This is a genomic window from Saprospiraceae bacterium (genome assembly GCA_016712145.1).
In the GTDB taxonomy this organism is placed as follows: domain Bacteria; phylum Bacteroidota; class Bacteroidia; order Chitinophagales; family Saprospiraceae; genus Vicinibacter.
On record JADJRO010000003.1, the window covers coordinates 865,073 to 922,743 of the forward strand.

The window sequence follows — 57,671 nt, forward strand, 5'->3', positions numbered from 1 at the left end:
ATCGAATCAAGACATAAACTTTCTACTCAATTATTTTATGGAGAGCCTTGTATTGTTCACAACAACAAGTTCAAAGTGGTCATTAAATATTTCAGCGATATCAGTGAGACTTCAATTCATCAGTTAATGGCTTCCTCTGGTTTAAATTCTGACAGAATCTATGCATACAACCAGGTAATCTATTTATCAATTCCTGAAAATCAACTTGCCTCATTGACCAGTCTTCCATGGATTGTTTTTATTGATTGTGAATCTGCACCAGGCGAGCCGGAAGATCGGGATGGGAGAGCCCTTCATCGGGTCAATACCCTTGTCAACAATAAAGTTGAAAACATTCATTTGACCGGACAAGGAGTTAAAGTCATGGTTCGTGATGATGGTTCAGTAGGTCCTCATATTGATTTTACTGGAAGGATTCAACAGGATATTGCGCTGGAAATAGGGGATCATGGAGATGGCGTATCAGGAATTTTCGCAGGAGCTGGAAACCAGGATCCGATTGTTGAAGGAATGGCACCAGGAGCTGAACTTTATGTAATTAATTACCAACCCGATTTTTTAGATAAAACACTTTCCTTTCATCAGAACGAAGGGGTGATGATTACCAATTCATCCTATAGCAATGGATGCAATGCAGGCTATACTATTGAAACGCAGGTAGTAGATAAAATGAGTTTTGAAAACCCAAATTTGCTACACGTTTTTTCTGCGGGTAATTCAAATGGTGCTGATTGTGGTTATGGAGCTGGAAACCAATGGGGAAATGTAACCGGTGGTCATAAAATAGGTAAAAACGTGTTGACCGTTGCCAACCTTCGCCTGGATGGTACTTTGGAAGAAAGCTCCAGCCGGGGCCCGGCAAAAGATGGACGAATGAAGCCGGAAATTTCAGCCCGGGGTACCAACGAGTTATCAACTGCTCCTGGTAACGGGACCTTGGTTTTTGGCGGCACTTCAGCAGCTGCTCCCGGTGTAGCAGGTGTCTGTGCCTTGCTGTATGAAGCCTATAAGAAAAAATACAATCAAAATCCTGAATCTGCTTTGATTAAAGCAGCCGTTATGAATACCGCTACAGACATCGGGACGCCTGGTCCTGACTATCAGTTTGGTTGTGGGGTGATCGATGCGTACAGGGCCTATAAATTGATCCAGGATGAGCGTTTTCAAAAATTTACAATCAATCAGGGAGATTTAAAAGAATTTACAATCCAAATTCCGGATGGACTGCCCATTGCAAAATTCATGATCTATTGGCCAGAAATGGAATCTGCACTAATGGCTCGCAAAGCACTGATAAACGATCTGGATTTTGAAATAGTCGATCCAAACGGTACCATTTTGCTTCCCTGGGTATTAGATCCAAGTCCAAATGCAAGTACACTTGCCGGTGGTGCCAGTCGTGGTATTGATACCTTGAATAATTTTGAACAAATAACGATTAATTTTCCAGCAGCTGGAGTTTACTCCGTTCGAATTAAAGGAAAGTACCTGCCCTCCAATTCAGTTAACTGCTATTTCTTAACTGAAATGGAGGATAAAATCCTGCGATTGAATTTCCCAATTGGTGGAGAGCAATTTAACATCACAGAGGTTTCGCAAATACACTATACCGCTTATGGACAAGAGCCCATTCAATTTAATTTTTCAACGGACGCAGGTAAAACCTGGACTGATTTAGGCACTAGTGTTGCAGGCTCCAGAGTGCGAAATTTTTACATCCCCAATAATTTATCATCGGATTCTTGTTTAATTGAAATAAGTCAAGGAACACAAACGGTGCGTTCAAGTTTTTTTACGATTACCAATGGCGTCCAGGGATTTCGTGTAAGCAAATATTGTCCAACCGAAATGGAATTAAGCTGGAATGGAATTGAAAAAGACAGTGTTCTGATTTATAAATTGGGAGAAAAATATATGGAGCCATTGTTTAAAACAACCAATAGTTCCATCTTGCTTCCAAATGATGATCCAAGGAAAGTTAAATGGTTTTCCATTGCTGGTTATAAAAATACTGCGCTCAGTCGAAGGGAATTAGCCATTCCAACTCCAGATACCTTGATTGGATGTTCGATTAATCAAGACCTTGCATTGCATAATGCCGCTCAAAATGCCACTTCTTTTTACAGTTGCAAAGATTTGAGCCTTCAGCCTGTTTTTGATGTAATAAACCGAACTGCCACCCCATTAAGTGGATTTAAAATTAAAGCAATCAGTTCATCTGGAATTGTTGAACAGGATTATACGGAAACAGTACCTGCATATGATACCATACAGGTTACATTTAGTCAAGGCCTTGTGATCAGTGATTTTGGCGTTAAAGAATTGAAAGCCTGGATTGAATTTAATGGCGATCAAAATTATTTTAATGATACCATTTCTGTTCCTATTGAAATTCAATCCTTGTTAGATATCAATGGAACGTATCCGATGCTCGAATCATTTACTGGAACAGCCATCCCTAATAACTGGATTCAAAAAAATGGATTGCCCGCATCTGATTGGAGCCTCGCTGATGTTAAAGGAAAAAACAATCAAACATCAAAAGCTTTGTTTTTTGCAAATCAAAATCCAAATTTCCGGACATTACCAATTACGATAGTTTCCGGAACGGCCAATTTAGCTACTGCGATTGAACCTTATTTATATTTTGATTTGGCGGCACATCATTTTACAAATAATGTATATCAGGATAGTATCCAATTTAAAATCAAAGCAGTTTGTGGAAATAAACAATTTGAAAAAATAATATTAAGTGGAATATTACCGGAATTAACAACAGCCGAATCAACAGTAAATCAAAATTGGTTGCCATCAGACACTTCCTGGTTTTGGATGGCGTACGATTTATCAGAATTTAAAGGATATAAAGTAGTTGTTGAAGTTGAAATTAAAAGAGGACAAGGTGATCGTATTTTTATCGACAATGTTGAAATCAGAGAACGAATTTCAGGAACCGGTCAGGCAAGAATGGAAATCAATCCAAAGCCGGGTTGCTACAATCGAATCATTACGTTTAAGGATAGTTCGGATTTTATCGGAGATACTTATTATTGGAATTTTGGCTTGGGTGGAAATCCGGTTTTAACAAATGGGAAGGGTCCGGTAACCACAAGATATACTTTGAATGGCAACAAACGCATTAATCTAAAAATTAAATCTAGCCTTGCAAATGATGCGATTGTAATTGAAGATTTAAGTTTAGTAAATCAGGTTACCAATAGTTATACATATAAAATTATCAGTGGGCGTACCGTACAATTTACAAATAATTCGGTAAATGCAGATAGTTATTTGTGGGAATTTGGAGATGGAACAACATCCACTGAAAAAATCCAATGCACGTATTCGATTCTGCAAAAATTTATCGGATCAAATTGACAGCAACCAATGTATGCGGTGCTTCCAATCGCTCAATCTTTTTAGATTTAACCCTAACAGGAACATCAAGCACTGACGAAATAGAAACGTATTTGTATCCTAATCCAACTAAAAATGAATTTCATGTAATCAGTGGAAAAGAAATTCAAGCTGTCAGTATTTTAAATTTAGAAGGAAAAGAAATTTATAGTTTCAAAAATGTCAACAGAAAAAATTGCCTGATATCAACCAGTCAGCTACCGAGTGGAATATATACACTGAAAATTACATTTAAAAATGGAGTAGAAATTCATCGGTTTGAGAAAGTGAATTAAAGGAGGTCTGGAGGTCTGGAGGTCTGGAAAATTTGAAATGAAAGATAACAGATTCTGCGCTATTTGTAAAAAATTAATTTTTGGAGTAATTGTAATTCAATAAATACTCCTTCGTTCAATAAATGAGAATTAATCAATAAAATATTCTATATAAAAATAGCATTCAAATTTTCGAACAACCAAACAAACCTGGCTAGGCGTAGGCTTGGCCTACGTCAAATTGCAATCGAAGCATAATTAAGAAAATTTTCAAAAGCAAATAAATCATGCTTAGCTTTTAGCTATAGAGAAAACTCCTTGCTATGAATCATATTTTAAAACCAGACGGCCAGACCTCCAGACGGCCAGACGTTCAGACCTTCAGACGATCTGTCGTTCAGTCCACTTTCGTTCAGCCCTCCTCACATTATTTCAAATGCAATCGATGTTGCCTGTCAGCCAATAATTCTTTAGATTCTTTTCGATCTGGATCGGGTACACAACAATCAACCGGACAGACTGCTGCACATTGAGGTTCTTCATGAAATCCTACACATTCAGTACATTTATCAGGGACAATAAAATAGTATTCGTTACTAACTGGAACTTGTTTTTCTTGAACATCCACCGTAGAACCATCTTCAAGAGTATAGGAACCAGATAAACTGGTGCCTTCAGCCATGGCCCATTCAATACCACCTTCATAAATGGCATTGTTAGGACATTCCGGTTCGCAGGCGCCGCAATTGATACACTCTTCAGTAATAATAATGGCCATTCAAATGGTATTTTGTAATAAAACAGAATCGATCGCTTTCAGTTCAATTCGATCATTTAATTATCTCACTTTGAAAGCTTGAAGTTTTTCATTGTTATTGGCAGCGATTATGTAATAAAGATCATCGCGTCCTTTTACTATGCGCAATTCTCTCAAATCGTGAATGAGTTTTAATCCTGAAACAGAATTTACCAAGGATAAAAAGGAACCCGTTCCGGTATTAATTAATATTTGACCAACACTGGCATCATTTCTCGCTGTTTCTACTTCACGATTAAAATAATTTCCACCCAATAAAATGTCATCAATTCCGTCTTTGTTAAAATCAAAAAAAGCAATGCTATATACAGGTGCAATTTGGGCATCTGCAGGTAAATTGACTTGTTCGAAACTGTTGTTTCCTTTATTGATTAAAGCGATACTGTGAAATTCAGTAGCTTCTTTTACTACAGTCCCATCCATTTTGCCTTCGAGGATTTCATTGACAGATGCACGCGCAAATGCATCGTAGGTTTTAAATTTTTGAGAGATAAATGGCATTTGTTCTGACGAACATTGTCTTCCACGTACTGGAAATAATTTACCATCCGGACTTTTAGAGGCGAGGTAGGTATCCCAACTGCCATTGTCGTCAAAATCATTCAAATAAACATAAAATGGTTTTTTTAGTGATGCTTTGAATTTTGAATTCATTCCTAAATTGCCCACAACCAAATCCATTAAACCATCTTTGTTCAAGTCCTTTTTTTCTATCGTATTCCACCATCCAAACAAACTATCTGTTTTAAATTCTTTTGTAACTTCTTCAAAATGATTTTTTTCATTTTTAAAAAATCGAATGGCTGCCCATTCGCCAACAGTTACTAAATCTTCATCTTTATCATTGTCAATATCAATCCAACATGCACCTGTAATGCAATCAAATGCTTTACTCATATCCGGAAAGTACGTTGTGGTTTTATCTTCAAAATTTCCCCGATTATTTATAAGAATGCAGCTGCGTTCGGATAAACCATATTTTCCTGGAACCAATCTGCCACCAACAAATAAATCTAAATCACCATCTCCATCAATATCAGAAGCTTTTGCAACAGACTTGCTAAAATGAAGTGCTGGAATTTTATTACTGACATCACTAAAAATTCCTTTTCCATTGTTTAGGTATAAATGATCCGCATAAAGACTGGAGCCTTCAGGAAATTCATTACTTCCTGAAACGGTATATATATCTAAATCTTTATCACCATCTGCATCAAAGAATAAAACATCGAGGTCTTCACTTGCTTTGTATGCCGCCCAGGGACTGGAATTAGATGAAATAAATTTCCCGTCGGGTGTTTGCAATAATAATTGACCGGGTATGCCAGCCGATCCACCAAGAAAAATATCACTCAATCCATCTCCATTGACATCGCCATCTTCTAAAGGGGGGCCTAATGTAGATTGTTTGTATGGAATTAAAACTTCTTTCTTAAAGTCATCGTATTCATTTCTATATGCGCACCGTTTTTAAAACTAGAGGAAGTAACCTCTTCTGTTAAAATAAATGGAACTATTTGCAATAATTGTTCTTTCATTACAACGGTCGCATCTTTTTCTTTGATCGTAATGCTTGAATTTGCTTTTACATTATCTACCCGAATGTATTTGCCATTGGGCCATCTTACAAATATGGAGTCAATTTTTTGAACATTTCCTAAACCAAATGTGAGTGTTGGTTCTGAACTTGACATGTAACCTCTGGAGTTTACAACTTCAGCCATTTGAATTTTAGATTCTCCATAAGCAATAAGCACTCGAGCACCATAGGATTTGATATTTTTTCCCATGCCTTCGAGTTTAACGCGAACAAAATTTCCTGTTTTGTTTTCTACTGCCAGATTTTTATATACAAAAGCTTCCTGATTCATATTGTTAACAACAAGATCAACATCTCCATCATTATCTAAATCTGCATACGAAGCACCTTGAGAAAACGATTTTTCATCCAAGCCCCATGTTTTTGAGAGATTGTTAAAATGCAAGAGTCCGTCATTTTTATACATGTAATTAGCCAATGGCACAGAAGGTGCTTTATCTAAAATTTTTAAACGAGACATGCTTTTATCTTTTATTGCTTCAAGTGCATAACTTGAAAAATCACGATTTCGAATATCTCTTAAAATTCCATTGGTAATGTATAAATCTTTAAATCCATCCAGATCAAAATCAGAAAACAAGGTACACCAGGACCAATCTGTTTTTGCAACACCGGCCATCAATCCCACTTCGCTAAAAAATCCATTTCCTTGATTTAATTGCAAGGTGTTAAACATGTATTGAAAATTATTTCCGGATTTAGATATTTTCCAAAATTTAGCAGGATCCATGCCAGCCATGTTTGTTTTATTTCTATAATGATCTTCTGGTGTCATATCGGCTATAAACAAATCCAACCAGCCATCATTATTTATATCAGCAGCATCCACACCCATGCTAAAATTACTTATGTGTCGCAAAGAATAATTCGCAACGTTTTGATACGTACCATCTTCTTTATTTACAAATAAATAATCGCCATAATCGTAATCATTGGCTACGTAAATATCCGGATGGCCATCATTGAAATAATCACCAACCATTGCACTTAATCCGAAGGCATAGCTTTTTACACCCGCTTGATCTGTAATGTCTGTAAAGGTTTCATTTCCATTGTTGCGGTAGAGGCGACTGGAGTATTGATAATGAGGTACATTCAACGCCATAAGCGAATCTCGTGTGGTATTATGGTTTGGTGGTTGATTTACTAAATATAAATCCAAATCACCATCCAGATCATAGTCAAAAAAACTTCCTTGTATTGAAAAACCTGGATCATCCAATCCATATTCTTTAGCCTTGTTTGTAAAGGTGTTGTCTTTATTATTAATGTATAAAATGTTTCTCCGGCGTTCAGGATCCAAGTATAAACTATTGCAAACATAAATGTCATCATAACCATCCCCGTTTACGTCTGCTGCGGTTACTCCACCGGACCATTGATCCCCACCTTCAATGCCAGCAGATTTGGATATATCCTCAAACTTAAAATTTCCTTTATTTAAGTAAAGTTTTTCGGGTCCCTGGTTTGATGCAAAAAATACATCTTGCAAGCCATCATTATTTACATCGAGTATTGCAGTTCCGGATCCGGTATAATAACTATCATAAAACAAGACATTTTCTTCTTCAGTTTCAGTAAGTTTATTGTTGAAGCTTATACCTGTTTCAGAACTTGGCATATTTTTAAATAATTTTATCTGATCCGATTCAGAAGAATTATTTGCAATTTCTTTTTTGCAGGAAATACAAAAGAGCACAAGGGCAACTAAGAGAAAAATTTGCTTTAATGAGCTTATATAAAAGTTTGAAAATTGAGCTATCATAATTCGAGTTGATAATAAATATAAAAATAATGTGTGATAGATTATAATGGAATGTTTCCGTGTTTTTTTCTGGGTAAATTGTCAACTTTATTAACCAAACTGGCAAACGCTTTGATTAATTTAATGCGTGTTTCAGAAGGTTCAATGACTTCATCTATAAATCCTCTTGCAGCAGCATGATACGGGTTAGCAAATTTTTCAGCATATTCCATTTCTTTTTCAATTGCTGCATGCAAAGGATCCGCTGCTTGTTCGATTTCTTTTTTAAAAATAATTTCAATAGCACCTTTTGCACCCATGACTGCGATTTCTGCTGTGGGCCATGCAAAGTTAAAATCTGCACCAATGTGTTTGCTGTTCATTACGTCATATGCACCACCATACGCTTTGCGTGTAATTACAGTAATGCGTGGAACGCTGGCTTCACTAAATGCATACAATAATTTGGCACCATTTGAGATGATTGCATTCCATTCCTGATCAGTACCTGGCAAAAATCCTGGAACATCTTCAAATACTAACAATGGAATATTAAAGCAATCACAAAAACGTACAAAACGCGCAGCTTTTTTTGAAGCTTTCACATCAAGGCAACCAGCTAAAACCATTGGTTGATTTGCAACAATCCCAATACTGTTTCCAGCCAATCGCGCAAAACCAATAACCATATTTTCAGCGTATAATTCCTGCAATTCAAAAAAACTGTTGGTATCAACAACGGACTCGATAGCAGTTTTTATATCATAAGCTTGTGATGAAGCAGCAGGAATTAAATCGTTTAACTCCAGTCGAATTTCATTACCGGCAGTATAATTTACATGCGGTGCACGCTCTTCACAGTTTTGTGGAATGTAGGAAAGTAAACATTTTATTTTTTCAATACAGTCCTCATCGTGATCCGCCGTCAATTGACTGACTCCTGATTTATTGGCATGGGTAAAGGCTCCACCTAAATCTTCAGCAGTAACTTCTTCATTGGTAACGGTTTTAACCACATTAGGCCCGGTAACAAACATATAGCTGCTCTGCTCTACCATTATAATAAAATCAGTGATTGCGGGGGAGTATACTGCACCACCAGCACAAGGACCCATGATCGCCGATAATTGAGGGATTACACCGGAAGCGCGCACGTTTCTATAAAAAATATCAGCATAACCAGCCAAAGACCGAACGCCTTCTTGAATACGGGCTCCACCGGAATCATTTAATCCAATCAGCGGGGCACCGTTACGCATGGCCATATCCATCAGCTTACAGATCTTTTCTGCGTGTGTTTCAGATAAGGACCCACCAAACACCGTAAAATCCTGAGCAAAAACATAGATCAAGCGCCCGTGGACTAATCCATAACCAGTTACCACCCCGTCTCCAAAATAAATGGAATCTTCCATTCCAAAGTCCGAACTGCGGTGTGTGACCAACATCCCCATTTCTTCAAAACTGCCCGGATCGCATAATAAATCGATCCGTTCCCGAGCGGTGAGTTTCTTTTTAGAATGTTGTGCATGGACCCTTGCCAGACCACCTCCTAGGAGTGCATCTTGTTTTCGGGACCGGAGTGTTTCCAGTTTCTTAGTATCCATAATCCGCAAAGGTAGCTAGGCCAACAGAATTGAAGTATAAAGCTTTGAAATTTAAACAAGTGTATAATTCTCTCTTTCACGATTCAAGTGGACAGAGAGTTCATAATGATGCAGAATATGTGAAATAAAGATTCCATCTTTTCGCTTGGCGCAGGCTTAGCCTACGTCCTTTGTACAATTATTTTCTTTATGAGTGCAGTTATATTGCGCAGCACGGTTGACGTAGGCTCAGCCTACGCCTAGCTAATCGTGTATTCGAAATTTGAATAATTAATATGTGAAATAAAGATTCCATCTTTTCGCTGGGCGTAGGCTTAACCTACGTCCTTTGTACAATCACAAACAAGTTGATTGCAGCATGAATGACTTAGGCAATTAAGCTTATGCTCAATATTAATTTATTGATCGTGTTTAAACCCGCTTTGATGTAATTTTGCGGCTTAATCTATACGCTCTTATTATGTTAAAAATAGGTCTTATTCAGTTGATGTGTTTTCCGTTTGTGTTCTTTTTGGCAGAATCTTGTAAAAAATCAAAACCAGCAGTGGATACGCCACCACCCGCCACCAGTTTTCCAACCACCCCTGCTGAAAAAACAGAAGAGGATTTAAAGAAAGAAGCACAATCTCATGAAATCATGGCTCAGATTTATGATTATTTGCAAGCCCAAGGCAACTGCAACCAATTCAACCATTTAATAGATCAATTTAGGAGCAGGCATTTATTTGTCAATGCGGGTTACCAGACTTACCAAATCCTTGCAGTGACCGATAAAGGCTTTACCAGCATCCCGGAAGAGAAAAAGCAAGTCTTGAGGGATACGAGTAGATACAATCAAGGCTACCGACTTGAATTTTTATTACACCACATCATGGTAGTGCCTAAACGGCGAGATCCGAGAATTCCTTCAAAAACCTTGCTTGGAGAAGAAGTCTATGTGCTTGATGACCAGAAAAAAGTTCGGCTGGGATCAACCGATTATAAAATGAGGACTCAAAAACTGGTTTCTGAAAGGTTAGAAGTCATTCAAATTGATTCGGTACTTTACAGATAATCGATGCAATTTTTTGATAAAATGGATGAAAAATGCTAGTTGCATTACAAATTAATCATATACGTAAAAGCTGATTAATTATGAATTTACAAATTCACTGCTTATTCAATATGAGCTCGGTATCCACCCAATGCCAATACCCCCTAATTTAACACATTAACTATATCTATAATGTGTATAAATCTATATTGCACAGTGATATACGTTATTAAAAAAAAAATATAAATTTTTTTTGCATTCTTTAACTAGGCAATGAAGGCCTGTTTATATTTGCAAGGTATAAATCGGATGAACGAAGCCTCCGATGACGAAGCAATTATTTATAAATGATTGATTTTCTGATGAGTAGCCATACTACTCCCAGGGATTTTTAATTTATAAACAACCAAACCAAGGAATGAAAAGACGCACCAAGCTAGAACTTACGCTCAAGCTATGTATACATACATGGTTGTTAAACTGCTGCATGGCAGTTGCGGTCTTTTTGCTTTCCTCTTGCAACGAATCAAACGCAAATCAATCCAAAGAAGTCAAAGTGACTGCACAGGATTCCGGCTTGGTCAAAGTAGAATCCACCCAACAAGCCAATGAAGGCAGTGGAGTTAAAGGTCCTTTTGATTCAGACACAACCCTTCAAAAATTATACAGAGACATTATAGCCGGTGTTAAATCCAAACCGGGTTATTCTCATTTCGCTGAATTTATGGAGCGGGGCAAATTCATTTCGGTGTTTATGCGCCCTAGTAATTTGCTTTATACGGTATTGGTTCCTTCCGATGCGGCGATGAAATCTTTGGATCAAGCCAAATTCAGTCAGTTGGTTTATCCAGAAATGGTAACTCAGGAAAATTTGGATTTCATGTTCAATTATGTTGGCTTTGGATTTTCAACAGAGGAAGGCAAATCCCCTGTTAGAACCATGGTCGGCAAACTACTTATATATGATTACGATAAAAAGAAATTAACCTTAGACGGGCACGAGTTGAAAGTTGAAGACGAGCTTAATCTCAAACCCTCTACGAAACTATATTTTATTAACAAGTTGGTTGAAGGTTCTGAAGTCAGCCAAACGAAAAACGAAGTTAAATCAAATTAAAAAACTAATCTCATGATAAACCTTTCCACATTTGACGCCAGTTTACGATCCAGGTTACTCGGATGGTGTTGTAGTTTAGCCCTAATCCTAGGCTTGACTCCAATGGCTTTCGCACAGCCGACTTGTACCGTAGGCTCCGGAAATACCTTGACCGGACCAACTGGACCACCAAATCTTACAGTCAACTTCGATGCGGGCTGTAGTGTTGTTGTACCAAACGTTTTACCTCGGTGGACTGCCACCCCTGGTGCAGGGTACGTATTAATTAACATAAGCCAAGCACCACTTGCTGGCACTCCTTATACAGCGCCTAAAGCAGGCACCTGTAATAATGAAGATGTCAACGTATTGGTCACAGCTCTATTTTTCTTTGCAGGTAATCTGCTCGACCCATCAGATGACATCCTTTGTTCATTGGTACGCACAGATGTGATTTTATTAAGAGATAATACACCTCCAACGGTGACTCCTCCTGGCATTACTTTAGATGTCGGCCCGGGTTGTACCGTGACAGCAGCACAGATAACCGCTACCTTAAATGCAGGTAATGTGGACGATAATTGTACCACAGATGCTTTCTTATTAAGTACAGCAACGGTCATTTCTGCTTTGCCACCAACCCTGACTTGCCCAACCAGTCCGCAAGGTCCATTCGGAGTAACCATTCGTGTTACAGATGCTTGCGGCAATACAGGTACTGGAATACAATCTGTAACTTTAAGGGACTTAACCATTCCTACAATTACTTGTCCACCTCAGCAGACTACTTTTTGGGATGCAAATTGTCAAACAACTTTGGCAGATTACAGACCTTTGGCAAGTGCAACGGATATCTGCGGCGGTCCGGCGTTTACGTATAGTATCCGGTTGGTCGCTCCATTATCTCCTGTAAATACATTTCCTACAAGAGTTCCTGGAGGTTCTATTTGTCCATCTGCTCGATTGGATTTAGTGAGATTGTGTGCGCGAGACTGTTTTGGAAATGGTAATTTAGATCCGGTACCTCCGGCTCTTCCTTCCAACTGTTGTACGTTTAACTTATTAATTCTGGATAATACCCCTCCAACAGCTACTGCATTGTGTCCTCCTCCTCAAAATTTATTTGCTGGGGCAAATTGTACCGTAAACATTCCTGATTTGAGATTTGCAGGTTTGTTTGCAGACAATTGCGATCCAATCAATCCAGCTGCAATCGTTCAAACACCTCCTCCTGGTCCATTTAATGCCGCTGGTTTGCTTTGTAACGGTCCAATTACTTTAAATGTTAGCTTTAGCTATACAGACTGCAATGGAAATGGTCCAACCATTCACAATTGCGGTGTTCTTATTACTATTTCTGACAATACAGCCCCATCGGGTACTGTTGTTTGCCCTCCGGGAGTAACTTATCTTAACTTAGATGTTGATCCGGTTACCTGTCAATATACTACTGCTACGTTGCCTTCTGACTTTTTTGATGGTTTAGCAACCGTTGCGGACAATTGCGATCCTAGCCCTGAAATTTTTACTGTTTGTAATAATCCACCTGGATTTCCTTGTTACACATATGATTGTTATTTTTTAGGCCCAGATATAGTTGAATTGGGCGCAAGAGATTGTGCTGGAAATGTGAATCCAAATATTGGTACTTGCGAAATATTCGTTCGTGCAAATCCAGCAGACGCAAACTGGACCAATCCGGGCCGTATCTGTTTGAATACCGGACAATTGCCTTTAAATTTATGCACATTTATTACAGGAGTAACTTGTGGTGAGTGGAGTGGTGATCAAGTATCTCCAGGTCGTTGCAATGCGGGTGGTGGTATTTTTAATCCGACCCAACCAGGAGCTTATGCTGTAACGTATACGATAGGTGATGCCAATTGCCACGTTGAATTAACACGTGTTATAAACGTGGAGCAAAGCACAAATCCTCCTTATTTGATCGCGGATTTTGCATTGTGTGCTTGTCCGGATGAATTAATTGATTTAGAAACATTCTTATTAGGTTCTGCCCCAGAGGGTGGTAACTGGATTATCCAGAATCCTGGTGGTTTAGATTTTGTTTTATTACCTCCTCCAGGACCGGGTAATTCCCATGCAGCTTTATACAATGACGGTTGCGGAATTAGTCGCGTAATTTATGAATATACCGATTGCAACAACAATGCACGGAGAGACACCATTTTAGTTGACTTCCACCGTTGTGCTGAATTGGAAGTTGCAACAACAGATATCAGATGTCAAGGAGATGCAACTTTCTCAACTTTAACTAATTTAAGAGGTTGTGACAATTACATCGTACGGGTATTTTCCGGATTAATTCCAGGAGGAACTCATATGACTACAATTGGAGCATTTACCTTCCCAAGCTTTAATTTAAATCCACCTGCAGGTAATTACAGCATTACCTGGTCTGTACAAGATCCATCAGGCGTTTGTCCTGAAATTTCAAGGACCGATGTTGTTACAATTTATCAAAAACCAGCTTCAAATAATTCAAGTGTAACTGGCATTACAAATCCTGGACCACAATGTGAAACCAGAACTTGGCCAATGACCTTGAGTATGTTTAATGCATTGGATAGAGCTGGAAATCCATTAACAGCCGACAATATTCGTTGGTTTGGAGATGGTATTACTGATAATGGTGTTGATGGTTTATTCACTCCTCCAGATACAGATTCCGATGGTTTGCCTGGACCTGGGTTTTTTACCGTTTGCGTAAATGCCGGAGATCCTAAATGTGAGGAAACATTTTGTATAACAATTGAAGTAAGAAATAACGTAGCTGGATCATGTACACTAGATGACTACCGAGCTTGTCTTGAACCAGGTGCAACTATTTCTTTTGCTGATTTACTGGATAGCAGAGCCATTAACGGAGGTAAGTTTACGATATTATCAACACCTTCAGATTCTTTAGAATTTAATTACACTGGTTCTATACAAACCTATGTTGTGCCAGCAGGTGTAACCTCATTAAACATTGAAGCTATTGGAGCTGGTGGTGGATTTAATGGAGGACGAGGAGCCAGAATGTCTGGTACTGTAAATGTCACTCCTGGTCACGTTCTGCAGATTCTTGTTGGACAACAAGGATTTTCCAATGGTTGTGGCGCCGGTGGTGGTGGTGGTGGTAGTTTTGTATTCAATCAAACTACAAATACACCATTAATTGTTGCCGGTGGTGGTGGTGGCGGATCCAGTAACTTTGGTGGTGTTGATGCTTCTATTGGTACTTCTGGAACTGCAGATTCAGGTGGTTTTGGTACGCCAGGCGTTGGCGGTAGTGGCGGTTCTCCTTGCGTTATTACAAATGGAGTAAACGGTGCTGGCGGCGGTGGCTTGACTGGTAACGGAGCAACCAATACTGGATTTGGAAGAATTACTGGTGGTGGCTTAGCCTTTATCAATGGTGGTGCAGGTGGTATTGCTAATCCTTCTCTAGGTGCTAATGGTGGATTTGGCGGTGGTGGAGCTTCTGCTTATTGTACTGTCGGCGGCGGCGGTGGCGGTGGCTACTCTGGTGGCGCCGGAGGTTGGCATTCATTTGGTGATTTCCCTCCTTCTTGTACTGGGGGATTTAATAATACACGCTATGGCGGCGGTGGCGGTGGTTCATTCAATGCTGGATCATCACAAGTCAATATGGCTGGCGTTCAAACTGGAAATGGATTTGTTAAAATAAAAGCTGGAAACACAAATTTTGTAAATGTCCAATCTGGAGATATGGTTAATGGATTGGTTTATTTAGGAGGTTGTGGAACAGTAACTTATCAATATACCATAACTAGTTGTCCCCAGGATATAACATGCATTGGAACAATAGTTATAAATCAAAAAGCACATATTGATTTAATTGGCGAACAAACGTTCTGCGCCAATGATCTTGCTTTATATACTTTAAGAAATAATGGAACAACTTCCCTTTGTGGAAATCCGGGTGTTTTTGCAGGTCCTGGCGTTGTTAATGCCGGAAATGGAGCAACTGCAACATTTAGTCCGTCTGTAGCTGGGGAAGGCACGCACCTTGTAACGTATACCATAGGTACAAATACTCCCGGTGGTCCAAACTGCCAGGATATTGATACCATGGTGATGATCGTCTATGCTGCCAGCGATCCTAGCTTTAACTTACCAAGCAATATTTGCGCGGATGTAACAAGCTTTACCTTATCCTTAAGCAATCCACACGCATCTGTTAATGCAGGTTCTCCTGATGGAATTGCTGAAGTAATTTGGTCCGGTGATGGAGTGACCGATGGTACAGGAAATGATCCAAACGGTACATTCAATCCTTCTGTAGCAGGTCCTGGTTATCACCTGATTTGTGTGATGACGGGTGAAGCCAATTGTATGAAATACAATTGTAAATTAATTTATGTGGCGCCGGTTAATGATCCATCACTTATTGCGGATCGTTCATTCTCATGTTTTGACTTTGACTTCGGTTCCGGACCATTTATAATATTCGATTTAAGTCAATTGTATGCAGGAACTAACACAACACGTGGTGGTACCTGGTCAATCATTTCAAGTGCTTCAGCTGCCGTTATTGGTAATGAATCTTTGAGAGGAGGTCCTGGTTGTTACCAATTGCGTTATTCTTTACCTGCTAGATATACCGGTGCAACCGGTGGTTGTGCTGCTGTATCTGAAGATATCTTTATTACATTAGGCGAAGAGCCTCAAACTGGCTTTGACTTGGCTGAAGAAGTTTGTTGGAATGGCATTGCTGGTTCTGTAGTATTGCCTACTTCTTATCATGGGGAAACCTATGGTAATGGTACCTCTTCAAGAACCTTCCAGTGGACTGCAAGCATCGTATCTGGTGCAGGTCCTGTTCCTAATTTTGGAACCCCAACCAGTCAAACCCCATCTGTTACCATCATGGGAGCAGGGGTATTCAACATTTGCTTAACTGAAACATTAAACTATCCTGCATGTGGTGCAGCTGGTGGTATTAGCTGTTCTAGACAATATTGCGAATTATTGACAGTTCACCAAACGACTGCAGTGTCTATACCAAGTTGGACTCGTTTCGGTCCGTTATGTACCGACGATGCTTGTGTAGACCTGGATTTAAGAATTACAGGAACTACAGGAGGTGTATTTACAGGAACTGGTGTTAGACTAGGACCTGGAGGTCATCCAAATTATGAATTCTGTCCTTCTTTATCCGGTCCTGGTATCCATGCAGTTACTTATACTGTACAAAATGGAGCTGGTTGTACTGCAGTAGAAACACATAATATAGAAGTATTTGCACCGGTTACTGCTGTCTGCGCTCAAAACAATTTTGGTATTGCATGTGCTGTACACCGTTTAGGTTCAGTTCAAACTTATGGTGGATTTACGAATGCGGCAGTAAGTACCTTACCAGTATTTATTTCGAGCTACTATACCCATGGTGAATTTGACTTAACTGGATTCTTATGTCCTACAGCAACCCGTGGAGGTACCTGGACCTTGATCAGTAGCCCAACCAATGCAATTGGCTCAGGCATTACTGGTTTTGTTCAAAACAATACATTAATCTATTCAGATCCTGGTTGTTATACCATCCGTTACACAGTGACTGCGTTCCCTGGCGCTGACGGAGCATGTACATCCAGCTTTGATTATACCTTATCCGTAGGTGAAGAACCAACACCAAGATTCAGTATTCCTGATCAGACTTGTTGGGCAGTTGGTGTACCAACCATCACCTACGATATTCCTGCTAATTATTTATTAAGCACATTGCCTCATCCGAATACTACCTTATTCTTTAGAGGCTTTAGTTCTAGCAACAATGCAGTTGCAACAGTTTCTAACGGTGGTGTAGTTACTATTGTAGGAGCAGGTACTGCAACCATTTGTATGCAAGAACACTACGATAACAGTGGTTGCACTTTTGTAGAATGCCGCAAGGAATTCTGTCAAACAATCACCGTTACAAATACAGTGACTGCATCAAGTCCAACCTGGACTGGTTTTGGTCCTATTTGTGTGGATGCAGCTTGTGTTGATTTAGATGCTTTAGTTACTGGAACTAAAGGTGGTATATTTACCGGTCAGGGAGTACAACCAGCAACTGGTGGTCATCCAAATTATGAATTCTGTCCTTCAATTGCAGGTGTCGGAACTCATGTTGTAACTTATACAGTTCAAAGTCCAGACGGATGTTCTAACGTTTTAAGTAGAAATATCATCGTTGCTCCATTAGCAAATGCTACATTGGTCAACAAACAAATACCATGTATTCTTGAACCAGGTGGTGTGATTCCATTATCTGTCTTGTTTGCAAGCAATGCTACAACAGGTGGTGGAACCTGGACCTTTGCAGGTACTCCACCATCCGGTGCTCAAATTATGGGAGGAAATTTAGTATTTACTCAAGCAGGTTGTTATTGCTTTACATATACAGTTCAAACAGTACCTGGAGCAACAGGCGGTGGATGTTTTGCACAAAACACAGCGTGTTTGCAGATATCTGAGCAACCAACTCCTGGATTTAGTGTACAAAATGAGATTTGTTGGTCAACCAATGATCCTGTTACTACATTCAATCCTTTAGTTAATAGTCCTTCTTATGATCCTGCAGGTACAGTGACTAGATCTTGGGCAACAAACCCAACACCGCTTCCTGCGATCACATTGAATACAACCAACGGTGCATTCACAATCAATGGACCGGTTCCTGTAGGTGGATTAGTTTTTGATCTGTGTATGACAGAAAATATTACAACACCATCTTGCGGACCAACATCAGGACCTAATCAGGTGACACCTCCAAATGCACAAGTTGTTTGCAGCGAAGTGTATTGTGAGCGTATTTCCATCCGTGATGGTACTTTATTGAATGCAACGTTTACTGCCAGTCCGGTTAATCCTTGTTTAGGTCAATCAGTTACTTTAACTCCTGTATTGGGAGGAGGTACATTTACGGGCTTAGGTGTTACAAATAGTGGAAACGGAGGTCCTGGTACCTTTGTAGCCAATGCTTGTGGAATATATGCAGTTACGTATACAGTAGATGATCCAAATGGTTGTAACAACAGCTATACCTTAAATATTTATACAGATACAGTCAAATCGACTTTAAATTTACCAACTCCGATTACTGTAAATTGCCAGAACCCTCTAAGCCCATCTATGGCTACTTGGGCAGCTGGTGCAAGTGCTTCTGACAATTGTGCTGGAGTAACAGTTACCAGTCGTGTTTTTGACCGTCAGTCATCTTGCAGTCCAGGTACAGGTACCTATGTATTTGTATTTACTGCTACGGATGCTTGTGGAAATACACGCGTTGGTTATGCAAACTATACAGTTCAGGATATTACACCTCCGGTTATTTCAGGTGGTGCAAACTTGGTGGTAGAATGCGGAAATGATGTATATGCAAGAGTTTACAACTGGATTGATACCCATGCTGGAACAACGGCTACAGATGCTTGCGATGCATCAACCTTCTTGTCATGGACCAATAACTTCTCTGGCTTAATCAACAATTATTGCGGAACAGCAATACCAGTTGTATTTACCGTGAGAGATCGTTGTGGAAATACTTCTTCTATAACATTTACTTTACAGGTTAGAGATCAGACACCTCCGGTTTGGAATGTAAGACCTCAAAATCTGACAGTAGAATGCGATAATTCAAACGATCCATATTCTCAGGTATCTGCTTGGTTGCGTTCTAATGGCAATGGAGTTGCTTTAGACTCCTGCCAAACTACAGTTAATTATACAAACAACTACAACGGATTATCCGGTGGTTGTAATAGAAATACAGGTTCAGCTTTAGTTACCTTCTCAGCATTTGATGTTTGCGGAAACGTAAGTACAGCTCAGGCAACAGTAACGATTGTTGACAGAACAGCACCTTCTATCTTGTCTCCAGCTAAAGACACCATGGTTGAGTGTAATGGAACAGGTAATCTTCAGGAATTTGCAATTTGGATTGCAAATCATGGTGGAGCAACTGCTGCAGATTTATGCAGTGGATTGACCTGTCAGCCATTGGCTAATGCAAGAGTAGCTTTAATTACATCGAATCCATTTCCATGGGGTTCTAACACTTACACCAATGAAATGAATGCTGTGTTTGGTGTTGGAAATTGGGATCGTTTTGATTTCAATGTAAATGCTGCTACTGTCTTCTCAAGAAACTACAGATTGGTTTATGTAGATGGCGGGGATGCTGCTGCAAATGCATTTAATACATTTGTTGGAAATAACAACAACCTCATAGAATCATGGGTTACTTGTGGCGGTCGCTTATTCTTAAATGCAGCGCCAAACCAAGGAGCAAATATCAATCTTGGATTTGGTGGTGTTGTAATTCAATATCCAGCCTTTACTGCCAATGTAATTCAGGCAAACCCACATGCAATTTTCAATGGACCATTTTTACCAACTGGCGCAACATATAGTGGTAATTTCTTTGGACATTCATTGGTTGGTCCTCCAACTATGAAGACAATCATTCGTGAAAATGGCGGAACCAATGGAACTGTATTAGCAGAAAGCTTCTGGGGTGGTGGTTTAGTACTTTTTGGTGGAATGACTTCTACGAATTTCCATTCACCACAACCTAATGCAACCAACCTCAAGCAAAACATGCTTGATTACTTAAACACAACTCCACTTCAAACAGACTTGAACGTATTAAATGGTGGAATTTTTGTTTGGGATACAACATTAATGCGTACCGAAGTTACTTGTGGTGCAAATCGCAGATTAACCTATATGTTTAATGCTTTGGATTCTTGCGGAAATATTTCCGTTGGAACCATTGCGAAGTTTATAATTCGTGATACAACGCTTCCTGTTTGGTCATTACCACCATCAAATGCTACAGCACAATGCGATAGCAGAGGAAACATTGCACAATTAAATGCCTGGTTGGCAGCTAATGGCAATGGTACAATCCAGGCTGATGCTTGTAATGGTACCGTGCGAGTTGAACATGATTTAGTTAGAGAATACGATCGTTGCAGCAATACGGACAGTACTGTTTATAGATTTACTGCTTACGATTGTTCAGGAAATTCAGCTACTCGTGAAGCGTCCTTTATTATCATAGATACTCAGGCTCCAACGTTAGTTACACCAGCAAGAGATACCACAATTTCTTGTGAGAATTTATCAGGTAATAATGATGATGAGTTAATCGGATGGTTAAATATCAGAGCAAGATTCTCTACAACTGACGCTTGCAGCGATCAGATTACTTATACGAATGACTACCAGTCCTTAAACTGGGTACGCGTATGCGGTCCTTCTAGATTTGTGGATGTAACCTTTAGAGCAACGGATGATTGCGGTAACTTTACTACAAGCCGTGCACGATTTGCAATTGTGGATACAACAAGACCTAGATTCTTGAATTGTCCTCCTCCAATTGTTCAGGATGCAGAAAAAGATCATTGCGATGCGTATGTAACAGTACCTAAATTGATTGCAATTGATAATTGTACACATCAGGATAGTATTGTTATTACTCAGATCTATGGTCCAAATCCAGTACAATACAGATTCCCTGTTGGTACAACTATTTTGAAATATGAAGCAAGAGATCTTTGCAATAACAGAGATACTTGTACTATTAAAGTGGTTGTAAATGACTACTGGGATGTACCAAGCATAACATGTCCTGCAAACGTGGATGTAATTAATACTCCAGGTGTTTGTGGTGTAAATAATTTACAAGGTCTTGCGCCAGTATCCGTTAAAGATGTTTGTCCGCATACCGCTGTATTATATGTTATTAAAAATGAAACAGGCGATACCCTTAAGAAAGGTATTCGCGATGCAAGTGGAAGCAATTTCCCTAAAGGAAATAATTCTGTTTGTTATACTGTACAAGATCAACCGATTTTGTTGATTACAGAAGTAACCCAGCAAATAGATGCAATCGTAGTTGGACCAACAAGTCCATTGCCTACATTTATTGCGCCTTCAGATACAAATGGAGATTATGTTGAGATTACAAACTTCGGACCATCATCTATTGATGTAAGTTGTTTGTCACTTCAGATCTTCCAGGGTGGTGTTTTGGTTGGTACCTATACCTTACCAAATATGCCTGGTCCGGTATTACCTGCAGGTGGTGTATTGACGTTACACGTTGGTGCAGCAATTGCTGGCTTCCCGGATAATCCTGCAAGATTCTTCTACAATATGAATTTACCGGAAGCGGTAATCAATATGCCAAGAGGCTATGTGTTGAATCATTTGGGATTACGCAATGTGGATGCAGTTACTACCAATGGATACAACATTACTGGTCAGGGTACTCCTGCAATGACTGCAGCTGGCTGGAATGGAATAAGCGCAACCAATGTTGATCGCGGTTCTTACTACAGATGGTGCATATTTGACAGCAATACTCCAAATGACTGGAGATTGGCTGAAGCTTGCGAACCAGCTAGCATTGGAACTGTAAATCCAATATTAGTTCCGTTTGTATTCCCAAGCAATGGCTTGACTACTTCGGTTCAAACAATAGCTGCTCAAAAAGATACTTGTTGTTTCAATGTATTGGTAAGAGATACAGAAACACCAATGTGTGCAACCAATGATACCTTAACGTTCTCTGGTTTAACAGGAACTGCAACTGGACCAAGCTGTACAAGCTTTAGCTTAACAGTTCCAGCAAATCCTGCAACTAAGATCCTGGATGTTTGGGTTAGAAACTTAAATTTAACAGTAACAAACTTTGCTAATTCAGAAGTAACCTTGATCCATCCTGATGGAACAAGAATCAGATTGTGGAATGATGGCAATTGCAATGGTACTACCAATATCAATGCATTCAGAATTTCAGATTTAGATGCTACTAAGATCAATGCAGCTAATTGTGGTACTTTAGGAACTGGCTTAAACTATAAACCAGACCAACCACTTGCAGTATTGTGTCCTAAATCTGCTGCGGGTACTTGGAGATTGGAAGTTGAAAACAATTCACCTGCTCCATCTTCACTTACCTTGAATTCTTGGTCATTGACGATAATTTCTCAAAGAGCATATGCTCAAAGAGATACCATCATAAGCAACATTCCAAACTTGTGTGCTGCTGACTTAATGTGGATTCATCCAGATGTTATGGACAACTGTTGTATGGGTACTGTAGATGTTGAGTACATCCCAGTTCCAATGGCAGGTGCACCATTGCCAAAAGTTCCAACAGGAGGTCGCGTTGCAAATGGTTCTAAAACCACACTGCGTTTTGATGTTGGTATGACACGCGTAGTATACACATTGACTGACATGTCTGGAAACACCGGAACCTGCGAGTTTAAAGTAACCGTTCGCGATACACAAAGACCTGTATTCTTGAATTGTCCAAAAGATTATACTATTAATCTTCAGGGTGGAGAGTGTTTTGCATTCTTAGAAGTTAACCCAGCATTAAACTGGTTTGAAAATTGTGATTCAACTCGTTTGGTTGTTGATCCACCATTAAATTCTCAATTGAGTATTGGTGTTCATGTAATCAGAGCTACCATTACAGACAGAGCTGGAAACAGTTCAGTGTGTACTTGGACAATCACAGTTAATGAGTTTAGACCAAATGGAACGGACTTAGCTTGTCATGATCAAATAAACTTCTCTTTAGGACCAAATTGTACCGGTACATTAACTGCTGATGAATTATTAGCAGGTATCAATTATGGTTGTAAAGACAAATTCACATTAATAATTGAAGATTGGATTACAGGTGCCAGACATAGTAACAATTTTACTACGGCTGATATCGGTAGATGTTTCAAAGTAACCGTAATAGATCCTACCACAGGAAATAAATGCTGGAGCAAAGTTTGTATTGAATACAAAGCAACTCCTTCCATTTCTTGTCCAAGAGATACCACAGTACCTTGTAATTCTTCATTGGATCCATCTGTATTAGGTAATCCACTAATCACAACTTGTGTATTTGATTATGATATTCATTGGGATGATGTAATTGAAAAAGCAAGAGATTGCGATTTCCCAATTGCATTTATTATACACAGAACATTTACTGTAACCAATGAATTAGGTAATGGCTCACAGTGTACTCAGACAATCCGCGTAAGAGGATTTGACTTAAGTGCAATTGAATGGCCACGTAGTTATGATAACCTAGATTTACCAGCATTGAAATGTAATGAAAAACGTTACGATAAAGACGTTACTCCGCATATTCTGCCTTCACCATATTGTGTTGATGGATATCTGTTGGATAGCGCATACTGGTATGCAACCGGTGGAGATCCAAGTATTGTAGATCCATTTACAAGAGATTTAAGTGGAGATAGAATACCAAAACGTTTAGGTTGGAATTATTTGGAAGGTGGTGTAAATGATCAACATCCAAATCCAAGTCCAATTTATTACGATGAGCATCCAAACTGGAGAAACAGCGGTGCATGTTGGGGACCAACTCAAGTTGTAAAATGGTTAGGAACTGGTATCCCATCTTTGGGTGGTCAACCATTAAGCAAAGACAATAAAGAATGTAATCTCTCTATCAGATATGATGATGAGGTATATGATGTATGTGCAAACGGTTATGAAATACTTCGTTACTGGAAAGTTAGAAACATGTGTTTACCACCATTAGCTGGTGTAAATCCTGTTGAGTACATTCAAGTAATTAAAGTATTAGATGAGGAAGGACCAAAAGTTGCATATCCTGATACAGTAATCGTAGGTACAGGTCCTTGGACTTGTGATGGTACTTGGGAAGTTCCATTCCCATGGATTACCGACAATTGCTCTGATTCAGTGAGCTATACTGTTCGCTCTTGGACTGGTACTCCAATCCAACAAGCAGATGGAAGCTGGATCATTATCAATATGAAATTAGGAGGTCATAATGTAATTATTACAGCACAAGATGCTTGTGGTAATAAAACAGAAAAATCAATCAAAGTAAACGTTATTGATAACACACCTCCAGTTGCTGTGTGTGATAGAAATATTGTTGTTAGTATTTCCGGCAATCAATCCGCTGGTGATAACTATGGAAAGATTTTCGCTGAAGACATTAATGATGGTTCATTCGATAACTGTAAAGCCCATGTATTCTACAAGGCAATCCGCATGGATCAGTTAAGAGGAACTAACAATGGTAGCAATGCAAATCAAGCTGATAACGGTACAAATTGTGCTGGAGTCAATGGTGATGACAATTCGATCTTAGATGGCAATCAAATTTATTTTGATGACCATGTGAAATTCTGCTGCTCTGATGTTGGCAAGAAAATCATGGTTGTATTAAGAGTATTTGATCTTGAGCCAGGTGATGGTCCAATTGCTCCAAGTAGAATGAATCAAAATGGCAATTTATTTGGTCACTACAGTGACTGTATGATTGAAATTGAAGTTCAAGATAAAGGAGTACCAACCGTTGTTCCACCACCAAATATTGTGGTGAGCTGCTGGTTCTGGTTTGATGTAGATAAATTAGATGATCCAAACGATCCTACATTTGGACGTGTTGTAACTGACTTAGGAGACCGTCATAAAGTGGTGACTAACGACTTAGTTTGTTACAATTACTGTGTACGCAATGACATTACCGGGTATCCTGGTTATGTACCTGGTGCACCACCATCAAATCCACCAGCTTGGAATAGAGCTTGTGATTACTACAGAAGCTTGTTTGATACAGCGCATTATGACAGAAAATATGAATTGGTTTGGGGATTTGACGGATATGTATTAAGCAATTGCGGCAATACACCAACCATCAGTGTAAATGATAACAGAGAGTGCGGTCAGGGTCAAATTACCCGTACGATTGTAGCTCGTGGACCAAATGGAGTAAGTGTAACAGGAACTCAGATTATCTGGGTTGTTGATTGCGATCCATTCTATATCAACGGAGCAGACAATTGCGATCCTGATGATGACATTACCTGGCCAGGAAACTGCACAGGTCAGGCAACTACAATTGATGGTTGTGGTGCTGACATCAGCCCAGACAATCCATTATTAGGAAGACCTGTTGTAGAAAATGGAGCAGATGATCTTTGTTCATTAATCAGTATCGAGTATGTGGATGAAATATTCACAATCGAACCAGATGCATGCTTCAAAGTATTACGTCATTGGACAGTAATTGACTGGTGTCAATACGATCCTAGCATCGATCCTACAAAAGGTCGTTGGGAATATTTACAGATTATCAAAGTTCACGACACAGACAAACCAGTTGTAAGTATCAGCGTAGGAGATTGCGAACCAGCAGTTAAAAATGCAACAGACAACATTTGTTATGGTCACATCAGCTTAACTGCAGATGCAACAGATAACTGTAGCCCATTGGATTGGTTATTCTATGACTATAAAATTGATTTATTCAATGATGGTATTGGAGTTCATTCAGGCTATGACTATAAAGTAGGTCCATTAACTCGCAAAGAGTTTGCTGCAGGTCGTACGCCATTGTTCCACCATAACCCAGCTGCTGATGATGAAAACAATCCATTCGATGCAAGTGGTAACTATCCAGTTGGTATCCATAAGATCTGCTGGTTTGTAGAAGACGGTTGCGGAAACATTGGAACCTTATGCCAATTATTTGAAATCAAAGATTGCAAAGCACCAACACCATATTGTTTGACCGGAGTAATTACTGTACCAATGCCAGCGAGCAAGTGCGTAACAATCTGGGCAAAAGATTTAGACAGAGGAAGCTTTGACAACTGTACAGATCAGGATGACTTATTATTCTATTTCAATGGAGATCCAAATGCAACAAGCATAACAATATGCTGTGATGATTTCGTAGCAGCAGGAGCAAATGACGAGTTGTTGGTAGATGTTCAAATGTGGGTAGAAGATGAAGAAGGAAATACTGACTACTGCAAAACAGTAATCATAGTACAAGACAATCAGGATATTTGTCCTAATACAGGAAATGCAAAAGGTAGAATCACTGGAGACTTGAAAACAGAGAAAGGTGATGAAACTGAATTTGGTGATGTTCAAATGTATGTTGGTCCATCCATGAAGAAACAAGTGATTACACATTCAGATGGGCACTTCATGTTTGGAGATTTGGATTACGGTCCTGCTTCCGAATATGTGGTTAGACCATTCAGAACTGATAATCCTATTAATGGAGTATCTACTGCAGACATCGTTAAAATCCAAAGACATATTCTTGGAATCGAAAGCTTGAACAGTCCTTATAAACTGATTGCAGCAGATGTTAATAACAGTGCTACAATAACTTCAGCAGACGTTTCTGAAATTAGAAGATTGATTTTGGGTATTACATCTGAATTCAGTAAAGTACAATCTTGGACATTTGTGCCTACTGCTTATACATTTGTTGATCCTACATATCCATTCAAGGCACCAAGAGAAGCCATTATACCAATGCCAGACGCTGGTAAGCATAATGAAGATTTTGTTGCAATTAAAATGGGAGATGTTACCAACAATGCGCAAGCACATAACTTCAGTGGAATTTCCAGCAGACACAACGATCAACTTCATTTAGAAATTGAAAGTGGTAAATTGAAAGCCGGAGAGACCTATACCGTTGAGTTTAAATCAAGCAACTTTAATGATATTGCAGGGTACCAGTTTACTCTGAAATTTGATCAGGAAGCAATGGTTTATACTGAATTAAAATCTGGAGTTCTTAATGTAGATGAATCTAATTTCGGAATGAAATCTCTTGAAAATGGAATCATCACAACCAGCTGGAATAATAAAGAAGGATTAAGCTTCGGTAAAGACGATGTGTTATTCTCATTGACATTTACAGCAATGAAAGATGTTAATATTGAAGAACTGTTGGCAATTACCAGCGACATTACTGCTGCTGAAGCATACAATGCAAAATTGGATATTAAAGGAGTTGACTTAAGTGTTCGTACGGACAATGGTGTTGTTGAAAGTGGTGTATTTGAATTATACCAAAATTCACCAAACCCATTTGAGGTGGAAACTTCAATTAGCTTCAGATTACCAAATGCAGGTCCAGCTTTATTGACAATCTATGATGTTACAGGAAAAGTTGTTCGGGTTTATGATATCAAAGGTGTGAAAGGTTTAAATACCTTGAAGATCGAAAAAGATGAGATCGAAAACTCTGGTGTTCTTTACTATCAATTAGATGGTGCAGGCCACACAGCTACAAAGCGAATGACTAAATTGAAATAAACATTTAATAATGTTGACAAAATAAAAAGGCTGCCCATTTGGGCAGCCTTTTTATTTTATTTGTATTTAGACCAAACTTAAATCTGAACTAGCGGTTTAATTCAATTGAAAAAATTGATTGATTCTTTTGACTTGTTATGTGATTTTTGGTAATTATAATGCCCCATTGAATTTTAAATAGTCATCGAACATTGAAAATTTGGATAGCTGCTTCGAAACAAATATTTTTATTGCTCAATGCTCAATGTACAATGCTCAATTTTCAATATTCAATGTTACAATCCTATAATGTTGTAATGGTGCAATTGGGTAAATCTAATTTCGTTTAATGAATAGTAATTTAGCAATAGCGGGTTGTTCATTAGCTGCTTTTGATTAAGAGTGTATTTAAGAAATAAATTTTATACTAGGGATTTGTTAAACCTAGCGTAGAAGCAGGAAGAAGCTTGTTGTGTTATCAACGAATTGGTCCGTTGCAAAATTTAAATTCAATCAAACGCTATTCAAACCACGGCCGACAATAATTGGTTTTTCTACAAAGAATCATCAACGCTGTACTTAATTTATATTAAAAAGTCAAGCTATTTTAGGTTAGGACAAGTTTCTAATAACAACTAACAACAATCACCTATCAATTATTTTATTTCACACAGAGACGCAAAGCCACAAAGAAATTCACAAGTTCCTACAATCAACTATCAACTATCAACTATCAACTATCAACGATCATCTATCAACTAACATTAGTAATGCTGCTATTAATTTAATATCGCGCTAATAGTTTGAGAAGAACTGTTTTAGCTGCTGTAGGTACCGGAGTGCCCGGGCCGAATATGGCGATCACTCCTTGATTGAATAAAAATTCAAAGTCCTTTTCCGGAATAATCCCGCCTAGAACCACCAAAATATCAGAACGGCCAATTTGGTTTAATTCCTGAATTAACTCAGGGACCAAGGTTTTATGACTCGCTGTGAGTGAAGAGATCCCAATCACATGGACATCATTTTCAGCAGCTTGCTTTGCAACTTCAGCCGGTGTTTGAAATAGTGGGCCAATGTCAACATCAAAACCCAGATCAGCAAATCCGGTTGCGACAATACGGGAGCCGCGGTCATGTCCATCTTGGCCTAATTTTGCAACCAGAATGCGAGGACGTCTGCCATTTAGTTTGGCAAAGTCGTCTGATAATTTTATGACTTCATTCATCATCGGCTTTTCCTGAAAACTTCTGAAATATACACCAGAAACAATTTTCGGATCAGAGGAATAACGACCAAACACATTTTCAAGTGCCTGGCTGATCTCTCCAAGACTGGCACGAGCCTTTGCTGCCCGAATGCAACATTCCAGTAGGTTGCCATTTCCTGTGCGAGCCAGGGCTTCTAATTCGTTTAAACAAGCGTACACTAACTCTTGATTCCTATTTAACCGGATGGTTTTTAAAAGTGCTATTTGTTCTTCACGGACTCTGGCATTATCGACTTCCAGAATTTCAAATTCAGAAGCTTCCTGCCGTTCATTATAAATATTTACTCCAATGATTGAATCGATGCCAGAATCGATTCGCGCCTGTTTTCTTGTGGCTGCTTCTTCAATTTTTAATTTAGGTAAGCCAATATGAATCGCTTTTGTCATCCCTCCTAATTCCTCAATTTCCTGGATGAGCTTCTTGCTTTTAGTGTATAACTGATTTGTCAAATATTCTATTTGATAGGATCCTCCAAAAGGATCTACTGTATTACAAATTTTTGTTTGTTTTTGAATATATAATTGGGTCTCTCTTGCAATGCCTGCAGAAAATTCACTGGGCAATGCAATGGCTTCATCCAGTGAATTTGTATGTAAGGACTGGGTGCCTCCAAAAACTGCAGCTAGAGCTTCGATACACGTTCGAGCGACATTATTGAAAGGCTCTTGCTCGGTAAGGCTCCAACCCGAAGTTTGGCAATGGGTTCTTAATGCCAGTGATTTTGGATTTTTAGGTTTGAATTCTGCAACCAATTCTGCCCATAACAACCTGGCAGCTCTTAACTTAGCCACTTCCATCATAAAATTCATTCCAATTCCAAAAAAGAATGAAATCCTGGGAGCAAAATCATCTATGTCTAAACCTGCCTTTAAGCCGGTTCGGATGTATTCTAATCCATCTGCCAGGGTATAGGCTAGTTCAATATCCGCAGAAGCTCCAGCTTCTTGCATGTGATACCCGCTGACACTTATTGCATTAAACTTGGGAAGATTTGTTGAACAATATTTAAAAATATCGGATACAATTTTCATGGAAGGTTCTGGCGGATAGATGTAAGTATTTCGAACCATGAATTCCTTCAAGATATCATTCTGAATCGTACCGGATAGTTTCTGACTTGCTATGTTTTGCTCTTCGGCCAATGCAATATAAAATGCAAGAATTGGAAGCACGGCACCATTCATGGTCATCGATACTGAAATCTGATCCAGGGGAATCTGATCAAATAGTATTTTCATATCCTCAATACTATCAATGGCAACGCCTGCTTTGCCGACATCCCCCCGAACGCGTGGATGGTCGGAATCATATCCACGATGGGTAGCTAAATCAAATGCAACGGATAGTCCTTTTTGTCCTGCTGCAAGATTTTTTTTATAAAATGCATTGCTGTCTTTGGCATTGGAAAAACCAGCATATTGTCTGATAGTCCATGCTTGATTTAAATACATGCTTGCATAGGGACCTCGTAAAAAAGGGGCAATACCTGAAACATAGTATTTATAATTTTCATCCAACTCAGAGGGAGTCAAAAAGGATTTTATGACAATCGATTCTGAGGTTTCAAATGTGTGTACTGCATCCGGCGTAGGAAATTCCGGATGACTCCATTTTAGATTTTTGATTTTTTTTAAATCTAACATGCAACAATTAATTATACGTTTTTCTGTTGCTTTTCCAATTTGTTACAAGTCCTGAATTCATTTTAGGAAGGCTGACTTGCATCATATAAATTTTCAGTGCGGCTAAAGCGGCAGCTTCTTCAAACGCTACATCATTGTGTTCTGCTAAATAGGCTTCGTAATTTTTTAGAATAAATCCGGTATCAAAATCACCCCGAATAAATTCGGGATGATTTAAAACATAGCTTCCAAAATCAAGGGTAGTTTCAATGCCCTTAATTTGAAATTGATTGATTGCTTTTTTTAATTTTTCAATTGCTTCCAAGCGATTTGTTCCATGTGAGATCAATTTTCCAATTAATGGATCATAATGTATTGGTATTTCCATTCCTTCACAATATGCATCATCCAATCGGATGCTTTGATCTGCAGGTGGGCGATATATCTCCAGAGTTCCGGTACTTGGTAAAAATTGATTCAATGGATCTTCTGCACAAATACGAAGCTCAATACTGTGTCCATTGATTTTTAAGTCTTGCTGATTTAAATTTAATTTTTTACCATCTGCTATTTCAATTTGCAATTGGACCAAGTCAATACCGGTTATCATTTCAGTCACGGTATGCTCAACTTGTAAGCGCGTGTTCATTTCAAGAAAATAATAATTCAAATGCTCATCGGCTAAAAACTCAACAGTTCCAGCACCTACATAGCCGCAAGCCAATGCGAGTTTCAAAGCATCTTGTCCCATTTTTTCGCGAAGTTCTGAGGATAAGCAGCTTGAAGGGGCTTCTTCAATAATTTTCTGATGCCTTCTTTGAATACTGCATTCACGTTCAAATAAATGAATGCCATTGCCAAATGAATCTGTAAAAATCTGAATTTCTATATGTCTTGGTTTTGAAATATATTTTTCAATAAAAACGGAAGCATCACCAAAGGATGCCATGGCTTCATTTCCAGCTGATTTTAATTGTTGTGCTAATTCATCCAGTGAATGGACAATGCGCATTCCTTTTCCACCACCACCGGCGGAAGCTTTAATTAATAATGGAAATCCAATTTGAGTGGCAATTAAATTGGCTTCTTCTAATGATTGAATCGCATGATCCGTCCCGGGAACTAAAGGGACGTTCATTTTAGTAGCAGTTTGTTTAGCTCCAATTTTACTTCCCATTTTTTCCATTGCGGAAGCTGGTGGTCCAATAAATTTTATAGATGTTGATTCAACTAATTTAGCAAAAGCCGGATTTTCACTCAAGAAGCCATAGCCTGGATGAATGGCATCTGAATTTGTGTCGATTGCTGCTTGCAAAATGCGGTCCATTTTTAAATAGGAATCCCTGGATGCAGCTTCTCCAATATAAATTGCTTCATCTGCAGCAAGGGTATGCAGCGCATAACGATCTGCTTCACTATATACGGAAACTGTTTTAATTCCCATTTTTTTTGCAGTACGGATTATACGTAAAGCAATTTCTCCTCTATTGGCTATAAGTATTTTACGAATCATAATTTAAACTCAATTGAATGCTGTTCCATAAATGTTCGGCAATTTGTTCTGTTAAGTTTTCTATGCTATACGAACCCGATAAGGGATCAAGTGTTTGATTTAAAAAAGCTTCATGTTGCAAAATCTGCAATAGATGGACAGAAGTGCGCAACCATTTTTTATTTTTATACTCCATAGTTTGATCGGAAGCTGGTAATATGATTGCATCCGGACTTGAGAGTGCGGCTGAAAGAGCAATGCTAGATAAACTGATCAGGTTTGAATTAATAGAATCATTCAATACCGATGTATCAATGGTAAGTTCAAAATGGGAATTGAAATTAATTCGGAAGACCGTTTCAAGTCGAAGTAAAAGCAATTTGAGCGCACGGACAGAAGCAACATTTAGCAGAAAGTCGTGGCTAAGATTTATTGATATAATTAATTTCTCAGATGTCAAATTTGTTTTAGAAAGAAAAGTAAGCAGGTCGCTTATTTTACTTGTCCAGGAATTGGTATTGTATGTTGGGAAGGAAACGAAAATATGTTTAGTCTTTTCTGTAAAGTCACCGGTGACAAAGTTGATAAAAAAATCAGAACCTGGATAATTTAATAGGATGTACGCTTCAATTTCATGTGCTGTCGTGTTATGATACACGTTCCAACGACTCGTGATGAGGTCCAATTGAATGTCATGAAGCAAGGTATCAAGGTATCCACGATCAATGGGTGCATTGCATTCAAGACTAATATAATCTGCTCCATTTTTTAATGCATGGAGTAAAAAGTCGTTGTTCTGTTTAGCTTCGGTAAGTTCTAAATGAATCCCACATTTCCAGTGCTTAGAAGGCAATGAAGCTGAAAGAATTGTGCTCGCCATCAAACCTTCTGTATAAAATGGAAATGCCTTGACCGTAATCGCGTCATCAATTTTCCGATCTGCCTGGGCAATTTCTAGATTTGGATTTTCTTTTTTAATTTGTTCGATCCAAGAATCTAGGTTTTGTTTTGGCCAGATTTGATATATCGAATCTGAATTCATACACTCAGATAAAGGAAATGAGAATTTTATTTTTTTCCACTTTGTCGCCTTTTAAAACAAAAATGTTTTTAACGACGCCATCATGAGTTGCCCGGAGTATGTTTTCCATTTTCATGGCTTCCAAAACGATCAATGGATCCCCTTTTAAAACGGTTGCATCCGGAGCGACTAAAATTTCCAATACGACTCCCGGCATTGGAGCAAGTAAGGCATCCGTATGTTTGGCTTTGCCTTCATGATAACCCAATGTTTGAATTAATTGTTGAATGGGTCCATTAATTTGAACTTGGATAATTTTATTGGAACTTTTTAATTCAATACAATTTTTTTCAAGATTTGCATTTATAAACTCGAAGTTAAAATTTCTATTTTTATGCAAAAGGTAAAATTGATTTGTGTTTATTTTTTTCAAAGGAATTGATTCAATTTCATCAAATTTTTTTGAATCTTAGTATTCCTGCAAATAGCCTGGTAAGTTGTATTCGTTTTCATATTTTAAAGGTGTGCAAAGATACAATCAAATCCAGGGAACTGTAACTATTAATCCTTATCAAAATACCAATCTGCAATTTGTTTGCCAATTGAAAGTCCGGCAGTTGCAGCGGGTGAAGGCGCATTGCAAACGTGGATCATATTCGAACTGCGGAGGCGAACAAAATCCTCAACCATTGAACCCTGATCGTCTACAAGTTGTGCACGAATTCCAGAGCCAGCAGCTACCAGGTCTTCTGGTTTGATACCAGGAGTCATTTCACTGGCTTTATGTGCAAAGTAGGTTTTAGAATAATTCCTGCGATATTCAGAAATTCCGGTTTTCCAATGTTTGGCAATCAATTTCCAAAAACCGGGATAATTTAAAATATCCATGGTATCCTTTAAATCAAATGCATGGTTTGAATATCCTTCTCTATCCAATACTAAAACGGCATTTGGTCCTAAGGTTTGATCTCCATTCATCAAGCGGGTGTAATGGATTCCTAAGAATGGAAATTGGGGATCAGGTACCGGGTAGATGAGTCGTTCGACAATATCTTTTTTTTCTTGTTTTAGTTTAAAATAGTTTCCTTTGAAGGGAATGATTTTAAAATTTAATTTTAATCCACACATTTTTGCAATCCGGTCTGATTGGAGTCCGGAGCAATTAATAAAAAAATCAGTAACATATTCAGATTGATCTGAACACCGGACAATTAGTTCACTGTTTATTTGTTGTACGTTTATAATTTTTTTATTTGTTTCAATGCGGGAATCATTTTTACTAATATTTAATGAAAGGCTTTTAACTACCTGTTTGTAGTCGATAATTCCAGCTTGAGGAATTAGAATCGCCTGTAAACAGCTTACATTTTTTTCAAGTTCTGTTACCTGGTCCTGATTTAGTAATTTAATATTCTGGAGTCCGTTTTGAATTCCATTATTATAAATTTGATTTAATTTAGGAATTTCACTTGCTTGATTTGCTACAATTAATTTGCCGATTAAATTAAACTGAATGTCTTGTTTATTACAATATTCCACAAGCATTTGATAGCCTTGTATGCAATTCCAGGCTTTGTACGATCCTGGTTTATAATAAATTCCGGAATGCATAACACCCGAATTATGGCCCGTTTGATGCATTGCAGGCTCAGCTTCTTTTTCTAAAAGCAGGATGCGTAAATCCGGAGATCTACTAAGCAACATATAGGCTGTAGATACCCCCACAATGCCAGCTCCGGCAATCAGTACATCGTATTTCATTAAAAGAACAGAATTAATTAATATTTAATCCAGCGCAAGGTTTTTTGTGAAGAACCATTATGAACTGTCATAAAATAAACTCCGGATTCATAATTGGAAACCTGAATTAAATGATTTGTAGTTCTGTTTACATGTGTTAATATTTGTCCCGCTGCATTGAAAATGGTATAGCCAAATTGATCTGGTGCATTTTTAATTTCAAAATATTCAGACACCAGGCTTGGAATAATATAAACTCCATCTAGTGTTTGTGAGGTTTCAGTAGTAGAATTAGTAATTGTTTTACAGAAAAATGGTTTTGCTTGTTGCAATAAAAAATCGATGACTGCTTCATTGTCATGGGTAGCATGTTGATTGCCCTGGTATATCCATGTTTCGTAATAAAGTGGGTCCATCCCAATATTTTTTAGTCGTTCTGTAATTACACAGGTTCCATAGGCAACTGGATAGTTATTTGAAATAAAGGTATAGTTATAGTATGGAGGCCTCGCATCACAAGGAACCACCGGATCTTGGATTTGATGATAAGAAAACACTGCAATTTTATTATCCGTATTGATTGCATTGGTATCCAGTAATGCTCCAAAAATATTGAAGACACCCTGAATTTTTGAATCATAACCATTTTGGTTAAGTACTCCTTCAATTGGTCCTAAATCGGAACGTACTTTCGTCCCAATGGGTGAGATGGCGCCTGTTTCTTTTGGTTTTTCAGATGCCAGATCAAGAAATGCAGCATTCAAGGCAACAATTGATCCAGCGCTTGCACCTCCAATCCAAACCCTGTCTAAATCAATTCCATATTGATTGGATTTTGCTTTTAAGAATCGAATGGCTCCTTTCATATCGGTGGCACCCCGGTAACCAGCTCTAATAATTTCGGCAACATCATAAGAAAAGGGTGGACCTAAGGTCGGATAAGGTCCATCAAAGCCAATTCTATAATCTATGGTAGCAGAAACAATTCCCCGGCTCGCCAGATCACTGCAAACGGCAGCAAAATCTTCACGGGCGCCTTGAAAAAAACCACCTCCGAATGCCCAAATGACCAGCGGTTTTTGAATTTCAGGAGATCCAATGGGGTAATAAATATCCAAAAACAAGGAATCTTGTATGTCTCTGTAATCTGGGAGTATGCCATAAAGCAATTTCTTTTCTGATGCAACTGCAAAACGCCCAGACGAGTAATCGCATTGTGAAAACCCATGGAATGTAAAGCAGCTGATTAAAATCAAGGCAAGATATTTCATACTTTAATTGTTTATACAAAAATAGAACAGGACTTAATAGGGTGTTGTTGCAGGTTTGTTATTTAAAATATTCTCAATTCGTTCATTTACTTCTTTTGTTAGTAAAGGCAATGCATCTAAAGATTCAATGGTTTCTTCCAATTGTTCCAATCGGGTAGCCCCTAAAATGACTGTACTTACGTTTGGGTTCTGTGCACACCAGGCAATTGCCAATTTAGGAAGTGTTGTATTCAGTTCTTGTGCAAGTTGATTTATTTGGCTTGCAATTTTTAAATTTTCAGGAAGTAAATTTTTTCTTTGAGCCATTGATATTCTGGCAAGGCCATTCGACTTCCTTCAGGAATTTGATTATTGAGATATTTTGTAGTCAATATCCCGGATGCTAATGGAGACCATATGGTCGTGCCAAGTCCAACGGTTTTAAAAATTTGGCTGTATTCAACTTCAATTCGATTTCTTGTAAGCATATTGTATTGAGGCTGTTCCATGGTAGGTCCGATTAAATGATTTTGTCTTGCCCAAAGATGGGCTTCCATGATTTCCTGGGCAGACCATTCAGACGTCCCCCAATAAAGGATTTTTCCGGCTTGGATTAATTGATTCATAGCCCATACGGTTTCTTCGATGGGTGTATTTTTATCCGGGCGATGGGCAAAAAACAAATCCAAATAATTTAGTTGCATTCGAATTAAGGCTTCATCGCAGGCTTCCCGAATGTGTTTGCGACTCAACCCGGTCATATTGGGTCTTTTATCTCCACGTCCGAAAAAGACCTTACTGGATACCAGATAACTGCTTCGATCCCATTGCATGGATTTAAGAACCTGACCCATGATTATTTCTGCTTTACCGTGTGCATAGACTTCCGCATTGTCAAAAAAGTTAATGCCTTTATCATATGCATAAGCCATGAGCTTAGCAGCAAGTTGTTGGTCTACTTGATTGTGAAAACTCACCCAGGAACCAAATGAAAGTAAACTCAGTTGTAATCCGGAGTGCCCTAATTTTCTGTATTGCATGTCTTGATATTAAAAAATAAAGGGTTGCTTGATTAAAGCAACCCTTTAATATAAATACTTATTTAAATTTACTTAAACACAACTTTTGAAAAACTCTCTCCTTTGTTGAAATGAATTTTCAAAAAGTAAATACCGGATTTAAGTTCATCGCGATTGATTGTAACACTGTTTGAATTTATTCTTGAAATGGTGTTATAAACCCGTCCGTTTAAATCCAATATAGTAATAGATTGAATTGGAAAAGCAGCATCTGTTTTTACAACAATTTGATCTTGTGCAGGATTAGGCACCACATTTAAACCAACTGCAGACGGATCTAGATTCGTAGTTCCTGTATATCGGCTCAGATCACAATTGAGACCCAATGCCAAACAAGCTCTAGGTTTTACATAGTTGATTAAAGTATCAATAAAGCGAAGTGCTTTTGCTTTTGACATATCTGGATTTGTCTGTAAACCTCTTGCATGATTGATGTTAGTTGCTGGATCCCAATAATCCCATGGACTTGAATCATATGGACTTTCTCTTACCAATGGATACAGACCATCCAATCCATCATTTAATTGATTAGCAGCCAATGTATATGCGTCGTTAAATAATTTCGATTGTGCAGTAAATACATTGTTGTTACCAAATGCAGTATTCAAATATTGAATGAGGTAACTTCCTTGAACCGGAACTACTTCAAGGGGTGGCGTTACTGGAACTAACACAAGACCTTCTTTATAAGGAGCAAATGGGTCGGTTGTACTATGCATAGAAATAACCGGAGGTTGACCCATGTCAATCCAGGCAGAATCCCCAACAGCTCCACCCATATTGACTCCAAGTTGAAATCCGGATTGGTAACCCACATGGTTTGGATAGCATAAAGTGTCACCATCTGGAACACCCAGCAAGGCGCCAAATCCAGGAGGAACTGTACCCACCGTGGTACCAATTAAATTTCCATTGATTGCTTCAATAACCATTGGAAGAATTCCGACGGGTGTATTGATTAAAAATTTACCATTAGAAGCTGTTGGAATTTTTCCATAGCTGTCTAATGCACCTAAGTTAGCTGCAACATAACCACCGGTTCCTTGTCCCCATATTGTGATACGGGAAGTATCAACACCAAAACGATTGCCAAATTCAGTTACATCCTTTTTAAAGAATCGAATGCAGGTATGTCCATCCTGAACACCACGATATGCAGCATTGATTAAGGTATATACACGAACGTCTTTGCTTGTATTAACAGGATCCCATCCAAGACGATAGTCAACGGATGCAACAACGTATCCCATTTTAGCTAATTGAGTACAAATTTCAACACAGGTTGAATCGCGTCTGGTACCACTTACACTTCCATTTTGTGGATAAGGTAAAAAGTTGCCTGTATGATAATACAAAATTAAAGGCCGAGTGGCCAAATTGTCACCGGCTGGACTGTAAATATCCATTACCAGAGGCTGTGGCATCGCTTGTTTAAAACGTGGATCCGCAACAGTTAAAATGGTTGCGTTAACGCCATAAACAACGTTCGAGTCAACTTTTACTTCACTGAATACCTGGTCAAGATATCGCTGATTTTGTCCGTTTAACAAAGTCAGGTTAAGTAAAAGAAAACAAAAGAGTAAAGTTTTTTTCATATAAAATTAATTTTTATTAACAATGATTATTTTTTCTTCCATTCATATAAAATCGTAAAATAACTTAAGCGACCTATGGATGGTCCGCCATATGCTTCATAATGTTCGTTGTTTAATAAATTTGAAGCACCAAGTTTAAAAGTGGTATTCCAATTTGAATTTCTCCAATTAATTTGTGCATCCATTAATCCGTATGCAGGTAAATAACCGGTGAATTGTGGTGAACCTTCAAAAATAAAATCCTGTACCCATTTATAATTTATATTGAATCCTACATTCCGAATGGTGCCACCGAAAAAAGAAAAATAAATATCCCTGCCTGAAAAACCAAGAGTGTATTTGTTTTCAGGTGTATTGAAAGCAGGTATTATTGGATCGTCTTCATTGGTCTTAATCAGTTTATTGTAAGAATAATTTCCGCTCAACGCAAAGAAACTGGAAAAATAATAATTAATCCCTGCAGAAAATCCTTGTGTTTGTACTGTGTTGATTGAATTGGCAGAAACTCGATATGCCTGAGGATCTTTTGGAAATCCGGTAACTGGATCAAATCTTGATTTGATTCCGATATTATAACCAATAAAATCTTTGTACGTACTAAAGTAATATCCTAAGTCAATAAACGTGGAGTTAAACAAACTGGTTCGTATTCCTAATTCAAATGTTTTTACACGTTCTGGACGGATTGGATCAACAAAAGGTGGATTTATGGAGTCTTTTCGGATATACTCAATAGGAGTGGCCCGGTTTCCAAGATAATTTACAAAGGATTCAACCGTAATCAAACTATCAAATCCGGAAAGATTTCCTGAAAGGATGGCTCGTCCTACATTCAAATGTAAATATTGGTCAGTTAATGTTGGATTTCGAACGGCAGATGAAAAGGAAGCACGTAGGTATGTGTTTTCTTTAGGTTTATAAACTAAAGAAGCTGCAGGTGAAGAGATGAGATCAAAATTTTCATTTTTATCAACACGCAATGCAAGATTTACATTTAATTTATTGTCGAATAATTTTTTATTAATTCCTGAATACAAACCAAATTCGAAATTTCGAATTTTCCGTCCCATGGAGTCTGTAAGAATGGTACCATCTGAATTGGGACTGTACCAGCGCATGTTTCCACCTACTATTAAATTTTCTAAAAAGAAAGGTTCAAACGTGTATTCCCCTTGGACATGGTACAAAGCGGATTGGTCATAAAACCGAGTTCCCTTTTCAATGGAATTTGATTTACCAGAAGTAATAATATTAAAAAGCGAATCAAATGCTCGTGTGCCAGGTGTTAGAAAATCAATTGTTTGTTCAGAAGGATTCAAACTTTTTTTATTTGCAAAATCTTCTGCAAGGCTATGCCAGCTGCGTAAGGTATCTGCATAATCCACCAACCATTTTTTTGCCGCGTTAAAATCAAATTCACCCATGCCGGTATTTGGATTAAAAATAACTTTTGGATAACCGAGGGCCCACATTTTTGAGGGGGAGTTATTATTTAGCAACCAAAAGGTTCTGTAATTATTTGCCCAAATTTCATTGTTTTTAGTATAATCCAATAAGCGAATGGCAGTGAAATAGGGATCATAAGAATCTCCTGCGTTTTCATTGGTTGAATAAGCCCTTAAAAAATATTTGTTTGTTTTTTGAATTTCTATCCGATTTTGATAGAACAAAATATTCTTGAGTGAAAAACGATTGTCTCCCTGATACACCGTTGTGCCGCTGCCAAAGCAACTGGCAATAATTAACTCAGGTGAATTGAATTTGTTTTTTGGATTTAACCGCACATGTACCGCGGCATTTCCTTTGTAATTTTTTGTATTGTAATCTACCAGATCTTCTTCTTTGTATCCTGTACGATAAAAGCTACGCAATCCCGGATTGGTCCAGTAGTTGGATTCAGTCCCTGACAAGGTATTGTTGCTTGTAAGGTCATTTAATGAATAATATTCATCTCCATAAATATTCACAGCATCCCATCTACCCGGATTTGGAATGTTATTTAAATAAAATAAGGAATCTTTTTTAATATTGTCTACAGGATTAAAATTATTAGCGACCCAATCATAGGCTTTCATAAAAAAGAAATTGGCTTTAAAACCAATTAAATCATTTCCAGATTTATTTTTAATTACATCGGCATAGCGAATTCCAGTTTCAATTAAATTTCGTTCACCGGTTTTTATCATAGCTGAAAGTCCTTTGTGGTAAAACGGACTCTTGGTTTCCATTTTAATGACACCATTAAAAGCATTGGGTCCATAAAATGCAGAACTGGCTCCTACAATTAAATCAACTTTTAATACATCCAACTCAGAACAACCAAGGAAATTTCCTAAAGAAAAATTTAATCCAGGTGCCTGATTATCAACACCATCAATAATTTGCAAAGACCTTACCGGACTGGTACTATTAAATCCTCTGGTATTAACTACTTTGAAACCGAGACTTGCTGCAGTTAAGTCAACATCTTTTAAAGAACCAAGTCCATCATAAAAATTGGCCGATGGGGTTTCTTTAATTGCAATTAAATCCATTGATTCAACGGTAAGTGGGGAAGATTTTTGTTTGTCACTGATTCTTTGACCACTCACTTCAACAACATCAATTAAAATGGATTCAACATCCAATTGCATGTTGATTTTTTTTCCTGCTTCTGTATAGTTTAATTCTTTTGTAGCATACCCGCTGTATCTAAATTCCAAAACAAGGGGAAGGGTGAGGTTCGTTTTTAATACAAAATCACCATCAAAATCCGTGGTGGTTCCTTGAGCTGTTCCTTTTATCAATACGCTGGCTCCAATTAAGGCTTCGCCTGTTTTTGCATCTGTCAATTTTCCGTTTAGGACTGTTTGCGCAATAATATTTCCAGAAATACTGAAAAAGAAGCTATAATAAATTAGAGATAACTTTAATATGTAGTGAGCTTTCATTTAAACTTGTCTGAAATTGGGAATTTTGTTAAAATTCAAAGGCAAGTTAACGAAATCATTGCAATTCCTAATTAAATTATTAACAAGATCCGTTTTAGAACAGTCGGGTTAATTTATTTTTGAATCTAAGATAGAGTCCTAATTTATATATATCTAAATAAATCATTTTTGGATTGTTGCTTAAAAGATTTTGAACGAGTTTTCGCTCAATGCTTTTATACAGTTTAAAAACCAACCAAGTGGGTACAAAGGATTGAATCTTTTTAACGGTGGATTCAAGTTTTGTATTCAGTTTTTTATGATGGAATTCTAATAGTAATAAATTTTTTACAGCGCTTGCAGTTTTTCGTAAAAATATTCTGGAACTATAGAGACCTAAGTGTAACACTTCATTTTCAATTTGCACAATTTGGATCGCATGTTCCTGAAGTGTTTTTGCCCAAAGGCTGTCTTCATGCCCATAAACACTAAGGGTTTCATCAAAAGGATGTTTTAGTAGAATGCTTCGGTGTGTAATAAAATTTACTGTATGAAATGTTTGGTAAGGATGTGCGATTCGTTTGGAAATCGGTGGATTTTCTCTAAGCATTCCATATTTCCAATGCAATTTTAACTGATCAGTTTGCGGTGGAATTTTATCATAACAACACGAACCGTAATAGACGGATTGTACATTTAATTTAATTGCATTTAAATACGTTTGAATGAAATTAGCATGGATTAATTGTACGTCGCAATCTAAAAATAATAACCAGTCAAATTGAGCTAAATTGCCTAAGCGATTTCTGGATGCTGCGCGTCCACAGTTTTTTGAATTTTCAAAAAATTTAACGCAGGATTCTGATTTTAATTCCTTAAAAATAGCCTCAAATCCTTGATCTGAAGCGTCATTTAATAAAATGATTTCAAATGGTATTTGACCATGTTGAAATTGCTCAATAACTTGCCGTACCAAATTTCGCACATCAAAATTGTAAACTGGAATTAATACGGATAGCATGTCACAAAGTTATCTATAAAATGAAACCGGAGCTTATGATTTTAAATCATTTAATATTATCATATGAAGCTTTAAAGCGTCACTTATTCTAGTAGGTCATTTTAGTAAACAGCTCAATTACAGTCAAATCCTTGTATAAATAAAGTCCACGTTTGATCTCATGTGTTTTAATACATCCTCAAAATAATTTTCATATTAAACACGATGCTGTTATTCTTGTTACATTTATAGGACTAAATTAGTGAAGGCATGACTTTATTGGAAGAAAGTGATATTTTGTTGAATTCTAATGATTTAATTCGTCGAATTCAGTCTAAAGTTTTAAATTCGGATCGCATTACGCCTGAAGAGGGCTTGTATTTGTATGAGCATGCCAGTCTTTCCGAATTGGCTTATTTAGCAAATTACATTCGGGAGAACAAGCATGGTAATAAAAGTTTTTTTAACCGTAATTTTCATATAGAACCTACCAATGTCTGTGTCTATACCTGCTCTTTTTGTTCCTATTCGCGCTTGATAAAAAAGAGGGATGAAGGCTGGGAGTATACCCATGAGCAAATTATGGACATTGTGAAATCGTTTGACGATAAACCTGTTACAGAAGTTCATATTGTTGGTGGTGTTTTACCAAAATATGATGTAGACTTTTATATGAATCTTTTTAAGGCAATCAAGATTCACAGACCTGAATTGCATATTAAAGCACTTACCCCGGTTGAGTTTCATTACATATTCAAGAAAGCGAAGATTTCTTATGAAGAAGGCATGGAGCGCATGCTCCAAGCAGGATTGGATTCCTTGCCTGGTGGAGGTGCAGAAATTTTTGATGAAGTACTTCGTGAAAAGATTGCGGGTGGAAAATGCAGTTCAGAGGAATGGCTGCGAATTCATGAAATCTGGCATGGCCTTGGTAAAAAATCAAATGCCACGATTTTATACGGACATCTTGAAACCTATGCCCATCGGATCGATCATTTAGAGCGATTGCGAGTACTGCAAGATAAAACAGGAGGTTTTCAAACGTTTATCCCTTTAAAATTCAGAAATAAGGATAATGAAATGTCGTATTTGCCTGAAGTTAGTATTTTGGAAGACTTAAGAAATTATGCGGTGTCCAGAATTTATCTAGACAATTTTGAGCACATTAAAGCCTATTGGCCCATGTTGGGAAGGACAAATGCACAACTCAGTTTATCGTTTGGAGTCGATGATTTGGATGGGACCATTGATGATACTACTAAAATTTATTCGATGGCGGGATCAGAAGAACTAAATCCTGCAATGAGTACCGGGGAGTTGGTGCAATTGATTCAACAAGTTGGACGTACGGCTGTTGAACGGGATTCTGTATATAATATCATTAAAGAATATCATGAAGGAGACCTCGTTAATGCCAATCCATATAATTTTTACAATTTGCCAGTAGTGTAGTATGCATACTAAAAAAATGTTTATTCTTCGCCATGGTGAAACGGATCAAAACAGGAATGGCATTGTACAAGGGAGAGGCATTAATTCTACTTTAAATGAAACGGGTATCCATCAATCGAAAGCGTTTTACCATCAGTATAAAAACATTCAGTTTGATCATGTCCGTTGCTCAAGCCAACAAAGAAGTTACCAAACCATCCAACATTTTGATTCGTCAGACAGGCCAATCCTTCGTGACAGCAGATTGGATGAAATTGGTTGGGGAGAACATGAAGGGAAGGCAGGAGATCCGGAATTAATGGAAAAATATTATCGAATTATAAATTCCTGGTCCAATGGAAATTATTCTGATGCTGCACATGGTGGTGAAAGTGCATTGGAATTGAGTTTGCGTCTTCAGTCCTTTTTAGAAGAGGTTCATAATTTGGATTTTAAAATTGCTTTAATTTGTACGCATGGAAGGACCTTGCGTGCCCTGATATGCCTTTTAAAAAAGCAAGAACTCATGCATATGGAGTTGGTTTACCACAGCAATACCGGTTTGTATGTTGCAGAATTCAATAACAACGATTGGCAAATCATTTTAGAAAATGATTGCAACCATTTATCTAAAAGTATCGAACGTTGAGAGTAGCTTGTGTTGAGTATCTGAATGCCTTGCCATTTACAGATGCTTTAGAATCGTTGTTTGAAAAAAATCAACTCAATTATATAAATGCAGTTCCATCGAATTGTGCCAATTTATTAAAAACAGGAGCGGTAGATTTGGCTTTATTGCCCATTGGGGCCATTTCAGATTTTGAAAAACTGTATTTAATTTCAGATTTTTGCATTGCTTGTGTTGGGCCGGTTCGAACGGTTAAATTATTTTCAAATCAAGCCATTGAGTCCATTGATGCAATTTTATTAGATCATGCTTCCAGGACTTCTAATGAATTATTAAGAATTTTACTTAAAGATTATTGGAAAAATTCCTCAATAAAATTAATAAAGGAATCAGATGAAATACCAAATGTAGAATTTGCAAAATTAAAAATAGGGGATGCTGCATTTGAACTGGAAGGTAGGTATGCCTATGAATATGATTTAGGTGAAATCTGGTATGCTTTAACCGGATTGCCTTTTGTGTTTGCAGTTTGGGTAGCTACCAAGCAAATTCCCAAAGAGCTACAAAATATTTTAAATGAGGCATTTAAAAAAAGCATTGCATCTATAAATCAGCTCATTTATAAAAAAGAGGAATACAATTCACAAATTCTTGAAACGTATTTTAAACAAAACATTCATTATGAATTGGATGTGAATAAAAAGGAGGGAATGAAGCAATTTTTAAATCGAGCTGGAATTTCAAATTGTTTAATAGATTAAACATACGCCTTTTCCGATTCATCCAGCTGACTAGTAATTTTTTATATATATGTTTTATTAATATGTTACAAGTTTTTGATTATCAGATGCTTATTGTGATAAAAAAAAATGAAAGATTTGAATCAAGTCCATTTATTTTTTGCAATTTTGCAATCCTTTTAAAGTAAATTAGAGTCCATCCCAAAAATCGATTTAAATTTTACTTTGGAACCAATCGTAGTGCATAGTATCAGTGATCCTGTTATTGTCTGGAATAACATTCTGAATTTAATTCGGAATTCTGTGCCTAAGGAAAATTTTAGAAAGTGGTTTGAGCCCATTGTTCCTGTTAAGTTGGTTGATCAATCCTTGACCATTCAGGTACCTAATAAATTTTTTTATGATTGGATTGAATCACATTTTTTATCGCTATTAAGATCTTGTGTTCGTAAAGAGTTAGGTGATCGAGGTAAATTGGAGTATCAAATCTTGATGGAAGATTATCAGAAGCCCCAATTGCTATCAAAAACGAAAGTCAGTCAACAACATGATTTTGAAGATCCGGGAGTTATAACCAATCCGTTTGTGATACCCGGTATTAAAAAAGTGAAAATTGAAACCAATCTTTCACCAGCCTATCAATTTGAAAATTTTATTGAAGGCAATTGCAATCGGGTAGCCAGGCAGGCAGGAATTCATATTTCCCAAAAACCTGGAAACATGTTTAATCCCCTGGTCATTTATGGGAATGCCGCTTTAGGCAAGTCACATCTTATGCAAGCCATTGGGAATGCAGTATTAAAGCAATTTCCTGAAAAGACGGTATTATATACCAATGCAGAAAAATTTACAAACCAGTTTATCAGTTCGGTAAAGAATAACACGGTCAGTGATTTTTCGAATTTCTATCATAACCTGGATGTTTTGTTATTGGATGACATTCAGTTTTTTGCTGGCAAGTCTGGTACGCAGGAAATATTTTTCCATTTATTCAATCAATTGCATCAAACGGGAAAGCAGATCGTATTGGCATCTGACAGAGCCCCCAAAGACTTAAATGATATCGAAGAACGGCTCATCAGTCGATTTAAATGGGGCCTCACAGCAGATTTAACCGTTCCGGATTTTGAAACCAGGATGGCCATTTTATTGACAAAGATGGACCAGGGGCAGATCCAATTGCCATCAAATGTGATGGAGTTTATTTGTCAGAATATCAAATCAAATATTCGCGAGTTGGAAGGTGTGCTCATTCGGATCATAGCAGAGTCCTCCTTGAATTTTAAAAAAATTGACGTAGAATTGGCTAAAGAAGTAGTTCAAAACTATGTGAATCAGGTAAACCAGGAGTTAACCGTCGAATCGATAGCCAAAATCGTATGTGAGCAATATAAGATACCGGTTGAAAGGCTGGTGGGGAAAAGCCGGCAGCGACAAATCGTGATGGCGAGGCAGACAGCCATGTATTTTACCAAACAATACACCCAGAAGTCCTTGAAGCAAATTGGGGAGTATTTTGGTGGAAAAGACCATGCGACGGTGCTTTATTCCTGTAACATGGCAAAATATTTAATAGATTCTGACCTTATTTTTAGAGAAAGAGCAGAGAATATTGAAAAGAAAATACAGAAAAGCCAACGATTTAAATAGAATTCCTATTTTTGCGATCCCAAAAGGGAAATGTCTCTTTTGAATACTAGCCTGAAATGCAGGAGTTAGCAAACCGGCAAATAAATCAGGTAAGTTTCGGAGAGGTGGGTGAGTGGCTGAAACCAATCCCCACAGTATTGTGGGGACTAAACAGTCGCACCTCGAAATTGGTACAAAGTATTTGCATGCTTTAGAATTGAAAAACTAGAGCAGCAGAATTGGATAAGAGGATTTACCTCAAAGGAGAGGTGGGTGAGTGGCTGAAACCAACGGTTTGCTAAACCGTCGTACCTCGAAAGGGGTACCGAGGGTTCGAATCCCTCCCCCTCCGCAATCCGGTAAGTAAAAGAAGAATTATTCTTCTTAAATTTGACAGATTCGGGGCGTAGCGCAGTCCGGTTAGCGTACCTGCTTTGGGAGCAGGGGGTCCCAGGTTCGAATCCTGGTGCCCCGACACAAAAGCTCTTGCAAAAAAATGCAAGGGCTTTTTTAATTTTAATATTTTCTGAAATCACAATTCGGTTAGCGTATGGCGCTGGAGGCGCCAGGGTCCCAGGTTCTCCCGCTTGAAGCGGGACAGGAAATCCTGGTGCCCCAACAATAAAAGGAGTTGATTTATATCAACTCCTTTTTTATGATGAGTAACACCGTTTATAATCTCTATTCTCTTACTTTGAGTTGTTACTATATTGGTTGCACCACTCAAGATGTAAATGAGCGTCTAAGAAAACACTTATCCAATCATAGAGGCTTTAAAAGCAGGGCAAAGGATTGGAAAATTGTGTATAGTGAAAAATATGAATCAATTTCTGAGGCGCTAATTCGCGAACGCGAATTAAAAGCCTGGAAAAGTAAATTCAAAATTGAGACACTTATAAAAACAAATGGCAAGTCCGGTTAGCGTATCCCGCCTTTAGCAGGAGGGTCCCAGGTTCTCCCGCTTGAACCGGGACAGGAAATCCTGGTGCCTCAAAGGGTTTAATCATGGATCTATCCTTGGCCATTATTTATTTTTTAGTAGTAGTAGTTTTTACCCCGATATCAACTTTAGGTTTTGATGTTGTTTTTACATTGCTTCTTAGACAACGGCAAATAAATTGTTTCTCTTCACAAACCCAATATCCTTGTTTACAAAGAGTAGTACTTCTTAAATCTTGGCAATCTGAATATGATTTACAAATGCAAGACCTGCCATCACACTGAAATCCGCTGGATGGATTTTCACTACCCATTTTATATGTAATGCCACTAAAACTATACTCCTGAATAGTACCATTGGTGACTAGAATATCAATGGGTTCACCTGCTCTAATTTTAAAATGGTTCATTCCTTCCTTTAAGCCATTGTTTGGCAGCAAGTTTACTTCCCAATTCGGAGTCATTTTTTTTGTTGCTAAGACGTTGCTTGCCTTGTTTGTTGAGGCTAGCTGTGCATGCATAGCTACATTGCTCAGAATCAATACACTAAGGATAATATGCTTCATTAGAATAATTTTAAGCAAAGGTTTGATAAAAAATCAAAGCTGCCAATAGCATAATAGTATGAAATCTTAGTAGGGATACATAGTATTTTTTAGTTTGATTAGTAACGTACTATGGCAGTCTTTTTAAATCATAAGCAAGCAGATTCTTTTATTCCTATTGATAATCCGGACAATTTATTTTTTGGTATTAGTTTATTATACCTATTAGGGAATATCAAAAAATTGCGTCTTAGATACATTCTCGGTTCATCAAGCTATAACCCGGAAATACGATTATTAATTACACGCTGTGCTTTTTCCTGTTTTCCTCATTTTTTTAATACGGGCTTTAAAAGCCACTGTCTTATTTGGTTTAATTTTGATAATCCGGTAAACCATTATAACTTTTATAATTGATCTATATCATCAAGATCCTTAAATCTTCCTGATGCTTTCTTGGCTTTGATTAAGTCATTAAAATGTAATGTTCTTACATTTAACCCATCAACATTTTTTATTTCAGATTGATTATAGCATTCGGTAAAATTCATACCTTTTATACATACCATAATATCTATAGCAACTGGTTTTCTTCCAAACTTATATACATCCCAAGTCGGATGATGAATAAAATTTTCTAATGTCATATCGGCTAACGACATGCCATACTCTTTAAATGCGTTTACAATCCTTGAGTAGTTTGATTCGGATCTTGATACCCATTATCCATATCACCCGTAACCCTTGAATGTCCATGTAAAATGACTGAAAAACCGCCTACTAAAATATATTCGACTTCATTGTGATTTAAAACTTGTATGAACTCAATAAAATCATCATTAAATATATTTCCAATTATAATGTACCCGCTGAGAACACAGATTTATCCATTCTTGGTGGATTATTAACATCAAAATTATATGCTATGCTTGTTAGATACAATGCTATTTCTAATCTCTTTTCCATTGATTTTTGAGAGTAATCTCTTTGATAGGTATCCGCTTGTTCAACGGTCATTGCCCGAAATGCAGTTCGATCTAATTTATATTGATCTTTCATTTGTGAAAATCCAAATTAGTTGAATATTCAAATGTAATTCATTATTTAAATAAGCTCAAATTGTTGTTGGAACAAACAAATACAATCGTAATTTTTAGCCGATTTTTCTTCATTAATGAGTAGCAAATTCAAAAGTTTCTCAATTTTAGCTCAGATTTAATCTTCTAATGAAAAATCCTTGTTTAATGTGGCTTTTAAGATTCTTAAAATATTTAATACATTTGCGCTTGTATTTCACTAGTTTAAGGGCGCATTGAGCCCCTTTTGCTGATAGCTATTTTTTTAGTATGCCCAAATTACTTGTTACAGGTTCCTCTGGTTTAATAGGCTCTGAAGTGGTCAGATACTTTGACCAAATGGGTTGGGAACTGTTTGGGGTGGATAACAACATGCGGGCTGAGTTTTTTGGTCCGAAAGGGGATACCCGCTGGAATCAAAAGCAATTGGAAGCCAATTGCAAACACTTCAAGCACATTGAATTGGATCTTAGGGATCGACAAAAAGTCCTGGAACTAATCCAACAAATTCAGCCGGATTTTATTGTACATGCGGCTGCTCAACCCAGCCATGACCTGGCAGCCACCCGGGTTTTTGACGATTTTGATGTCAATGCCAATGCAAGTCTAAATCTATTGGAAGCCTGTCGCCGGTTTTGTCCGGAGGTTGTATTTGTGTATATGTCAACCAACAAGGTGTATGGTGATGCACCCAATGCATTGAATTTGATAGAAAAAGAAAGCCGATTTGATTTTGCCGATCCAGCGTATTTTCAAGGGATTCGCGAAGATTTTACCATCGATCAATCCAAACATTCATTATTTGGAGCTTCCAAATTGGCAGCAGATATTCTTGTGCAGGAATACGGCCGTTATTTTGGATTGCGATCCTGCGTGTTGCGTGGCGGATGTTTGACGGGTCCCAATCACAGCGGTGTTGAACTGCATGGCTTTTTAAGTTATCTCGTTCAGGTCAACTTGACAGAAAAAGTATACACGATATTTGGATATAAAGGCAAGCAAGTGCGAGATAACATTCATGCATTTGATGTCGCACGCTTCATCGAACAATTTTTTCAAAATCCACGGGTAGCAGAAGTTTATAATATTGGAGGAGGCAGACAAAATGCTTGTTCAATTTTAGAAGCATTTGAAATCGTTGAATCTATTTCTGGCAAGAAAATGAACTATGTTTATAATGAAAAAAATCGCGAAGGTGATCACATTTGTTACATTTCAGATTTAAGTAAAATGAAAATGCATTATCCATACTGGGATATCAGTAAATCCCTTTTAACTATCAATGAAGAAATTGTATTATCCTGGAAAAACAGGTTGCATTGACTTCGGAAAATAAACTATTAATTGTTTCCTGGGCAATCCCACCCATGTCGGGAGGCAGTTCCTATATTACACATCAACTTGCCAAACAATTTCAACCAGACGAAATTGTCATTGTAGGTGGAAGTAAATCATTTTTTAAAAAGAAAGCAATCTATGATGGGATCGTTTACAATTATATTTTTTCCGAAATAAATTGGAAAGGGCATGGCGATCGTTATTTTATTCCACTAAGATTCTTGTTATTTCCACTGGCATTAATCCGAGTGTTTAATCTAATTCGGAAAGAGAAACCGAGCAAAATTCTAGCTTGCTTTCCGGATCCCTATTACATGATGCTTGCAAAGATCGCAGCCTCTGCATTCAATTTGCAGCTTTATTCTTATTTTCATAATACTTTGGTGGAAAATCGAAGTTCCATTTCAAAATATATTGGTGAAAAAATTCAAACCAGTGTATTTAATGCATCCAGACTTGTATTCTTGATGAGTGAAGGTATGCGTACATATTATCAGAAAACCTATCCGGAATGGAAACAGAAATTTGAAGTTCTTCCACACACATTTAATGAATATCCGATACGAACTTTTTCAAAATCGTTTAATCAAAATCCACCTTATAAATTGGTATTGATTGGGACATTCAACCATTCCAATATGGAGGCTACCAGTCGGTTAGTTCAATTGCTTTCCCAACACTCTGACGTTTATCAACTTGACATCTTTACATCAACTAAAAAACCAATTTTTAAATACAAATGGAATTTAGATTTAGATAAACTCGGAGTTCATTACAAAGGATATGTAAATCAAGAAAAAGTTGATGCTGTTTTGCAAAATTATGATGTTTGTTTATTGACCCATGGTTTTGATGGAGCCTATTCAGATATAGAATATCAAACTATTTTTCCAACACGCATGTTACCTTTCTTGTTATCTGGCATTCCGATATTGGCTCACATCCCTCCGGATGTTTTTTTGGCTGATTTTATTCGTAAATATGATTGTGCAGAATTAATTACCAGTAAAGATACCCAATCGATTTTAGATGGATTAAATCGCATCACGAAGCTAGCAGATCGAAGGCAAACACTCATTTACAATGCTCACAAAACAACCGCTTACTTTTATGGAAAGGATGTTGTAAATTCGCTAAAGGAGAAAATGAAATTTAGTCTATAGGCTATAGCCTTTTAGTCTTTAGGTATGCAAGAATATGGATAGTCCTCTTTTCAGCACTGTTGATTTGTTCAATTCTTAATGGAATTTATGTTACCATCTATCACCTGCCACCTTCCAACAACTATCAACTACCAACTATCAACTAGCCTCTAGCCTTTAGCCTTCAGCCTACTGGTGCTCCATCATTCTGCAAAAACATACTATCTTAGCGGACCAGATTCCAATAAATGGCTACAGAACAAAAATCCCTTAATAAGGCTCTTGGTTTTATTTTTCTTACTGTTCTAATTGATGTCACCGGATTAGGGATTGTGATCCCTGTTTTGCCTCAGTTAATTCAAGAGCTTTCCGGATACCCTTTGAGTGATGCCAGTCGAATTGCCGGTTATATGGGTTCTTCGTTTTCCTTGATGCTGTTTTTATTTGCTCCCATTATGGGTGGCTTAAGTGATCGGTTTGGACGAAGACCGGTTTTGTTGTTTTCTTTATTTGGTTTTGGACTGGACTATTTACTCCAAGGATTTGCCCCAAGCATTACCTGGTTGTTTATTGGTCGAATCATAGCTGGGATTACAGGTTCTTCTTTTTCGGCTGCCGGCTCCTTCATTGCAGATGTAAGTCCACCAGAAAAGCGTGCTCAAAATTTTGGATTAATCGGTGCAGCCTTTGGTCTGGGTTTTATCATTGGCCCTGCTATTGGTGCCCTATTAGGAAATTATGGGCTTCGTGTTCCATTTTTTGGTTCTGCTGTTTTGGCTTTATTAAATATGCTGTTTGGAATTTTCGTTTTGCCAGAATCTTTAAAACCTGAAAACCGGAGAGCCTTTGATTGGAAGCGTGCCAATCCACTCGGCACGATGCGTGTTTTGTTTAGTTATCCTATTGTAAAAGGCTTTTTGTTGAGTTTGTTTTTAGTTTATGTTGCCCATTATGCTCTTCAAAGTACCTGGTCATTTTATACCATTGAAAAATTTAAATGGGATGCAAAAATGATAGGCATTTCATTATCAATTGTGGGTTTAATGGCAGCTATCGTGCAAGGAGGCTTAAGCAGAATCATTATTCCGAAATTAGGGAATAAGCATTCCATCTTATTTGCAATGATTGTAGCTATGTTTGGTTATTTAGCCTTTGCGTTTGCTCCAACAGGATGGGCCATGTTTGCAATTACAGTTCCGTTTTCTTTTAGTGGATTGTCCGGTCCTGCAATGCAGGGATTGATCTCCAATCAGGTTCCCCAAAATGCTCAAGGAGAATTGCAAGGCGGAATGATGGGTCTGATGAGTTTTACTGCGATTATCGGCCCATTGCTCATGACAAATTTATTTGGGTATTTTACAAATACCAGCCATGCGATTTATTTTCCGGGAGCTTCTTTTTTAATGGCAAGCATTCTTGTGCTTGCAGGAATTATTTTTATTGTTAAACCTTTATCACGCATTCATACCTAATCGATATATGAAAACATTTTTAAATTCTTGTTTGTTTATTTTGCTTGGTTTTGTACTTTCTGCTCAACCAGATGATTTTATTCCTTGCCACAATGCAAGTGCACATCAACTATTTCGTTCCAAGCCCAGTGAGTTTGAATTGCAGGCCATGTTAAATTCTAACCTGCGCAGCGATAGTTTTGATATTTTAAATTATGCAATTGCCATTGATGTCAGTAATTATTCAGGTAAAAGCATTACAGCAAACACAACCGTTCGATTTAAAACAAAGATGGATCAACTCCAATGGATTCAATTGGATTTAAAGCAGCTTACGGTTGACTCTGTTTTATATCACGGATTGCCAATTGTCTTTAATTATACAAATGATATTATCACAGCTTTCTTTGGCAGTGCACTTCCTATCAATCATGAGGATGAAATTGTGGTGTATTATCATGGGATGCCCGTTCGCGATCCAGTATGGGGTGGATTTTATTTTGTTGATGACTACATATACAATTTGGGCATAGGCCTTTCCACAACGCCTCCCAATTTTGGAAAGGTTTGGTTTCCATGTTTTGACAATTTTGTTGAACGAACTACATACGACTATATTGTAACATCTACTTCAGATAAACCAGCGTATTGTGTCGGTACATTTATTTCGGAAGAACCCGTTGGTACCAAACTAATCAAGAGACATTATCGGATGAATACACCCATCACAACGTATTTATCAGGAATAGCAGCAGCCAATTACGCAGTGGCTAAAAGTGAGCACCAAGGATTAAATACCAAAATTCCGATCGAGTTGATTTCTAAATCACCCGATCTTGAAAAAATGAAAACCAATTTTGCAAAAATAGGTACGGCCATTGATGCTTTTGAATATTGGTTTGGTGCGTATCGTTTTGAGCGGGTTGGTTTTGTAGCTACAACGCAAGGAGCTATGGAGCATCCAACCAATGTGGCCTATCCGGTAAGTACGATTCAAAATGGAACCTTGCTTCAAAATGAAAAATTATATGCGCACGAATATGGCCATCATTGGTGGGGCGATGTAACGACGCTTGACGACGCACGGGATATGTGGATTAAAGAAGGCAATGCCGAATACGCCAGCCATTTATTTATTGAAAAAGCTTATGGAAAAGATGAGTTTATCGAAACTGTAAAATCCAATTTGTCAAATATTTTGTTTAATGCACATAAGAATGATGGTGGTTTTCTACCCCTGTCGCCGATGCCATATGACCAAACTTATGGAACCACCACCTACCGTAAAGGTGCAGCCATGATTCATAACATGCGTGGATATTTAGGAGATGAACGTTACCGCAATGTTTGTACTATGATTTTCGATAGTTTGAATGGTAAATCTATGAATGCCTATGAATTCAGAGATTTTTTAAATCGAAACAGTGGGGTTGATATGACGGCTTATTTTGATGATTATGTTTTTAATCCTGGATATTGCACGTTTTACATCGATTCATTTATGGTGTATAATATGAATGGACAGCATTATGCTTACATCCAGGTGAAACAAAAATCATATCATGCCAATCATTTGTATCGGGATGTACCACTAACATTTACGATGTACAATCAAAATCTGGAAAAGCAAGTAATCAAACAAAAGGTAAGCGGAGACTCGTATGATTTTAATGTATTGCTACCTGATGGCTACAGTCCGTCTTTCGTTTTAATAAATGAAGACCAGCAATTAAATCTGGCAAGTTTACAAAGTCATACAATTATAAATAAAACGGGAACGGCCAATCTGCCTAATACGGCAATTACCGTAAACGTGGGTGAGGTGAGTGATAGCAGTTATGTAAATATTGTTCATCACCTGGTTGGACCGGAAACCGACCGCAAAGCAATTAATATTGATAAAATCTCAACCAATCATTTTTGGCAAGTGCACACTGTGAATCATGGCAAGCTGGCCATCGATGGGCGAATTGAATACAACGGAATTGATACGCAAAGTATTGACAGCGACATATTGTATAAGTCAGAAGACAGTCTGATCTTAGTCTATAGAAAAGATTGGTCAGAACCCTGGAAAGAATACACAGATTACAATAAATTGATAGTTAACCCAACAGATAAAAGAGGATTTGTACGCATAACAAAATTAATAGCTGGGGATTATGCATTGGCACACGGGTACCATGTCGCAGTGGCAAATCATGATTTTAATGAACGTTTATTTAATGTATATCCCAATCCTGCTACAGATAAAATTCATGTGGTTGGTGAACACACGAATGAAATAAGCAAATGCGAAATCATAGACCGGAGTGGAAAAAATGTTCTTGAATGCGATTTTTATGATACCATAGATATTAGTCATTTGATAAGCGGATCTTATATTTTGCATACTTTTAATAAGTCTGGAAAAATTTTATCTGCTACGCATTTTATTAAAAAATAAGTGTATCCGAAAATGAAATCCTTGAATTTAATTTGCTTGGTATTGATGCCTTTGATGTCTTTTGCACAAGCAGGTGTATTAGATCAAACGTTTTCAGGAGACGGAAAATTAATTTCAGCAGTTGGCAGTGGAGATGATCAGGCTTATGGAGTTGCATGTCAGTCAAATGGAAAAATTGTGGTAGTTGGAACATCTGAAAATAATTCAAATACTGATTTTGCAATCGTCCGATATAATGTTGATGGTAGTTTGGATAATAGTTTTAGCGGAGATGGAAAACTTCAGCTGGATATTGCTGGTGGCAATGATGAGGCCAGAGCTGTTGTTGTTTTATCCAATGGCATGTTATTAATAAGTGGGTTTGCATCGGTTGGGAGTACCATCGATTTTGCCGCAGTGCTCCTTAGTTCGGATGGTAAACTAGTCAATGCGTTTAGTGGAGATGGAAAGGCGACGGTCGATTTCAGTGGTACGGACGATTACTGTTATTCTATGGTGGTGTACAATGATAAAATTTATTTAGCAGGGAGTTCAATTGCAAATAGCCAGGAAGAATTTGCAGTAGCTATTTTACAGATGAATGGAATGCTGGATGTTGCTTTTGATGGCGACGGGAAAACAACCATAAACATTGGAGCTGGTCCGGATTACGGACGTGCAATTGCGATCCAGGCAGATGGTAAAGTGGTACTGGCTGGATACACGGGTTCGGATTTTAATAATGATTTTGCTACCGTTCGATTATTAGCAGATGGAAAACCCGACCCTGCTTTTAGCCAGGATGGAAAGGTAATTACAGACATTGGCCCTAACTGGGAGCGTGCATTTTCAATTGCAGTCCAACAAGATCAGAAGATTGTTGTTTCAGGATTTACGTTTAATAACACAGGAGATGATTTTGCATTGGTTCGATTTTTACCAGATGGTAGTTTAGATAAAAGTTTTAGTATGGATGGAATTGTTGTGCAAGCAATAGGAACACGTTTTGATGAAGGCTATGCCATGATTTTACAAGCTGATGGGAAAATTTTAGTAACTGGTGAAGCTGCACAACCATCAAGCGATGCAGATTTTGGATTGGCCCGATTTACAGATGCAGGCATTTTAGATAAAACATTTAGTGGCGATGGAAGCATTATAACTCCAATGGGTAGTTTGATGAGTGAAGATGTGGCTTATGCAATTGCCATTCAACCAGATGGTAAAATTGTAATAGCTGGAGAAGCTGAAAATGGAACTAATTTGGATTTCGCTGTGGCAAGATATACATCAGGCCTTGTAATTAATACAGAGCAATCTGTATCTATATTGGAGGAAGCTCGTATTTTTCCAAATCCGGTACTAGATTATTTTTTATTGGATTTTAAGTTGAATGAAGACAAAAGACTTTGTATTGACTTAGTTGATTCAGGGGGTAAAAAACTTCAATCATTTTTTACAAACTACCAATTTACTCCAGGAGCACATAAATTAAGCTGTAAACTAACTCCGGACTTAACGAATGGAAAATACTATGTTTTAATTTCTTCAGAGAATCAAAGACAGATTCTGGAATTTGTGAAATTAAATAAGAACTGAATCGCCTTATTTCAATTTAAATGCCAATCCAACATTAAAATTAGTGG

Annotated in this window: 31 protein-coding genes, 2 tRNA genes and 2 pseudogenes (2 of these 35 running past the window's edge); 17 read left to right on the top strand and 18 right to left on the bottom strand. The window is 37.7% G+C overall.

The window, feature by feature from the left end:
- Together IPK91_16280 and IPK91_16285 are read left to right on the top strand one after the other, a co-directional pair.
- Positions 1 to 3,378: the 3' portion of a S8 family serine peptidase gene (locus tag IPK91_16280; GenBank protein ID MBK8298797.1), read on the top strand. Its footprint begins 339 nt before the window's first position; the window shows 3,378 of its 3,717 coding nt (coding positions 340–3,717); its start codon lies off the left edge, out of view; it ends in the stop codon at positions 3,376 to 3,378.
- The gene (locus IPK91_16285; GenBank protein MBK8298798.1) at positions 3,336 to 3,692 is read left to right on the top strand and encodes a T9SS type A sorting domain-containing protein; all 357 of its coding nucleotides are present in this window, start codon (positions 3,336 to 3,338) and stop codon (positions 3,690 to 3,692) included. Before IPK91_16280 ends, IPK91_16285 begins: the two co-directional genes overlap by 43 nt.
- Before the next feature lie 406 nt (positions 3,693 to 4,098).
- On the opposite strand, the gene IPK91_16290 is transcribed toward IPK91_16285, so the two are convergent.
- The 4 genes from IPK91_16290 to IPK91_16305 form a co-directional block, all read right to left on the bottom strand.
- Entirely contained in the window at positions 4,099 to 4,449 is a 351-nt protein-coding gene (locus IPK91_16290) for a 4Fe-4S dicluster domain-containing protein (protein ID MBK8298799.1), read from the bottom strand.
- Between the two features lie 60 nt (positions 4,450 to 4,509).
- The gene (locus tag IPK91_16295) at positions 4,510 to 5,844 is read right to left on the bottom strand and encodes a VCBS repeat-containing protein (protein ID MBK8298800.1); all 1,335 of its coding nucleotides are present in this window, start codon (positions 5,842 to 5,844) and stop codon (positions 4,510 to 4,512) included.
- A 62-nt stretch (positions 5,845 to 5,906) separates the two neighbouring features.
- A complete protein-coding gene (locus tag IPK91_16300; GenBank protein MBK8298801.1) occupies positions 5,907 to 7,709 on the bottom strand; it encodes a CRTAC1 family protein in 1,803 nt (600 codons plus the stop codon).
- Between the two features lie 185 nt (positions 7,710 to 7,894).
- Positions 7,895 to 9,439 carry an acyl-CoA carboxylase subunit beta gene (locus IPK91_16305; protein MBK8298802.1) on the bottom strand — a complete coding sequence of 515 codons (1,545 nt, stop codon included), beginning with the start codon at positions 9,437 to 9,439 and terminating at the stop codon, positions 7,895 to 7,897.
- A 460-nt stretch (positions 9,440 to 9,899) separates the two neighbouring features.
- Here IPK91_16305 and IPK91_16310 point away from each other — a divergent pair, with 460 nt between their 5' ends.
- The 3 genes from IPK91_16310 to IPK91_16320 all read left to right on the top strand — a co-directional run bounded on the left by IPK91_16310 (position 9,900) and on the right by IPK91_16320 (position 27,723).
- A complete protein-coding gene (locus IPK91_16310; GenBank protein ID MBK8298803.1) occupies positions 9,900 to 10,493 on the top strand; it encodes a hypothetical protein in 594 nt (197 codons plus the stop codon).
- Positions 10,494 to 10,890: 397 nt separating this feature from the next.
- Complete coding sequence (locus IPK91_16315; GenBank protein ID MBK8298804.1) at positions 10,891 to 11,589, top strand: hypothetical protein; 699 nt, start codon at positions 10,891 to 10,893, stop codon at positions 11,587 to 11,589.
- A 12-nt stretch (positions 11,590 to 11,601) separates the two neighbouring features.
- Positions 11,602 to 27,723: an HYR domain-containing protein gene (locus IPK91_16320; protein ID MBK8298805.1), complete on the top strand. Its 16,122-nt coding sequence runs from the start codon at positions 11,602 to 11,604 to the stop codon at positions 27,721 to 27,723.
- Between the two features lie 763 nt (positions 27,724 to 28,486).
- On the opposite strand, the gene scpA is transcribed toward IPK91_16320, so the two are convergent.
- The 10 genes and pseudogenes from scpA to IPK91_16370 form a co-directional block, all read right to left on the bottom strand.
- Positions 28,487 to 30,616 carry a methylmalonyl-CoA mutase gene (gene scpA, locus IPK91_16325; GenBank protein MBK8298806.1) on the bottom strand — a complete coding sequence of 710 codons (2,130 nt, stop codon included), beginning with the start codon at positions 30,614 to 30,616 and terminating at the stop codon, positions 28,487 to 28,489.
- Positions 30,617 to 30,623: 7 nt separating this feature from the next.
- Entirely contained in the window at positions 30,624 to 32,105 is a 1,482-nt protein-coding gene (locus tag IPK91_16330; GenBank protein ID MBK8298807.1) for an acetyl-CoA carboxylase biotin carboxylase subunit, read from the bottom strand.
- Entirely contained in the window at positions 32,098 to 33,129 is a 1,032-nt protein-coding gene (locus IPK91_16335) for a hypothetical protein (GenBank protein ID MBK8298808.1), read from the bottom strand. Before IPK91_16335 ends, IPK91_16330 begins: the two co-directional genes overlap by 8 nt.
- A 4-nt stretch (positions 33,130 to 33,133) precedes the next feature.
- Positions 33,134 to 33,325 carry a hypothetical protein gene (locus tag IPK91_16340; GenBank protein ID MBK8298809.1) on the bottom strand — a complete coding sequence of 64 codons (192 nt, stop codon included), beginning with the start codon at positions 33,323 to 33,325 and terminating at the stop codon, positions 33,134 to 33,136.
- Between the two features lie 344 nt (positions 33,326 to 33,669).
- A complete protein-coding gene (gene lhgO, locus IPK91_16345; GenBank protein MBK8298810.1) occupies positions 33,670 to 34,869 on the bottom strand; it encodes an L-2-hydroxyglutarate oxidase in 1,200 nt (399 codons plus the stop codon).
- Between the two features lie 17 nt (positions 34,870 to 34,886).
- Positions 34,887 to 36,119 (bottom strand): carboxylesterase family protein, encoded by a 1,233-nt coding sequence (locus IPK91_16350; protein ID MBK8298811.1) that lies wholly within the window; start codon positions 36,117 to 36,119, stop codon positions 34,887 to 34,889.
- Between the two features lie 33 nt (positions 36,120 to 36,152).
- Positions 36,153 to 37,138 (bottom strand): annotated as a pseudogene (locus IPK91_16355) (aldo/keto reductase).
- A 68-nt stretch (positions 37,139 to 37,206) separates the two neighbouring features.
- Positions 37,207 to 38,772, bottom strand: coding sequence for a T9SS type A sorting domain-containing protein (locus IPK91_16360; protein ID MBK8298812.1), 1,566 nt, complete (start codon positions 38,770 to 38,772; stop codon positions 37,207 to 37,209).
- Between the two features lie 26 nt (positions 38,773 to 38,798).
- On the bottom strand, positions 38,799 to 41,702 hold the full coding sequence (locus tag IPK91_16365; protein MBK8298813.1) for a TonB-dependent receptor: 2,904 nt from the start codon (positions 41,700 to 41,702) through the stop codon (positions 38,799 to 38,801).
- 94 nt (positions 41,703 to 41,796) lie between these two features.
- Complete coding sequence (locus tag IPK91_16370; protein ID MBK8298814.1) at positions 41,797 to 42,702, bottom strand: glycosyltransferase; 906 nt, start codon at positions 42,700 to 42,702, stop codon at positions 41,797 to 41,799.
- 249 nt (positions 42,703 to 42,951) lie between these two features.
- On the opposite strand from IPK91_16370, the gene IPK91_16375 reads away from it, so the two are divergent.
- The 7 genes from IPK91_16375 to IPK91_16405 all read left to right on the top strand — a co-directional run bounded on the left by IPK91_16375 (position 42,952) and on the right by IPK91_16405 (position 48,031).
- Positions 42,952 to 44,133, top strand: a complete 1,182-nt coding sequence (locus IPK91_16375; GenBank protein MBK8298815.1) for a CofH family radical SAM protein — start codon at positions 42,952 to 42,954, stop codon at positions 44,131 to 44,133.
- 1 nt (position 44,134) lies between these two features.
- A complete protein-coding gene (locus IPK91_16380; GenBank protein MBK8298816.1) occupies positions 44,135 to 44,761 on the top strand; it encodes a histidine phosphatase family protein in 627 nt (208 codons plus the stop codon).
- A complete protein-coding gene (locus IPK91_16385; protein MBK8298817.1) occupies positions 44,758 to 45,501 on the top strand; it encodes a menaquinone biosynthesis protein in 744 nt (247 codons plus the stop codon). Before IPK91_16380 ends, IPK91_16385 begins: the two co-directional genes overlap by 4 nt.
- A 228-nt stretch (positions 45,502 to 45,729) precedes the next feature.
- Positions 45,730 to 47,130: a chromosomal replication initiator protein DnaA gene (dnaA, locus tag IPK91_16390; protein ID MBK8298818.1), complete on the top strand. Its 1,401-nt coding sequence runs from the start codon at positions 45,730 to 45,732 to the stop codon at positions 47,128 to 47,130.
- Between the two features lie 242 nt (positions 47,131 to 47,372).
- Positions 47,373 to 47,461 (top strand) — tRNA-Ser (locus IPK91_16395).
- Between the two features lie 48 nt (positions 47,462 to 47,509).
- Positions 47,510 to 47,584 (top strand) — tRNA-Pro (locus tag IPK91_16400).
- Positions 47,585 to 47,767: 183 nt separating this feature from the next.
- On the top strand, positions 47,768 to 48,031 hold the full coding sequence (locus tag IPK91_16405; protein ID MBK8298819.1) for a GIY-YIG nuclease family protein: 264 nt from the start codon (positions 47,768 to 47,770) through the stop codon (positions 48,029 to 48,031).
- A gap of 106 nt (positions 48,032 to 48,137) precedes the next feature.
- Here the strand turns inward: IPK91_16405 and IPK91_16410 are convergent, their stop codons facing one another.
- The 3 genes and pseudogenes from IPK91_16410 to IPK91_16420 form a co-directional block, all read right to left on the bottom strand.
- Complete coding sequence (locus IPK91_16410) at positions 48,138 to 48,614, bottom strand: hypothetical protein (GenBank protein MBK8298820.1); 477 nt, start codon at positions 48,612 to 48,614, stop codon at positions 48,138 to 48,140.
- A gap of 386 nt (positions 48,615 to 49,000) precedes the next feature.
- Positions 49,001 to 49,449, bottom strand: a pseudogene (locus IPK91_16415) (nucleotidyltransferase).
- Positions 49,449 to 49,652 (bottom strand): hypothetical protein, encoded by a 204-nt coding sequence (locus tag IPK91_16420; protein ID MBK8298821.1) that lies wholly within the window; start codon positions 49,650 to 49,652, stop codon positions 49,449 to 49,451. Before IPK91_16420 ends, IPK91_16415 begins: the two are co-directional and overlap by 1 nt.
- A gap of 287 nt (positions 49,653 to 49,939) precedes the next feature.
- Between IPK91_16420 and IPK91_16425 the strand changes: the two genes are divergently transcribed.
- The 5 genes from IPK91_16425 to IPK91_16445 all read left to right on the top strand — a co-directional run bounded on the left by IPK91_16425 (position 49,940) and on the right by IPK91_16445 (position 57,624).
- Positions 49,940 to 50,992: an NAD-dependent epimerase/dehydratase family protein gene (locus IPK91_16425; GenBank protein ID MBK8298822.1), complete on the top strand. Its 1,053-nt coding sequence runs from the start codon at positions 49,940 to 49,942 to the stop codon at positions 50,990 to 50,992.
- Positions 50,989 to 52,170 (top strand): hypothetical protein, encoded by a 1,182-nt coding sequence (locus IPK91_16430; protein ID MBK8298823.1) that lies wholly within the window; start codon positions 50,989 to 50,991, stop codon positions 52,168 to 52,170. Before IPK91_16425 ends, IPK91_16430 begins: the two co-directional genes overlap by 4 nt.
- A 227-nt stretch (positions 52,171 to 52,397) precedes the next feature.
- On the top strand, positions 52,398 to 53,621 hold the full coding sequence (locus tag IPK91_16435) for a TCR/Tet family MFS transporter (protein ID MBK8298824.1): 1,224 nt from the start codon (positions 52,398 to 52,400) through the stop codon (positions 53,619 to 53,621).
- Positions 53,622 to 53,628: 7 nt separating this feature from the next.
- Positions 53,629 to 56,046 carry a T9SS type A sorting domain-containing protein gene (locus tag IPK91_16440; protein ID MBK8298825.1) on the top strand — a complete coding sequence of 806 codons (2,418 nt, stop codon included), beginning with the start codon at positions 53,629 to 53,631 and terminating at the stop codon, positions 56,044 to 56,046.
- A gap of 12 nt (positions 56,047 to 56,058) precedes the next feature.
- Positions 56,059 to 57,624, top strand: coding sequence for a hypothetical protein (locus IPK91_16445; protein MBK8298826.1), 1,566 nt, complete (start codon positions 56,059 to 56,061; stop codon positions 57,622 to 57,624).
- Positions 57,625 to 57,630: 6 nt separating this feature from the next.
- Here IPK91_16445 and IPK91_16450 read toward each other — a convergent pair whose 3' ends face one another.
- Positions 57,631 to 57,671, bottom strand: the 3' portion of a protein-coding gene (locus IPK91_16450) for a hypothetical protein (protein ID MBK8298827.1). The gene runs 1,495 nt beyond the window's last position; the window shows 41 of its 1,536 coding nt (coding positions 1,496–1,536); its start codon lies beyond the right edge, outside the window; it ends in the stop codon at positions 57,631 to 57,633.

Bases quoted from the DNA above. Each gene is read 5' to 3' on its own strand.
- IPK91_16310 (MBK8298803.1), top strand. From the start codon at position 9,900: ATGTTAAAAATAGGTCTTATTCAGTTGATGTGTTTTCCGTTTGTGTTC.
- IPK91_16405 (MBK8298819.1), top strand. From the start codon at position 47,768: ATGAGTAACACCGTTTATAATCTCTATTCTCTTACTTTGAGTTGTTAC.
- IPK91_16290 (MBK8298799.1), bottom strand. From the start codon at position 4,449: ATGGCCATTATTATTACTGAAGAGTGTATCAATTGCGGCGCCTGCGAA.
- IPK91_16410 (MBK8298820.1), bottom strand. From the start codon at position 48,614: ATGAAGCATATTATCCTTAGTGTATTGATTCTGAGCAATGTAGCTATG.
- IPK91_16375 (MBK8298815.1), top strand. From the start codon at position 42,952: ATGACTTTATTGGAAGAAAGTGATATTTTGTTGAATTCTAATGATTTA.
- IPK91_16360 (MBK8298812.1), bottom strand. From the start codon at position 38,772: ATGAAAAAAACTTTACTCTTTTGTTTTCTTTTACTTAACCTGACTTTG.
- IPK91_16315 (MBK8298804.1), top strand. From the start codon at position 10,891: ATGAAAAGACGCACCAAGCTAGAACTTACGCTCAAGCTATGTATACAT.
- IPK91_16300 (MBK8298801.1), bottom strand. From the start codon at position 7,709: ATGCCAAGTTCTGAAACAGGTATAAGCTTCAACAATAAACTTACTGAA.
- IPK91_16435 (MBK8298824.1), top strand. From the start codon at position 52,398: ATGGCTACAGAACAAAAATCCCTTAATAAGGCTCTTGGTTTTATTTTT.
- lhgO (MBK8298810.1), bottom strand. From the start codon at position 34,869: ATGAAATACGATGTACTGATTGCCGGAGCTGGCATTGTGGGGGTATCT.
- IPK91_16420 (MBK8298821.1), bottom strand. From the start codon at position 49,652: ATGAAAGATCAATATAAATTAGATCGAACTGCATTTCGGGCAATGACC.
- IPK91_16285 (MBK8298798.1), top strand. From the start codon at position 3,336: ATGCACGTATTCGATTCTGCAAAAATTTATCGGATCAAATTGACAGCA.
- IPK91_16365 (MBK8298813.1), bottom strand. From the start codon at position 41,702: ATGAAAGCTCACTACATATTAAAGTTATCTCTAATTTATTATAGCTTC.
- IPK91_16425 (MBK8298822.1), top strand. From the start codon at position 49,940: ATGCCCAAATTACTTGTTACAGGTTCCTCTGGTTTAATAGGCTCTGAA.
- IPK91_16350 (MBK8298811.1), bottom strand. From the start codon at position 36,119: ATGAAATATCTTGCCTTGATTTTAATCAGCTGCTTTACATTCCATGGG.
- IPK91_16445 (MBK8298826.1), top strand. From the start codon at position 56,059: ATGAAATCCTTGAATTTAATTTGCTTGGTATTGATGCCTTTGATGTCT.
- IPK91_16380 (MBK8298816.1), top strand. From the start codon at position 44,135: ATGCATACTAAAAAAATGTTTATTCTTCGCCATGGTGAAACGGATCAA.
- scpA (MBK8298806.1), bottom strand. From the start codon at position 30,616: ATGTTAGATTTAAAAAAAATCAAAAATCTAAAATGGAGTCATCCGGAA.
- IPK91_16335 (MBK8298808.1), bottom strand. From the start codon at position 33,129: ATGAATTCAGATTCGATATATCAAATCTGGCCAAAACAAAACCTAGAT.
- IPK91_16340 (MBK8298809.1), bottom strand. From the start codon at position 33,325: ATGCCGGGAGTCGTATTGGAAATTTTAGTCGCTCCGGATGCAACCGTT.
- IPK91_16370 (MBK8298814.1), bottom strand. From the start codon at position 42,702: ATGCTATCCGTATTAATTCCAGTTTACAATTTTGATGTGCGAAATTTG.
- IPK91_16305 (MBK8298802.1), bottom strand. From the start codon at position 9,439: ATGGATACTAAGAAACTGGAAACACTCCGGTCCCGAAAACAAGATGCA.
- IPK91_16440 (MBK8298825.1), top strand. From the start codon at position 53,629: ATGAAAACATTTTTAAATTCTTGTTTGTTTATTTTGCTTGGTTTTGTA.
- IPK91_16320 (MBK8298805.1), top strand. From the start codon at position 11,602: ATGATAAACCTTTCCACATTTGACGCCAGTTTACGATCCAGGTTACTC.